General features: G+C 46.0%; 55 protein-coding genes (1 of these 55 running past the window's edge). 31 read left to right on the top strand and 24 right to left on the bottom strand.

All coding sequences use genetic code 11. The features are described 5' to 3' along the window. On the top strand, positions 1-358 hold a 358-nt coding region (locus tag Q0386_RS01400; protein WP_299026013.1), incomplete at its 5' end, for a hypothetical protein. A gap of 767 nt (positions 359-1,125) precedes the next feature. Here Q0386_RS01400 and Q0386_RS01405 read toward each other — a convergent pair. From Q0386_RS01405 to Q0386_RS01475, 15 genes are read right to left on the bottom strand one after another with little or no spacing between them, the layout of a single operon-like run. After that, positions 1,126-2,973: a penicillin-binding protein 2 gene (locus tag Q0386_RS01405; RefSeq protein ID WP_299026016.1), complete on the bottom strand. Its 1,848-nt coding sequence runs from the start codon at positions 2,971-2,973 to the stop codon at positions 1,126-1,128. 3 nt (positions 2,974-2,976) lie between these two features. Continuing rightward, positions 2,977-3,279: a flagellar hook-basal body complex protein FliE gene (gene fliE / locus Q0386_RS01410; RefSeq protein WP_299026019.1), complete on the bottom strand. Its 303-nt coding sequence runs from the start codon at positions 3,277-3,279 to the stop codon at positions 2,977-2,979. Between the two features lie 5 nt (positions 3,280-3,284). After that, positions 3,285-3,782 carry a flagellar basal body rod protein FlgC gene (gene flgC, locus Q0386_RS01415; RefSeq protein WP_002946576.1) on the bottom strand — a complete coding sequence of 166 codons (498 nt, stop codon included), beginning with the start codon at positions 3,780-3,782 and terminating at the stop codon, positions 3,285-3,287. A 9-nt stretch (positions 3,783-3,791) separates the two neighbouring features. Next, a complete protein-coding gene (gene flgB / locus Q0386_RS01420; RefSeq protein WP_299026022.1) occupies positions 3,792-4,229 on the bottom strand; it encodes a flagellar basal body rod protein FlgB in 438 nt (145 codons plus the stop codon). A 56-nt stretch (positions 4,230-4,285) separates the two neighbouring features. Continuing rightward, positions 4,286-4,945, bottom strand: a complete 660-nt coding sequence (aat, locus tag Q0386_RS01425; protein WP_299026025.1) for a leucyl/phenylalanyl-tRNA--protein transferase — start codon at positions 4,943-4,945, stop codon at positions 4,286-4,288. Positions 4,946-4,963: 18 nt separating this feature from the next. Next, positions 4,964-7,129: an AAA family ATPase gene (locus Q0386_RS01430; protein ID WP_299026155.1), complete on the bottom strand. Its 2,166-nt coding sequence runs from the start codon at positions 7,127-7,129 to the stop codon at positions 4,964-4,966. Positions 7,130-7,172: 43 nt separating this feature from the next. Beyond that, complete coding sequence (locus Q0386_RS01435; RefSeq protein ID WP_299026028.1) at positions 7,173-7,484, bottom strand: ATP-dependent Clp protease adaptor ClpS; 312 nt, start codon at positions 7,482-7,484, stop codon at positions 7,173-7,175. Continuing rightward, entirely contained in the window at positions 7,474-8,088 is a 615-nt protein-coding gene (locus Q0386_RS01440) for a TlpA family protein disulfide reductase (protein ID WP_298791695.1), read from the bottom strand. Before Q0386_RS01440 ends, Q0386_RS01435 begins: the two co-directional genes overlap by 11 nt. A gap of 1 nt (position 8,089) precedes the next feature. Next, a complete protein-coding gene (locus Q0386_RS01445) occupies positions 8,090-8,302 on the bottom strand; it encodes a 4-oxalocrotonate tautomerase family protein (RefSeq protein WP_298791693.1) in 213 nt (70 codons plus the stop codon). Positions 8,303-8,311: 9 nt separating this feature from the next. Then, positions 8,312-8,767: an SsrA-binding protein SmpB gene (gene smpB / locus Q0386_RS01450; RefSeq protein ID WP_009495234.1), complete on the bottom strand. Its 456-nt coding sequence runs from the start codon at positions 8,765-8,767 to the stop codon at positions 8,312-8,314. 11 nt (positions 8,768-8,778) lie between these two features. Beyond that, positions 8,779-9,522, bottom strand: a complete 744-nt coding sequence (locus Q0386_RS01455; RefSeq protein WP_299026033.1) for a 4-(cytidine 5'-diphospho)-2-C-methyl-D-erythritol kinase — start codon at positions 9,520-9,522, stop codon at positions 8,779-8,781. Then, complete coding sequence (gene csrA, locus Q0386_RS01460) at positions 9,522-9,752, bottom strand: carbon storage regulator CsrA (protein WP_002946591.1); 231 nt, start codon at positions 9,750-9,752, stop codon at positions 9,522-9,524. Before csrA ends, Q0386_RS01455 begins: the two co-directional genes overlap by 1 nt. Then, positions 9,746-10,567 (bottom strand): tRNA pseudouridine(55) synthase TruB, encoded by an 822-nt coding sequence (truB, locus tag Q0386_RS01465; RefSeq protein WP_299026036.1) that lies wholly within the window; start codon positions 10,565-10,567, stop codon positions 9,746-9,748. The genes csrA and truB overlap by 7 nt, the downstream gene beginning before the upstream one ends. Beyond that, positions 10,564-10,701: a hypothetical protein gene (locus Q0386_RS01470; RefSeq protein ID WP_299026039.1), complete on the bottom strand. Its 138-nt coding sequence runs from the start codon at positions 10,699-10,701 to the stop codon at positions 10,564-10,566. Before Q0386_RS01470 ends, truB begins: the two co-directional genes overlap by 4 nt. 2 nt (positions 10,702-10,703) lie before the next feature. After that, positions 10,704-12,788, bottom strand: coding sequence for an ATP-dependent helicase (locus Q0386_RS01475; RefSeq protein ID WP_299026042.1), 2,085 nt, complete (start codon positions 12,786-12,788; stop codon positions 10,704-10,706). A 164-nt stretch (positions 12,789-12,952) separates the two neighbouring features. Between Q0386_RS01475 and Q0386_RS01480 the strand changes: the two genes are divergently transcribed. Continuing rightward, entirely contained in the window at positions 12,953-13,825 is an 873-nt protein-coding gene (locus tag Q0386_RS01480) for a LysR family transcriptional regulator (protein WP_299026045.1), read from the top strand. Positions 13,826-14,068: 243 nt separating this feature from the next. Here Q0386_RS01480 and Q0386_RS01485 read toward each other — a convergent pair whose 3' ends face one another. The 4 genes from Q0386_RS01485 to sstT form a co-directional block, all read right to left on the bottom strand. Next, the gene (locus Q0386_RS01485) at positions 14,069-17,029 is read right to left on the bottom strand and encodes a TonB-dependent hemoglobin/transferrin/lactoferrin family receptor (RefSeq protein ID WP_299026048.1); all 2,961 of its coding nucleotides are present in this window, start codon (positions 17,027-17,029) and stop codon (positions 14,069-14,071) included. A gap of 366 nt (positions 17,030-17,395) precedes the next feature. Continuing rightward, on the bottom strand, positions 17,396-17,833 hold the full coding sequence (locus tag Q0386_RS01490; RefSeq protein ID WP_299026050.1) for a hypothetical protein: 438 nt from the start codon (positions 17,831-17,833) through the stop codon (positions 17,396-17,398). 170 nt (positions 17,834-18,003) lie between these two features. Further along, positions 18,004-19,725: a M3 family oligoendopeptidase gene (locus Q0386_RS01495; protein WP_299026053.1), complete on the bottom strand. Its 1,722-nt coding sequence runs from the start codon at positions 19,723-19,725 to the stop codon at positions 18,004-18,006. Between the two features lie 15 nt (positions 19,726-19,740). After that, positions 19,741-21,045, bottom strand: a complete 1,305-nt coding sequence (gene sstT, locus Q0386_RS01500; protein ID WP_299026056.1) for a serine/threonine transporter SstT — start codon at positions 21,043-21,045, stop codon at positions 19,741-19,743. A 144-nt stretch (positions 21,046-21,189) separates the two neighbouring features. On the opposite strand from sstT, the gene metK reads away from it, so the two are divergent. Both metK and Q0386_RS01510 read left to right on the top strand, forming a co-directional pair. After that, positions 21,190-22,392 carry a methionine adenosyltransferase gene (gene metK / locus Q0386_RS01505; RefSeq protein WP_299026059.1) on the top strand — a complete coding sequence of 401 codons (1,203 nt, stop codon included), beginning with the start codon at positions 21,190-21,192 and terminating at the stop codon, positions 22,390-22,392. A gap of 133 nt (positions 22,393-22,525) precedes the next feature. Continuing rightward, positions 22,526-23,125 (top strand): hypothetical protein, encoded by a 600-nt coding sequence (locus tag Q0386_RS01510; RefSeq protein ID WP_299026062.1) that lies wholly within the window; start codon positions 22,526-22,528, stop codon positions 23,123-23,125. A gap of 11 nt (positions 23,126-23,136) precedes the next feature. Here the strand turns inward: Q0386_RS01510 and Q0386_RS01515 are convergent, their stop codons facing one another. After that, complete coding sequence (locus Q0386_RS01515; RefSeq protein WP_299026065.1) at positions 23,137-24,435, bottom strand: apolipoprotein N-acyltransferase; 1,299 nt, start codon at positions 24,433-24,435, stop codon at positions 23,137-23,139. Here Q0386_RS01515 and yajC point away from each other — a divergent pair. The 16 genes from yajC to cysE all read left to right on the top strand — a co-directional run bounded on the left by yajC (position 24,411) and on the right by cysE (position 42,081). Next, on the top strand, positions 24,411-24,698 hold the full coding sequence (yajC, locus tag Q0386_RS01520) for a preprotein translocase subunit YajC (protein ID WP_299026068.1): 288 nt from the start codon (positions 24,411-24,413) through the stop codon (positions 24,696-24,698). The genes Q0386_RS01515 and yajC overlap by 25 nt on opposite strands. Continuing rightward, positions 24,691-26,271, top strand: coding sequence for a protein translocase subunit SecD (gene secD, locus Q0386_RS01525; RefSeq protein ID WP_299026071.1), 1,581 nt, complete (start codon positions 24,691-24,693; stop codon positions 26,269-26,271). Before yajC ends, secD begins: the two co-directional genes overlap by 8 nt. After that, on the top strand, positions 26,272-27,243 hold the full coding sequence (gene secF / locus Q0386_RS01530; RefSeq protein ID WP_122871122.1) for a protein translocase subunit SecF: 972 nt from the start codon (positions 26,272-26,274) through the stop codon (positions 27,241-27,243). A gap of 9 nt (positions 27,244-27,252) precedes the next feature. After that, entirely contained in the window at positions 27,253-27,591 is a 339-nt protein-coding gene (locus Q0386_RS01535; protein WP_002953043.1) for a DUF6394 family protein, read from the top strand. Between the two features lie 8 nt (positions 27,592-27,599). Further along, positions 27,600-30,071, top strand: a complete 2,472-nt coding sequence (gene leuS, locus Q0386_RS01540; RefSeq protein WP_299026083.1) for a leucine--tRNA ligase — start codon at positions 27,600-27,602, stop codon at positions 30,069-30,071. 3 nt (positions 30,072-30,074) lie between these two features. Then, the gene (locus Q0386_RS01545; protein WP_298946114.1) at positions 30,075-30,608 is read left to right on the top strand and encodes an LPS assembly lipoprotein LptE; all 534 of its coding nucleotides are present in this window, start codon (positions 30,075-30,077) and stop codon (positions 30,606-30,608) included. Then, positions 30,598-32,133: a GGDEF domain-containing protein gene (locus tag Q0386_RS01550; RefSeq protein ID WP_299026086.1), complete on the top strand. Its 1,536-nt coding sequence runs from the start codon at positions 30,598-30,600 to the stop codon at positions 32,131-32,133. Before Q0386_RS01545 ends, Q0386_RS01550 begins: the two co-directional genes overlap by 11 nt. Further along, complete coding sequence (locus Q0386_RS01555) at positions 32,133-33,287, top strand: bifunctional folylpolyglutamate synthase/dihydrofolate synthase (RefSeq protein ID WP_299026088.1); 1,155 nt, start codon at positions 32,133-32,135, stop codon at positions 33,285-33,287. The genes Q0386_RS01550 and Q0386_RS01555 overlap by 1 nt, the downstream gene beginning before the upstream one ends. Next, a complete protein-coding gene (gene mfd / locus Q0386_RS01560) occupies positions 33,277-36,234 on the top strand; it encodes a transcription-repair coupling factor (RefSeq protein ID WP_299026093.1) in 2,958 nt (985 codons plus the stop codon). The genes Q0386_RS01555 and mfd overlap by 11 nt, the downstream gene beginning before the upstream one ends. Next, positions 36,231-36,992, top strand: coding sequence for an ATP-binding protein (locus Q0386_RS01565; protein WP_299026098.1), 762 nt, complete (start codon positions 36,231-36,233; stop codon positions 36,990-36,992). Before mfd ends, Q0386_RS01565 begins: the two co-directional genes overlap by 4 nt. Then, the gene (locus Q0386_RS01570; RefSeq protein WP_299026101.1) at positions 36,992-37,807 is read left to right on the top strand and encodes a TIGR00282 family metallophosphoesterase; all 816 of its coding nucleotides are present in this window, start codon (positions 36,992-36,994) and stop codon (positions 37,805-37,807) included. Before Q0386_RS01565 ends, Q0386_RS01570 begins: the two co-directional genes overlap by 1 nt. A 65-nt stretch (positions 37,808-37,872) precedes the next feature. Continuing rightward, positions 37,873-38,541 (top strand): 3-methyladenine DNA glycosylase, encoded by a 669-nt coding sequence (locus Q0386_RS01575; protein WP_299026104.1) that lies wholly within the window; start codon positions 37,873-37,875, stop codon positions 38,539-38,541. 8 nt (positions 38,542-38,549) lie between these two features. Next, the gene (locus Q0386_RS01580) at positions 38,550-39,635 is read left to right on the top strand and encodes a DegT/DnrJ/EryC1/StrS aminotransferase family protein (protein WP_299026107.1); all 1,086 of its coding nucleotides are present in this window, start codon (positions 38,550-38,552) and stop codon (positions 39,633-39,635) included. After that, on the top strand, positions 39,628-40,521 hold the full coding sequence (locus tag Q0386_RS01585) for a Gfo/Idh/MocA family oxidoreductase (protein ID WP_299026110.1): 894 nt from the start codon (positions 39,628-39,630) through the stop codon (positions 40,519-40,521). Before Q0386_RS01580 ends, Q0386_RS01585 begins: the two co-directional genes overlap by 8 nt. A gap of 101 nt (positions 40,522-40,622) precedes the next feature. Beyond that, entirely contained in the window at positions 40,623-41,534 is a 912-nt protein-coding gene (cysK, locus tag Q0386_RS01590) for a cysteine synthase A (RefSeq protein WP_299026115.1), read from the top strand. Between the two features lies 1 nt (position 41,535). Then, a complete protein-coding gene (cysE, locus tag Q0386_RS01595; protein WP_299026118.1) occupies positions 41,536-42,081 on the top strand; it encodes a serine O-acetyltransferase in 546 nt (181 codons plus the stop codon). Between the two features lie 122 nt (positions 42,082-42,203). On the opposite strand, the gene Q0386_RS01600 is transcribed toward cysE, so the two are convergent. Genes Q0386_RS01600 through Q0386_RS01610 form a run of 3 tightly spaced genes read right to left on the bottom strand, consistent with a single transcriptional unit; the run spans position 42,204 to position 45,154 of the window. Then, positions 42,204-43,139, bottom strand: a complete 936-nt coding sequence (locus Q0386_RS01600; RefSeq protein WP_299026121.1) for a 3'-5' exonuclease — start codon at positions 43,137-43,139, stop codon at positions 42,204-42,206. Further along, a complete protein-coding gene (gene rpe / locus Q0386_RS01605) occupies positions 43,136-43,783 on the bottom strand; it encodes a ribulose-phosphate 3-epimerase (RefSeq protein ID WP_299026124.1) in 648 nt (215 codons plus the stop codon). The genes Q0386_RS01600 and rpe overlap by 4 nt, the downstream gene beginning before the upstream one ends. A gap of 12 nt (positions 43,784-43,795) precedes the next feature. Further along, complete coding sequence (locus tag Q0386_RS01610) at positions 43,796-45,154, bottom strand: STAS domain-containing protein (protein WP_299026127.1); 1,359 nt, start codon at positions 45,152-45,154, stop codon at positions 43,796-43,798. 212 nt (positions 45,155-45,366) lie between these two features. Here Q0386_RS01610 and rpmB point away from each other — a divergent pair, with 212 nt between their 5' ends. The 6 genes from rpmB to Q0386_RS01640 all read left to right on the top strand — a co-directional run bounded on the left by rpmB (position 45,367) and on the right by Q0386_RS01640 (position 51,361). Beyond that, entirely contained in the window at positions 45,367-45,558 is a 192-nt protein-coding gene (gene rpmB / locus Q0386_RS01615) for a 50S ribosomal protein L28 (protein ID WP_002945979.1), read from the top strand. Between the two features lie 21 nt (positions 45,559-45,579). Continuing rightward, positions 45,580-46,710: a TrkA family potassium uptake protein gene (locus tag Q0386_RS01620; RefSeq protein ID WP_299026130.1), complete on the top strand. Its 1,131-nt coding sequence runs from the start codon at positions 45,580-45,582 to the stop codon at positions 46,708-46,710. 223 nt (positions 46,711-46,933) lie between these two features. After that, complete coding sequence (locus tag Q0386_RS01625) at positions 46,934-47,158, top strand: YdcH family protein (protein WP_002946649.1); 225 nt, start codon at positions 46,934-46,936, stop codon at positions 47,156-47,158. A gap of 367 nt (positions 47,159-47,525) precedes the next feature. Further along, the gene (locus Q0386_RS01630; protein ID WP_299026133.1) at positions 47,526-49,619 is read left to right on the top strand and encodes an RNA degradosome polyphosphate kinase; all 2,094 of its coding nucleotides are present in this window, start codon (positions 47,526-47,528) and stop codon (positions 49,617-49,619) included. Positions 49,620-49,948: 329 nt separating this feature from the next. Continuing rightward, entirely contained in the window at positions 49,949-50,560 is a 612-nt protein-coding gene (locus Q0386_RS01635) for a LysE/ArgO family amino acid transporter (RefSeq protein ID WP_299026136.1), read from the top strand. Positions 50,561-50,668: 108 nt separating this feature from the next. Then, positions 50,669-51,361, top strand: a complete 693-nt coding sequence (locus tag Q0386_RS01640) for a metallophosphoesterase (protein WP_299026139.1) — start codon at positions 50,669-50,671, stop codon at positions 51,359-51,361. Between the two features lie 568 nt (positions 51,362-51,929). Here the strand turns inward: Q0386_RS01640 and uvrB are convergent. Beyond that, positions 51,930-53,906 carry an excinuclease ABC subunit UvrB gene (gene uvrB, locus Q0386_RS01645; protein WP_299026143.1) on the bottom strand — a complete coding sequence of 659 codons (1,977 nt, stop codon included), beginning with the start codon at positions 53,904-53,906 and terminating at the stop codon, positions 51,930-51,932. A 67-nt stretch (positions 53,907-53,973) separates the two neighbouring features. On the opposite strand from uvrB, the gene Q0386_RS01650 reads away from it, so the two are divergent. From Q0386_RS01650 to Q0386_RS01670, 5 genes are all read left to right on the top strand, one after another. Beyond that, entirely contained in the window at positions 53,974-54,207 is a 234-nt protein-coding gene (locus Q0386_RS01650; protein WP_298056924.1) for a hypothetical protein, read from the top strand. 7 nt (positions 54,208-54,214) lie between these two features. Next, positions 54,215-54,439 carry a hypothetical protein gene (locus tag Q0386_RS01655; protein WP_002946662.1) on the top strand — a complete coding sequence of 75 codons (225 nt, stop codon included), beginning with the start codon at positions 54,215-54,217 and terminating at the stop codon, positions 54,437-54,439. 131 nt (positions 54,440-54,570) lie between these two features. Further along, entirely contained in the window at positions 54,571-55,002 is a 432-nt protein-coding gene (locus Q0386_RS01660; protein ID WP_299026146.1) for a type II secretion system protein, read from the top strand. Between the two features lie 171 nt (positions 55,003-55,173). Next, positions 55,174-55,587, top strand: a complete 414-nt coding sequence (locus Q0386_RS01665; RefSeq protein ID WP_299026147.1) for a prepilin-type N-terminal cleavage/methylation domain-containing protein — start codon at positions 55,174-55,176, stop codon at positions 55,585-55,587. Next, positions 55,587-57,671, top strand: partial view of a primosomal protein N' gene (locus Q0386_RS01670; RefSeq protein ID WP_299026149.1) — the 5' portion only. It continues 3 nt past the right edge of the window; the window shows 2,085 of its 2,088 coding nt (coding positions 1-2,085); the start codon lies at positions 55,587-55,589; the stop codon falls past the right edge of the window. Before Q0386_RS01665 ends, Q0386_RS01670 begins: the two co-directional genes overlap by 1 nt.

A 57,671-nucleotide genomic window follows, 5' to 3' on the forward strand; every position in this document is an offset into this window, starting at 1 on the left:
AACGCCTTGCTCCATCTCGAACCAAGAAGCTAAGCTCGTCCTGGCTGATGATACTCTCCCTTACTGGGATGTCGGGAAAGTAGGTCGTTGCGGGCTTTGTTTTTATTCTTTTATTCCTTTATACTTTTTATCTCTTATTTTACATTCTTTATTCTTTGCTTTAGTTCTCTTGCGATATGTTATCTGTTTTTGTAAATTTGTTTTTGGTTTTATAAGTTGTTCTGGAATGTTGGTTTTTGGCTTTGCTTGTTTATATTTTATGTTTGTGCCTTTGGCTGTGTCTTATTGGATGTTTGGTTTTTTTGAATGTTTTATAGCACGTATCATATTAATCTATTTTTGTTTTTATGTCTTATGAAATATGTTTGGGTTTGGGTGGATTGCATTGTCTAGGATTTTATTAAGAAACTATAATTAATAGCTCAAACCGTTATCTTATTTTTGTTTAGCATTTTTGCCTTTATTCCATAGAGAGTTTTTAGTGTAGTTGGCTGAGTATCCAACTTGGGTGTGTTAAGCTAGGTTTTATGCTTTTTAGACTCAAGATAAGTTAAAAACTTTTAAAGGAATTTTTCTCAAAGAGTGTGCAAACACAAGAACTATGATTTTGTAGATGAAAACAAGTATATCTACCGTTCGCGATTTTCTGAGAAGAAATTTAGATAAATTCTCAAGTATTTTGCCGAAGATATATAGAAGTAAAAAATAAGTAAATCTTGCGGTGAGATTTCCAAGCCCGCCTAGAAGCTTTGCTTTGAGATTGGGAAAGCCGCTTTTCTACTTCGCTTCGCTCGTTACTCCAATCGGAACGGTATGTTTAAAATGGACGGCAAAGTTTATACCAAATAGTCATGAGCTGCTCTGTTGGTGAACTAATACCGATACTGTAGAAGTTTCTCAATTTGCTTATTTTATTGACTGTTTTTCTGATACTTTGGAAAATTATGCTATTTTAGAGCTTCTATATCAGATAAAAATGCTATAAGATTTCTATAAATTTATCTTAGAAATTCTTGAACGGATTATACACTTGGCTCTCATGTTTTTCATAGCAACTTAATACTTCTTATATTTAAATTAAGTTCCGTTAAGTCTAATTTAATATTGTATATGGGTGATTGAGAGTTAATTCTTTTTTTGCTTGCTTTTAGAATTTGAGTTTGTGGTTTTTTTCTCTGTATTTTCGGTTGGCGGCGCAGCTTGCTCCGATGCGGTCAAATTTTCATCGGGTTTTAAAAATCCCTCTTCGACCATCAGCTCTACGGCCGCTCTAAACGTCGGTAGCGCGCTCTGTGCGCCGAAATAATAATACGGTTTCTTTGGCTCTCTGGCTAAAACACCTATCGTATAGCTATTGCCCTGTGAGTCGTTGACGAATCCGAAAAACGAGCCGTTATAGGTATTTGCGTAGCCACCGGTCGTGGCGATGTGTGCGGTACCTGTTTTGCCGCCGATTTCTAGGCCTTCTACCTTCGCTCTTTTGCCGGTGCCGATCTCGACGGTTTTTATCAGGATGCGCTTCATCCTTTCGGCCGCTTCTTGACTTATGGCTTCGACCGGTTTTGGGTCGTTTACGACGAAAAATTTGCCGTCTTTATAGAGCGAGTCCACGACCTTTGGCGTCACCATTACGCCTTTGTTATTAAATACGTTATACGCCTTTAAAAGCTGGATAAAAGTCGCTTGCAAACCGTATCCGTAGCTGATCGTAGCTTTGTAAATTTGCGAATTTAGCTTGGCTACCGGCGGCATGTTTCCGACCTGCTCGTATGGCATATCGATGCCAGTTTTTTGCGTGAAGCCGAAATTTAAAAGCCCTGAGTAAATTTGAGAACCGTCTAGGCGCTGGGCGATTTGTATCATGCCGATATTTGAGCTGTATACGATGATATCCTCAGCCGTGAGAAATGGCTCTGGGTGCGTGTCTTTTATCGTGCGTTTGCCTAGCTGGTAGACGCCGTTGTAGGTGTTTATCCGCTCGAGCGGATTGATTTTGTCGTTTGCTAAAAGAAGGGCGAAAATAAACGGTTTAAATACCGAACCGACCTCGTATGCATACTCGGTTGCTGAGGAGTTTAGTGACTTGTAGTCTTGTTTTCTGATGTTTGAGGGGCTATATCTAGAGGTGCTGGCAAGCGCTAGTAGGCCGCCTGTTTTTGAGTCCATTATGCCTACGATTATCTCTTTTGCGTTTAGAAATTCTTTCTTTTCGTCGATGATCTGCTCTAGTCTGGTTTGCAGTTTAAGCGAGGCGTTTAAGATGATATCGTATCCGTCCACGCGGTTAGCCAAATTTGAATCGCTCGTAAGAATGATGTTGTTTCCGATATCTTTTGGGCCTAGCAGTTTTGCGTCTTGGATCGAGGAGATGTAGTATTCGTAGGCTTTTTCTACGCCTTTTACGCCCTCGGTTTTAGTGATACCGTCTTTTTCGACCTTTTTTACGTAGCCTATCATCGGAGTGAGCGCGTCGGCGGCGACGTATTGCCTGCTTTCGCCGCTTTCTACTATGCTCATATTACGCAGTATTGCAGCACCGGTATTTGGGTCTTCGTAGGGGATAAAAATTTTTTTTCTATACAGCTTTTTTGATAGCTCCTGTAGATACGCCGCGCCCTTGGCGTCGATCTTATAGGATAGCGTAACGGCGCCTTTTTGGCTGTTGATGATTTTAGTTACGCGCTTGATATCGTCGCCGCTATATATACAGTAAAGTTTGATAAATAGATCTTTTTTATCGGGGTCGATGTTTCTAGTATCTACCATCACTTTGTAGAGTTTTTGGCTACCGGTGATACTAAAGCCGTCTTTTGTTATTATGTTGCCACGCAGGGCCGTGTTTATGTCGCTAGTTTCTAGTTTTGGCAGTCGTCTTTCTATATTTGCTCGGTAAAAGATAACTGCCAAAAATATGCAGATAAAAAACAGAATAAACGCAAATAAAGCGATTGTTTTTGATTTTCGCTGATTCAAGGCTTAAATTTGCGTTCTTGAGATTTCTTTGTATGCGCTTAGGGCCTTATTGCGGATCTCCAGCATGAGTTTCATCGACGTGTCGGCCTTGCCGATAGCGATAGCGGCCTGATGCAGGTCTTTTACTTCGCCCGTTGCTAGATCGGCGATGGCTTTGTCTGCGTTGATTTGTATCTCGTTTAGCTCTTTTAGCGAGCTATCTAGCATGTCGCCGAAATTTAACTCGCCTTTTTGATTTTGCAGAGTCTTTGCTTCTTTTTTTTCAAACGGTGAAGCGACCGAGCCGATTTTATCTATATTCGTCATAAAATTTAACCTTGTAATAATTCTAACGCGCTTTGAGCGATCGTTTTAGCCGACTGAAATGCCGAAACGTTTGCCTGATAGGCGCGCGTGGCTTCGATCAGATCCGCCATTTCGATGACTGGATTGATATTTGGGTACGCTACGTAGCCCCTCGCGTCGGCGTCAGGGTGAGACGGATCGTATTTTAGCTTAAAATCCTTATCGTCGCGCACTATCTTGTCAACTACGACGCTCATTATAGCAGGTTTTGCGTCTTTTGTATAGAATTTATCGTCTAGCGGATTTTCGTATTCGAGCAAGTTATGTTTTTTTGCTACTTCGTCGTTTAGTACGCTATCAAAATCAACCGCCTTAAATATCACCTCGCGGCGTCTATACGGGCCGCCTTCCGCCGTTCGCACGGTGTTTGCGTTGGCGATATTGGAGCTAATGACGTTCATTCTAAAGCGCTGGGCGCTTAGTCCGTATCCGCTGATATCAAAGTCGCTTAAATAATTGCTCATAATCTATCCTTAAATTTTGCTGCTAGCGTCGATCACGTTTTTAAATATCTGGCCACTTTGTCTCATGGCTCTATCAAGCGCAGTTACCATTATCGCGTTTTTGCTAAGCTCGGTCGTTTCCACGTCTAGATCAACGGTGTTTGCGTCGTTTCGCGCCATGTGTCCGTCGCGTAAAAATATCGTCGCACCGTTTGACGCCGGAAAATCCACGCGAGGAAAGTGCGCACCGTCTGTTTGCGCGAGTTTTAAAATTTTATTTTCGTCTTTGCCGTAAATCTCTTGCGCTGTTTGCGACAAGGCCGCTTCAAACGCGATGTCGCGGGCTTTGTAAAAAGGCGTATCGATGTTTGCTATGTTGCTAGAAATCATCTGCTGGCGTAAATTTCTGCTTGCCAGCGCGCTTTCTACGAGCGGTTTTGATTTTGAGGTTTGGATACCTGCGAACATTTTCTTGCCTTTTTTATCTAAATTTTACGAGATAATAAGCAAAAGACGTTCCAAATTTAGAGTAAATTTTTAAATTCGCCAAAGCCGCTAGGCTGATTTTTTAGTTCGTTAAATTTGGCTAAAAACTCGCTTCGTCTCATCGCTTTTGCGCCCATAAATTTTAAATGTTCGTTCATAACCTGGCAGTCGATGAGAAAATCAAACGGCCCTAAAGCGCGGCAAAGCGCGATGAGAGCAACCTTTGACGCGCCTGTTTTTAGGCTGATCATACTTTCGCCGCAAAAGACTTTACCGAAAATTTGCCCGTAAAGTCCGCCTGCTAGTTCTCCGTCATCATACACCTCTACGCTATGCGAGATACCTAGACGGTGCAAATTTACGTATGCGCTCGCGATATCTTCGCTTAGCCACGTGGGGCCCTTTTTTTCGCGCTCGCTTTTGCAGACTTTTAGAAAATTTTCAAAGTCGTAGTCAAACCGTACTTCAAATTTTTTAAGCGCCGATTTTATGCTTTGTTGCACGCGCACCTCGCTTGGAACTAGCACCGCGCGGGGATCTGGCGACCACCAGTATATGGGCTCGCCGGGCAAAAACCACGGGAAAATGCCTTTGTCGTAAGCTTGCAAAAGAGCCTGCGCGCTTAGGTCGCCGCCGACGGCTAGAGGGGAGTTTGCGGGAGCGTTTGCAGGGTCGGGAAAGTTATAGATCTTTTCCAAATTTGACCCCGCAACCGCTTATTTTATGGCTTCAAATTTAAACGCCAGCTCGCCGTTTTTTAGCGCGATATTTGCGACGCCACCGTTTTTTAGCGCGCCGAAAAGTATCTCGTCGCTAAGCTTGGTCGAGATCTCGTCTTGGACTAGGCGTTTTAGATTTCTGGCGCCAAATTCCTTGCTATAGCCCTTTTGCCAGAGGTATTTTTTTGCTTCGGCGGAGGCTTTTATGACGACTTTTTTCTCGGCGAGGCTTGAGTTTATCTCGTTGATGATCTTTTGCGCAATGAGGCTCAGCGCGTCCTCGCCAAGATCGTTAAAATGCACGATTTTATCAATACGGTTGCGAAACTCGGGGCTGAAAAATCCCTTTACCGCGGAGTCCGCTTTACCGCTTTCGTCTTTGCTAAAGCCAAGCGTCGGAGCCTCTTTTGAGCCCAAATTTGAGCTCATTATGATGACGGCGTTGCGAAAATCGCTCTTTGCGCCCGTGTTATCCGTGAGGCTCGCGCCATCGAAAATTTGCAAAAAGACGTTTATCATCTCGTCGCTGGCTTTTTCGATCTCGTCAAACAAAATCACGCTATAAGGGTGCTTTTTAACGGCATTTGTGAGTATGCCGCCCTCTTCAAACCCGACATATCCAGGAGGCGCGCCGATTAGACGCGAGACGCTGTGTTTTTCCATGTATTCGCTCATATCAAATCGCTCGAAGTGCACGCCCAAATTTCGCGCTAGAGCCGCGCTTAGCTCGCTTTTACCCACACCGCTAGATCCCGTAAATAAAAATACGCCTACGGGCGCGTTTGGCTGTTTTAGCCCCGCATACGAGCGCTTGATCGCTGCTACTAGCGTATCTATGGCTTCGTCTTGACCGAAGATTTCAGACTTTAGCCTTTGTGCTAGATTTTTCAAATTTGCCGCGGCATCTGATTTTAGATTTGTATCGGGGATATTTGCCATCTTGCTTAAAACCGCGCTTAGATCGGACATTTTCACGGTTTTGTTTTTGCTTTGCAGGGCTAGAGCCGCGCCTGCCTCGTCGATTAGATCGATGGCGCTATCTGGCAAAAATCTATCGTTTAGGTATTTTTTGGCTAGCTCCACGCTTTTAGCTAAAATTTCGTCGCTAAATTTGACGCCGTGAAAGCTCTCGTATTTGGCGCGAAGTCCTTTTAGGATCTCGATGCTCTCGTCCGCGCTTGGTTCTACGACGTCGATTTTAGCAAATCGGCGCGAGAGGGCTTTTTCTTTTTCAAAAAAGCTGCGATACTCCGCGTACGTCGTCGCTCCGATGCAGCGAAGCGAGCCGTTTGCGAGAGCCGGTTTTAGTAAATTTGACATATCAAGCCCGCCGCCGTTTGTAGCTCCCGCGCCCACGATCGTGTGTATCTCATCGATAAAAACTATCGCGTCCTCCTGCTCGGACACCTCGTCCATTACGTCTTTTAGGCGCTTTTCAAAGTCGCCGCGGTATTTCGTGCCAGCTATCATCGCGCCTATATCTAGAGCGAAAATTTGCGCCTGTTTTAGTCGCTGCGGCACTTCGCCGCTTGCGATTTTTAGCGCGAGCCCTTCGACTACGGCTGTTTTGCCAACGCCCGCTTCGCCTACTAGGATTGGATTATTTTTCTTGCGGCGGCTTAGCGTTTGCATTAGCCTTGCTAGCTCGTTTTCTCGCCCGATGATCGGATCTATCTTGCCTTCGGCGGCTAGTTTGGTTAAATTTGACGAGTATTTGGCGAGGTTTTGGAAGTTTTTTGCGCGAGTCTGCTTGTCGTCTTTTGTTGCTTGCTTGATCTTTTGCGGATCGACGTCGTAAAATTCTAAAATTTTAGCCCCGTACGTGTCGCCTCTGGCAGCGATTTTAAATAGCAAGTCCCTGATGCCGACGTTTTTATCTTTTAGTTCAGCGTTTAGCTCTTTAAAAATTTGCTCCAAAAGCACCGTCATACGCGGCTGTTTGTGGTGCGGGACTTGCTCGTTGGTTTGCAGTAGATAGTTTTTTAGGTCGCTTTTTAGTCCCTCGACGTCGGTTAGACCCGCGTCAGCCAGGATATCTCTAGTCTCTTCGTTTAAATTTACTAGCACGAAAAGCACGTGCTCGCTGGTTAGATACTCGTGAAAATTCGAGTAGGCAAACTGCCCGGCCTTTTCCAAAAGATAGCTTAAATCCGAGTCAAACATCATTTCCTCCTCTTTGCGCCTTTTGCGCGCCCGTTTTTGCGGGCTATTCTTCCTCGACGACAGCCTTTAGCGGGTAGCCCGCCGCGGCTGCGGCTTTTAGCGTTTGGTTTTGTTTGGTTTGGGCAATCTCTTTGTTGTAGATGCCCGCCACTCCGCTGCCTTCGTTATGGATTTTTAGCATCACGGCTACCGCGCTTTGCATATCGCGATTAAAAATCTCTACTAGCACGCTCACGACAAAATCCATACTCGTAACGTCGTCGTTTAACAAAATAACCTTAAATTTGCGCGGAAATTCAGGTTTTTCCTTTACGTCTATGCCGTGCTCCCGCTCGGTGGCGGTTTTAGCGGGCATTTTTTATTCTTTCAAAATCCTTCGTCATCGCGTCTAGATGGATGCCGCCTAGATAGTATTTCACGCCGAATTTTCCGCTATCTACGTCGGTTAACTCCTGATATACGCCGCCTTTTAGCACCATTTTTATCGGTACGCTCTCAAGCCGCTCGTATTTTATATCCTCTAAAATTTGCGCCGAAAGCTTGTCGTTTGTCTTTATATCGTTTGAGATAAAGTAAAAGGCGTTGTATTTTTGCGCGAAGTTTTCCACTACGTACTCGTTCGTGACGTTTTCAAAGTGTGTGAGTCCCACGATCGTAAAGTCGTTTAGATTGTCGATTTGAAATTTGGTGAGATCGGGAGCTTCTTTTTGACACGGCGGACAAAACGTGCCGAATATATCAAACATCAAAATTTTATCCTCGTCGCCCTTGATAACAAAGCCGCCCTCGACGCGCTTTAGCGTGAGGTCTTTGCCAAACACGCTCTTTAGCGCGATCTCCTCGCCCGTTTTATAGCCCTCTATCTTTACGGGAGCCTTCGCCGTCTCGTCCTCGCCGCAGCCTGCTAGAAATATCGCGCAGGCCAAAGCCGCCAAAATCGCCTTGATGGTTTTTTTCATATTATTTTCCTTGTTTTGATCTTAGTTCAGTTATGCTTTCGCCGCCAAATCCGTAGTCGTCGGTGCTAACTTCCTCTATCACGATGACGGTTCTGCTCACGTCGCGCTTTAGCGTATCGCCTAGCAGCTTCGTCACGCCTGCTATGAGTGCGCGCTTTTGCTCGGCGCTTACGGCCTCTTTTTCTTTTGTGATTTTTATATTTACGTATGGCACGTTGTTTCCTTAGGCGTATTTTTTCATCGCCGCACGCGCTTCTTTGTCGGCTTCTTTGCGTTTTATCGTCTCGCGTTTATCGTGCAAATTTTTACCTTTTGCCAGCGCGACCCGCGCCTTTACGATGTTTTTGTCGTTTAGATAGAGCGCTAGAACGACTAGCGTGAGGCCATCTTGCGTGACTTGACCGAAAATTTTATCTATCTGCTTGCGGTGCATCAGTAGCTTTCTCGGAGCCCGCTCGTCCGGGCGAAACGCCGAGTGCGTCGTATTTAGATGGCTGATGTGCGCGTTTAGTAAAAACAGCTCGCCCTTTATCACGCGCGCGAAGCTGTCTTTTAGATTTGCTCGGCCTGCCCGTAGAGCCTTTACTTCGCTACCCTTTAGCACGATACCGGCCTCGAAGGTCTCGATGATACTAAAGTCAAACAGCGCCTTTTTATTTTTGGCTAAATCCTTACCCATTTTTTACCTTTTTATTTTAAGAAAAACACGCTCGCGCCGCTGCCGCTTAGGAAAAAATCTTTAAATTTATCCATCTGCGGATAGATTTTAAAACACGGCGCAAAAAGATCGTTTAGTTTGCGATTTTCGTATCGCTCCAGCAGCTGCGCCGTCGTCATCTTGCGCATTTTTGCCGCCAAATTTACGTCGATACTATCCATAAAATTTGCTCTAAATTCGCCGTAAACCGCAGGCGTCGAGCAAAAGACGCCGGGCGTTAAAATTTTTACCTCTGGCACTTCGTCGTTAAACTCGCTTATTATCTCGCCGATACCGCCGACGTTTGCCGCGTCAAATCCGCTAGCGAAAAACGCGACGTCCGCACCGATATTTGCGCCTATTTTCATCAAATTTTCGCGTGTTAGTTTTAAATTTAACTCCTCGTTCGCCATCTTTAAAAACGTAGCGGCGTTTGAGCTGCCTCCGCCAAGGCCCGCGCCTAGTGGGATTTGCTTTTTTATCACGATTTTATGCGATGCGAAAAACTCGTCCAGCTCGTTTTTAAAGCCTGCTTTTTCTAGCTCAAATTTGGCCTTTAAAACGATATTGTTTTTGATATCTTCATTATCGCACTCAAGCGCAAAGCCGTCCGCTTTTTCGAAGAAAATTTCGTCGTAAATCTCGCGCCGCAAAACAAAGCGAGAGACGATCTCGTGGTAGTTGCCGCGAGTACCGACGATCTTTAAAAAGGAGTTGATTTTCGCGTAGCTTTTCATTATTTTACGATTTTGTCGCTCAGTTCTTTTAGGCTCGCTTCGCCCGCGCCGTTTAGGGCTTGTTTATTTTCCGCCGCTACGTCTTCTACTAGCTCCGAGCGCAGGATCATCATATTTTTAGGCGCGTCGATGCCGATTTTTACTCCGCCTTTTGAGATGCCCACAACCGTGATTTTGATATCGTTTCCCAGCATTATGCTTTCGTCTTCTTTTCTTGCGAGTATTAGCATTTTCCGACCTTATTTAGTTTATATGTTACGGTTTCGTCTTTGATTTCAATGATACTAAAAAATTCATCAAAGTTTATTAAATATAGCCCCTCGGCGCCAAATTTTAGCTTCGCGGCGTCCAGTTTTTTGCCAAGCATTACGTCCGTGGGATCGCCTAGATATTCGTTTCGCGGTAGCGAGATATAATCAAGCGGATTTAAAAATCGCTCGTTTTCATAAACGAATTTACCTTCGCTAACGCGTTTTAGCGCGCTTAGGGTTGCTTTTACGCCAAGCTTTTTGGCTAAAATTTGAGCATACGAGCGCACGTACGAGCCCTCGCTAACGCTAATGCAAAAGCTCAAAAACGGATGCATATACGCAGCCAAATTTACGTCAAAAACGCTCATCGTTTGGCTTTTTAGTTCAAACTCCTCGCCCGCTCTTGCTAGCTCATACGCACGCTTGCCGTCCACGTGCTTGGCGCTAAATTTGGGCGGTACGTAGGCGATCTCGCCTTTTAGCTCGGCTAGCGCCGCCTTTATATCCGTTAAATTTAACGGCGGGCAAAGCCGGGTTTCCCCGATATTTTCGTTATCTAGGCTAGCACTCGTCGCACCCAGCCACATGGTCGCTTCATAGATTTTTGGCGTTTTATCTATGTAGTTAAAAAGCCGCGTGTGATTGCCTAGAGCCACGATTAGGCAGCCGCTGGCAAAGGGATCAAGCGTACCGGAAAAGCCCGCTTTTTTGACGCCGTATTTGCGCTTTAGCCTGCTTAAAAAATGATTTGAGCTGATGCCTGCTGGCTTATTTGCGACAAAAAGCGCGTTCATTTAAATTCGCCCTTTGGAGGCTGCACTAAATTTACGGCATTTTTCAAATTTGAGCTGCGAGCGTCAAATTTGAGCGCATAAATTTGATCAAATTTGACGTCGCATTTGCTCGGTAGAGTCTCAAATTTACTCATTTTCATACCGCTTTTTCGACGAAGCTAGACATTATCTCGCGGCTGATTCCGCCGAAATTTATCGTTAGTTTTAGCTCTTTTTTGATCTTCGTTACCGCCGTCACGCGTCCGATACCAAAAATTTTATGCTTGACGAGATCGCCTTTTTTGTATTCGCCGGCAGTTTGCGTTTGTGTCTGGATGATGAGGCTGCCGCTGCAAACGCCTGCCTCGCTTAAAAATCTACTCTTTTCCAGCCTCGTTCTCTGACCTTTGTAAAAGCGCGAATTTACAAAGCTTAGCGTTAGCGTTTTTTTGGCGCGGGTGATGGCGACGTAGGCTAGGCGTCGCTCCTCCTCGATGTCGCTGCCCTCTCCTAGCAGCGGGAAGAACCCCTCCTCAAGCCCGATCACGAAAAGATGCTCAAACTCAAGCCCTTTACTCGCGTGGATACTCATGATCGAGATCGCCTCGCCGCCGATGTTATCCTGCTCGCTTTGTAGCGCGATCTCGTTTAAAAACTCCTCGATAGAAAAGCTTGGATTTTGCTTGATTTGATCTTTGATCGTAGCGTAAAACTCGTCTATATTTGCCACGCGCTCGGCGCCGTCAGGCAAGCTCTCGTAGTATTTTTTGATGCCGAATTTCGCTTCTAGTTTATCCACTAGCTCATAGGGCGAGTCGCACTCTTTTAGCTCTCTTAAATTTGACGCAAATTCGCCCAGGCTCGAGACGATTTTTTTGCTTAGATCTTTGTCGTTTTCGTCCAGGCTAGATATCGCTTCAAATAGCGAAAGCTTATGCTCGAAGGCGATTTTTTCGATTTTTGCGAGACTTACTTTACCTAGGCCGCGTTTTGGGCGGTTGATGACGCGCTTTAGCGAGAAGTCGTCATTTTCGTTTGCGACTAGCCTTAGGTAGCTGATGACGTCTTTGACCTCGGCGCGCTCGTAGAATTTGACACCGCCGACCATTTTGTACGGGATTTTTTCCTTGGTTAGGCCCTCTTCTAGCGAGCGGGAGAGGGCGTTTATGCGGTACAAGATTGCGATATCGCTAGCCTGCGCGCCGCTATCAAGCAGCTTTTTGATACGTTTGGCTACCTTTAGGCTCTCCATCGTTTCGTCGTCTGATTCCATTAGCGCTACGTCCTCGCCGCCTTCTTTGGTGCTTTTTAGTTCTTTGCCCAGGCGGTTTCTATTGTGATCGATGAGTTCGTTTGCTGCGCGTAAAATTTGACTCGTTGAGCGGTAGTTTTGCTCTAGCCTTATGACTTTGGCGTCTTTAAACTGATCTTTGAAATTTAATATATTTTCGATTTTTGCGCCGCGCCAGCCGTAGATGCTCTGGTCGTCGTCGCCCACGACCGCGATATTTTCGTGCGTTAGGCAGAGTTTGTGTAGGAGCTTGTACTGAAGGTCGTTGGTGTCTTGATACTCGTCCACCATTATGTAGGAGTATCGCTGCGAGATCTCGCGCGCTAGAGCTTCGTCCTCGTCTAAAATTTTATAGCTAAGGCAGAGTAGGTCGTCAAAATCCACGAGATTATTGGCTGCCAGATACTCTTCGTATAGTTTGTAGATATTTGCCAGCTTTGCGTGGTAGCCGTCTTTGAAATTGTGCCCGTTTGCAAACATACCGCCGTGATTTAACACCTCTTCTACGCTTAAAAGCGAGTTTTTAAAATTTGAGATCTCGCTGGCTAGCACCGAGGTCGGGATATCGCCCTCAAAGCCTTTTAAAATACGCTTTTTATCGTCCGTGTCGATGATGACGAAGTTGTTTTTGCGCTTTAAGCGGTCGATGTAAAATTTCAAAAACAAAAGCCCGAATTTATGAAAAGTGCAAAGCAGCGGAGTGAAATTTTTACCTGCGTCGCCTAGCATTTTTAGCGCGCGGGTTCGCATTTCGCTTGCAGCTTTGTTGGTGAAGGTTAGCGTTAGGGTATTTGACGGCGGGATGCCTAGCTCGCTTATGAGATAGGCTAGGCGAGTGGTGATGGTTTTGGTTTTTCCGCTACCGGCTCCTGCCAAAATCAGCATCGCTCCGTCGGTATGCGAGGCCGCCTCGCGCTGGCTTTCGTTTAGTTCGTCTAGTAAATCGGGCATTAAATTTCCTGCTTTATTTATTAAAATGATTAAATTCTAACAAAATAAGCTTAAAAATCGCCGCTGATTTAAATTTGGGTCTGATTAAGAGCGTTTTCAGATATAAATCAATACAATATTAAAAAGATAATTTTATAAGCTGATATAATAATAAGGAGTCCGATATGATCAATGATTTTAGTAAATTTTATACCTTTATGGAGATAGTGAAAGAAAGAAGTTTCTCAAAAGCCTCAAGAGCACTGGGTATCTCGCAGCCCGCAGTTACTTTGCAGATGAAAAAGCTCGAGGAGATGCTGCAAACCACGCTAATAATGCGTAAGAAAAACGGCATCGTCCTAACTCACGAGGGCGAGAAATTTTACAAACTCTGTACTCAGTTTGAAAGCGCGATGTTGCGCTTTAAAGACGAGCTGTCGCGCATAAAAACCGATAAAGTGCCGCTAGTCATCGCAACCACCCAGCTCATCGCCGAGGCGGTCATCTCGATACTGCTGGATAAAATCTCGCAAAGCGTAGGCAGCGAGCTAGACATCAGGATAAAGGAGCAAAACGAGCTCATAAACTACCTAAAAGACCGCCGCAGCGACATCGCCATCATCCTTGAGCAGTCGCTTGACAGCAGCTTGCTCGTTAAAAAGCTATTTGACTACGAGCTGATTTTGGTTTCAAATAAAAAAATCGCCGAGAGCGTGAAACCCGAGGAGCTTATCAAGTTTAAATTTATCAAAGATAGAACGCGAACCTACCTTGACGATATTTTGCATAAGCACGGCGTGGATGCGCATGCGCTTGACGTGGCGTATTCGCTAGACGGTTCGATAATGGTCTGCCGCGCGTTGGCGTCAAACCATGCCGATACGTACGTGGCGTTTTTACCGAGATTTTTGATCGAAAACGAGCTAAAAAACGGTAGGCTATTTGAGATAAATATCTCTAAATTTAAGCTCACTCGCTCGGTCTATGCCGCCGCATTAAAAGAAAACGAGGAAGTGCTGCATAAATTTTTAAAGATCAAGACGAGTTTTAATTTTTAATCTGCTTTAGAGAAGGTGTCAAATTTGACTAAATTTAGCCTTTTCGGCGCGTAAATTTAAATACTCTTGCGAAAATTGGGCGCAAAATATCCTTGCCGAACCTGGAGATGATCTTGGTTTGGCAATTTTATAACTTCCAAATTTACGATCAAATTTGACGGTAAATTTAATATCTTTAAAAATGGAAAGTATATAAGAATAAAAGCAAGAGACGGGCAAGAGCCCGTCTGAATAAAATGCGGTTTAGAACGTAAATTCCCAGTTTAGTCTGAAATTTCTGCCCGCAGAGTAGAAGCGATTTATACCTAAACCAGTGGTTCTATCGATCATGTTCATGGTGCCAAACGGCCTGATGGAGCGTGCAGCGTCCCAAGTGATGTATTTTTCGTTGGTTAGGTTGTAAACGCCCAGTCTAAACGTCAAATTTTTAATCGGGCGCACGTAAGTTACGACATCTACTAGTGTGTAGGCGTTACTTCGCCATTTAGAGTGGCTGTTTGTATTGTACGGGTTGCCGTACGGGTCGGTGTCTAGGCGCCAGAACATATTATAGGTGTCTTTTGCTTTTTTAGATGCGACGTTAGTTACATAGATATCGGCACCGAATTTATCTGCCGGGCTCGCGTAGCCTAGACCATAGATCGAAGTAGTCGGCTGGATGGCGTTCATCGGTACTTTGCCGTCGTTATCGGTTTGTACTCTGCCTTTTTGCAGCGTTAGTTTGTAGCTAGCGTGAAAGCCCTTTAGCGAGTCTGAAATTTGACCAAAATGTAACATGGAGTTTATCTCAAAGCCGCGTACGGTTGCCTTGCTGCGGTTTACGTTGCCGTATAGCGCAAAAGGTATGGTGTTGCCGCCGCCGCCCGTGGCGTAGCTTTTGGTGCCTAGAGATATTAGGTCGATAAAGTTATCGTATTTGGTCTCAAAAAAGCTAGTTGTTATAAAGCTTTTGTCCTCGTGTAGCGTCAATGCAAGCTCTTTTGTCTTAGCTATTTCGGGTTTTAGATCCGGATTTGGCTGGATGGTAAAATCAGGATGCTTAAACGCCAAATATAGCTCGTCCGAAGTCGGCGCTCTAAAGCCTTTGGAGTATTTTAGCTGTATCCTAAAGTAATCCAGCGGATCGATATCAGCTCCGATGGCATAAGAGCTATTCGTAAATTTTTTATCCCTAGCGATGTATTTTATGTTTGCCAGCGCGTTATTAGGCGCTTCTTGCTTCCATGCGTCGTGGGCTATTTTCCACTCGTCTCTATCTGCATAGTCCCACCATTTTGGCTCTGGGCTAGGATTATACGGTACGAAAAGACCTAGCACCATATCGTCCGGGATTTTAGGCGTAGAGCCCGGGACGTAGTTTGGTTTATATTTTATCTTGTCGTAGCGATAGCCTAAATTTATCCCCAACCAGTCGTTTACTCGCATATCGTCGTTGAGGTATAGTGCGCCTTCTTTTGTTTTAACGGGGATTAAAAACGACGTGAGCGGTTCGGTTCTAGGGCAAAGCGCGTAAAGTAGCGTTAGCGGCGCGTTTTCGCACGTATACGGCGTACCGGTAAAATCCGTACCTAGAGTCTTAGGCGCCCACCACTGATTGTTTGTAGTGTCGTAGCCTTGCTTGTTTGTCATGGATTTTTCGGTTTTGGCAAAGCTTAGTCCGTATGCGATATCGTGCTCTACGTCACCCGTTTTGGCGTATTTATTAAAGTCTAGGTTAAACTGTTTGGTGTTTGTGTCTAGATCTCGCTCTTTCCAGTCACGGCTTATGTAGCCTTTGCCGTATGGAGTGATGAGATATCCGCTCTCGGAGCTTTGTTTAAACGTCTTACCTGTTCGCGCGTCGGTATAGCTTTTATCTAGCGGGACGGTTGATTTGACGTACTGGTCGGTGGCGTAGTCGTATTTTAGCACGTCGATATTTGGCTGAGAGCAGTCAAATACCGAGCAGTCAAGCCACGTGTTGCTTACGTTTTGATTGATGCTAAATTTATTCTGATCATGGACGGCTCCTTGGCTATCTACGAGTCTGTTTACCCACGTTAGTCCGCCGTACTGGGGGTCGATTTCCTGTGTTCGTTGCAAAGTTACTTCGCCGCCGTACTTATCGACAACCTTGTTGTTTTTAACCTGAAGTCCGATAGGATTTGAAATTTCAGCGCAGTTTTCTCCTGCTTGGCAATGTTCCTCGGTTCTGGCGCGGGATTTGATTTTTTGGTTGGAGTATATAAATTTCATCGTATCCCACAACGGAGTTTCGCTAAAATTTTCATAGGCAAAAGCGCGATTTTTCCTATCCATCATATCGTCGTTGTATCTTAGACCGGTATCTATGATCTCGTCCCTGTTGCTAGAAAGCGTAAGCGTGTATGATAGGTCTTTGCCTTGAGATCGGTTTTTGTAGGTATCTGACATAAAGGTAAATCTATGCTCCTCGTGAGGCTGAAAACCTAGCTTGATGAGGCTGCTCGTTTTTTTGATATAGTACGGGTCGGCCTTTTCTCTGGTTCTACCTAGCACGCTATCGTCATAACCCTTGTAACCGTAGTTTTCCGTCTCGTGGTGTCTGCGCTTAGTTTGTACGGCTAGGATATCAAACCACTTAAACCTACCGGCTAAGGTATGCGAGTGCATGGTTTGATTATCGGCGGTATTGTAGCCGCCTTTGTAGCCGTAGAAGTAGTCCTTATCTAGCAAAAGATCCCTTGCGTCTTTTGTTTCAAACATCACGGAGCCGCCTAGAGAGCCAGAGCCCGTACGAACGGAGTCTGCGCCTTTTGAAATAGTGGCTTGTTTTAGCGTTTCAAACTCTACGCCGTTGCGGGTGTTGTTAAAGTTTCCGTATCCTTCAAATAGCTCCTTAAAACCTTGCGAGCTTAGCGTTTGGGCTTGATGCAGGCCGTCTACCGTGATAGCCACGCGGTTTTCCTCCACGCCTCTTATCGCGTAGCCGCTTTGGCCAAAACGCCCGGCCTCTACGGTCGTTACGCCCGTTTCGTATCGCACGAGGTCTTTGTTATCAGAGACCTGCGTTTTGGTTAGTTCTTTGGAGCTTTTTACGTTTTGGCCGACTTTTTTTTGCATCGGATCGCTTTGCGCCTCCGCCTCGCCGCTAACCGTTACTTCCTTTAGCTCGACTTCGGCCTCTTTTGCATTTAAATTTGACAAAAGAAGCAAAGCGGCAAGAGAAAATTTAAGATGATTCATTCTTGTCCTTATTAACGATAGTTTTGATATTCATTTGCTCTTAAATGCGAAATGATAATAAATATTTGTTTATAGTTTGATTAAAAGATTGGAATTTAATTTAAAAATTATAAATCAATTTTTTATATTAAGAAATAAAAGGGTTGCTGTTGGTAAAACCGGCGTAAATAGGATAATATTTTGCTTAAGCAAATTTAGTAAATTTAAGATAAAGCCTGTATCTGATAAAAATCAAACGCAAAGCGCAGTAAGCGCTATAAAGCCGTCTGCTCCTGCAAAACTAATATCGCACGGCTCAAATCAAGGAAATGCGTATAAAATAAATCTATAAAAACAGCGTGAGCAAAACGGCGGGTAAAAGTTTGCTCACTTTTTAAATAGATCTTTATTGTTTGGGTTTGACATTAACGCCGACATCGACTTTTCAAGCTGATTTTTTTGAGATTTGTAAATAGAAAAATTTACCAAAATCGGGCTGTTTTCCACCAAAATTTGCACGATAGCTCCAAGCGGAAAGCTAACGATGCTGGCGAAATTTTCCTTACCAAAACCCGCCTCGAAGCTCAGCTCGTCCGGAGTTAGCTTGGCGCTGCTAAAAGTGTAGCCAGCAAGCGTAAAGACGATAACGGGCGCCGTAAAAGTGCTCTTAATGTACTCCGGCAACTCGGGGTTAAATTTAACCAGATCAAGGTTGGCCATCGCCGAAAACGCGCGGTCGTTTTTTAGCATATACTCCACGCACTCAAAAACGTGGCGTTTCATCATCGCCGAAAATTTTTCGTCGTCTAAAATCTCATCAAGCATTTTGCCTCCTTTTGTGCCTTTTTAAATTTTGCCGTCTATCGCGGCGCCGGATTTGACTTTAAATTAACGCAAAATTTAGCATCAAATTTGTCGCCTTATACTCGGTTCGGCTAGTCAAATTTGGCCGCGCTTTTAAATTTACTCCCCAAAGCGCGTCAAATTTATGCCCGTTACGCCTCCTGGCAAAACTCCTCAACTAGCTTTCTAACCTCGTTTATGCCGATCTGCCAAAACGTAGCGTCCTCGATATCAAAGCCAAACATCCCGACCAGCTCTTTTGGCGAGCGCGAGCCGCCTGCGCTTAAAAACTCGGTGTAAATTTGGACGAAATTTTCGCATTTGCCGCTTTTATAAAGCCCGAAAATCGCCAGTACCAAAAGCTGCGCGTAGGAGTAGGCGTAGCAGTAAAACGGCGTGTGGATAAAGTGCGGGATGTAGCTCCACCAAATTTTGTAGTAGTCGTTTAGCGCGACGCTTTTGCCGAACATTTTAGCGCTTTCTTCGAGCCAAATTTTATTTAGCTCCTCGGCGCTGATCTCGCCGTCATGCGCGTGAACTCGGCGCTCAAAGGTCGTGAAGTTTATCTGGCGATAAAGCGTGGCGAAGATATCCTCAATCTTGCCTGCGAGTAGGGCGGTTTTTTCTTTGCCTTTTAGCGTGCTTTTGACGTGATCAAAAACCAGCATCTCGCAAAAGACCGATGCCGTCTCCGCCGTAGTTAGCGGCGTGTCGGCGTTTAGAAATCCGACGCTTTCATAGGCCAGATTTTGATGCGCGGCATGACCTAGCTCGTGCGCTAGCGTGAAAAGATCCCGCCTCTCGTCGGTGTGGTTTAAAAGCACGTATGGGTGGGCTTTTGCGACGCCTGATTGTGAAAAGGCGCCGCCTCGTTTGTTTTCTGCAGGATAAACGTCGATCCAACCCTCTTTAAACGCGCGAGCGGCTATCTCGCCGAATTTCGGGCTAAATTTAGAAAAAGTCTCAAGCACGATTTTTTTACATTCGTCAAATTTATAAACGCTCTCGCTCTCGCCCAGCGGCGCGTATCTATCGTAGTCGTAGAGCTTTTTAAAGCCTAAAATTTTGCGCTTTTCTTCGTAAAATTTAATCGGCAGATCAAAGCTCGTCTCGGCGGCCTTTATGAGCGCATCCACGCTAGCTTTGGTTGTTTGGTTTGAAAAATGCCGAGGACTTTCTGGCAGATCAAATTTCCTCAGCTCGCAGCTAGTTTTTAGGCTGGTTTTTATCATATTATAGATGTAGCTAAGCAGATGCTGCTGCGGCGCGAGACCGTCTGATAGACTCTTTGCAGCCGCTTTTCGCTCGGCTCGGTCTGGGCTGTGAAGCTTGGATAAAATTTCCTCTTCGCCCAGCATTTTGCCTTTAAATTTAAACTTAAGCGCGCTTAGCGTCTCGTCAAAAAGCCGCGAGAAGCCCTCCGCGCCGGTGTTTGCCGTGCGCAGTAAAATTTGCTCCTCTTTTAGGCTTAGCTGGTGGGCTTTTTCTTTTGCGATACTATCTAGATAGTAGCCAAGTCTTTGGCTTTTTGCGATGATTTTGTTTTGTCTGGCTTCGTCAAATTCGTTAAATTTAAGCTCGAAAAAGAGCAGATGATTTTGCGCTTTTGAGCTTAGCTCGTCAAATTTGGCGTAAAACGCGCCCTTTGAGGTGTCTTTTGAAAAAACTAGGCTCACGTAAATTTGCACGCGAGCGATGTTTTCTAGCAAATTTTCATATTCGTTAAGCGCGGCAAAAAACTCCTCGTCGCTTAAATTTAAGAACTTATCCGAGTATTTTGCCTCAAATTTTTCGCACTCGCTTTGCAAAGAAAGAGCCGAAATCTCCAGCTCTTTTTCGTTTTTAAAAAGCGGGGTCAAGTCCCAAACGTTCATTTTTCAGCCTTAAATTTACTCTACGGTTTCTGAAGCTACGGCAGTGAAAAGCACGTCAGACGCGCTGTTTACGGCTGTTTCTACCGAGTCTTGGATCACGCCAATGATAAATCCTACGCCCACAACCTGCATCGCGATGTCGTTACCGATACCAAATAGCGCGCAAGCAAGCGGCACGAGTAGTAGCGAACCGCCCGCGACGCCAGAAGCCCCACACGCGCCAAGAGCTGAAATAAAGCAAAGCAGTAGCGCGTCGCCAAAATCAACCGTGATAGACGGGATCGAGTTTACCGCTGCAAGTGCCAAGATGCCGATAGTTACGGCCGCTCCGCCCATGTTTATAGTAGCTCCTAGCGGGATAGAGATCGAGTAGAGCTCCTCTTTTAGCCCTAGCTTTTTGCAAAGCGCCATATTTACCGGGATATTTGCCGCAGATGAGCGAGTGAAAAACGCCGTAACCGCGCTCTCTCTCACGCAAGTCATCACTAGCGGATAAGGATTTTTCTTGGTAACCGCAAACACCATCGCAGGGTAAACGACGAAGGAAACGAAAGCCATCGCGCCTACTAGAACGAGGATTAGTTTTAGGTAGCCCGCAAGCGCTTCAAAGCCCGTCTCGTGGATGCTGATAGTAACTAGGCCAAAGATACCAAACGGCGCAAGGCGGATGATAAATCTAACGATTTTAGTAACGCCGTCGCTAACGTCTTGGAACACTTTTTTGGTTTCTTGCGTGCAAAATCTCATCGCGATACCGCCGCCCACGGCCCAAGTGATGATGCCGATGTAGTTGCCGCTAGAAAGCGCGCTGATAGGGTTTTGAACCATTTTAAAGATGAGGTCTTTTAAGACGTCTACGATGCCTTGCGGAGCGCTCATATTTGCGCTTTCTACGCCTTTTAGCACGAGCTCCATCGGGAAAAGGAAGCTAGCTACAACCGCAACTACGGCAGCTAGAAAAGTGCCAACTAGGTAAAGCGTAACCACCTTTTGCATGCCTTTTGCGTGGCCGAATTCTTTTACGATGATAGATGTCGCAACTAGTACGAAAACTAGGATAGGCGCGATAGCTTTAAGCGCGCCGACGAAGAGGTTACCCAAAACGGCGATGGAGTTAGCGACGGAATTTGCCACGTCGGTTAGGTCTTTTTTTGCTGAGGCTAGCTGCGCTGCGTCGCTCACGCCTTTTGCGATTAGTTCGTTATAAGGAGCCGATTGATAGTGCGTCCAAAAGCCGATAACGGCGCCTAGAGCTATGCCGATTAAAATTTGAACGATCAAATTTCCGTCGGCGAACCTTTTTGCCAGTTTGCTAAACATTCTAGTGTCCTTGCCTTAAAATTTAATTTTAGTTTAGGATTATAGCCGAATTTACGCGGAATTTACAAGCTTTGAGCGAGATTAATTTCAATTTTATTATGAAATGTTACAATTGCGAGATTAAATTTCATAAAAGGGAACGCTATGTATCTATTTACTTCAGAGGTGGTAAGTCCGGGGCATCCGGATAAATGCGCCGACATCATTGCCGACAGTATCGTTGATACAATCTTGATGCAAGATCCAAACGGCCGCGTCGCCAGCGAAGTTTTCGTCGCGGGTAAAAACATTATAATAGGCGGAGAGATAAACTCTAAGGTCAAGTTAAGCTTCAAAGACTACGAGGGTATCGTTAAAAACGCACTAGCCAAAATCGGCTACGACGGTAAGTCTAAATTCACGAAAGAGCAGTGCCTGCACCCAGATGACATCGAGATAAAAGTCTGCGTAAATCAGCAAAGTGCGGATATAAATCAAGGCGTCGATCAAGAAGGCGGCGAGATAGGCGCTGGAGATCAAGGCATAATGTTTGGCTTTGCTAGCTGCGAAGCAAACGAATATATGCCAGCAGCCATAACCTACGCTAGAATGCTTTGCGACAAGGTTTATAAATTTGCCAAAGCCAACCCCGATAAACTGGGCGTCGATATCAAAACCCAGGTCACCGTAGACTACGGCACGAAGGATAACTTTGAAAGCTGCAAGCCGCAAAGCATCCACACTATCGTGGTTTCGGCCCCTTGCGTCGAGACGATGAAGATCGAGGAGCTACGCGCCCTAGTGCAAACTCTCATCGACGATGCAGGCTTGCCTAAAGACCTCTATGATAAAAGCAAAACTCTCATCTACATCAACCCTACAGGCCGCTACGTAAATCACAGCTCGCTTCACGATAGCGGACTAACGGGTCGCAAGCTCATCGTGGATAGCTTTGGCGGATATAGCCCGATAGGCGGCGGCGCGCAAAGCAGCAAAGACTACACCAAGGTGGATCGCAGCGGCCTTTATGCGGCGCGCTGGATAGCTAAAAACATCGTCGCGGCCGGCCTTGCTAAAAAGTGCATCGTCCAGCTAAGCTACGCTATCGGTGTAGCAAAACCGACCTCCGTTAGCGTCGATACGATGGGCACGCAGATCGCGGGCGTAAACGACGATATGCTGTCAAATTTCGTTAGCGAAAATTTTGCCCTCACTCCGCGCTGGATCACGAATAAATTCGGCCTAGATAAACCTGGCAAGGATACGTTTTTATACGCTAAAGTAGCAGCCAAAGGTCAAGTCGGAAACGCCAAATATCCGTGGGAAAAGCTTGACGCGGTTGATACTTTCAAGGCTTTGATTAAATAAATTCTCAAGCCCGCTAAATTTAACGCGGGCTTAAATTTACCCTTAAATTTAAGGCTTCGTATGAGATTTTACCCAGCTTTATATCTTAAATTTTACTTCAAAAACCGCTCGGCAAAATTTAAAGAGAATTAAAATGCAAACAGAAGCAAAACAAAACGGCAAAAACAAGACGCTCGGACTCGTTTTGCTCGGGCTTTGCACTTTTTATTTTCTCTGCGCGTTAGGCATTTTTGTATTGCCTTTTGACGTTCTGGCTCGCTCCTCTTTGGCGCGAGATTTCGTGGAAGCTATGCTTAAAATTTACCCCGCAGCAGAGCGAGCCTTTACTCACACCGATTTTACGCAAAAGGCAGCGTTTTATATCGCTTATATGGGGATTATAAAGGTCATCACGCTTGTCGGTTTCGTCGCGGCTTGCTTGCTGTGCGGCAGTAAAAAACATAGAGCTCGCGTGATGAAACAAGCAAGAAAAGAAAATCCGGTAATGGGATTTTTCGTTTCATTTTGCGGCATTTTGTGGGCTGGTTTTTTGATAAATAGGGATTTTACGGGTTATTATATCGGATATCGTAAACCAAGAAATTCGCCTGAATACGAATGGGTGTTGAGGTCTCCCAGCGAGCTGTTTTGGCAGATGTGTATTGATTTTATGTTTGTAGTTTTTGTTGTAGCTTGTATAGTTTACGCGGCGTTGCAAATTCGGCTACTTTTTCGCAAACGCAAAAACGCCTAAATTTAGCAAATCTATCTGAAAAATTTATCGAGCAAGCCTTGCTTTGGCGTTATTATCTCAGACGGCGAGCCGTTTGCGCTGTGATAGATTGCTTTGTTGTATTTCGTCGCGTAGTATCTGAGTAAAATGCGCTGTAAATTTGGCTCCGTGCTAGGCACGAACCAGCCGTTATTCGTCACCGCGATCATGACGTCAAATTCCCCCGTAAAAAGCTCGTCTCGCGTCGCTTCGTAGCAGATCGCGTTTCTGATTTTTAGGCCCTCTATCTCGTAGTCGCTAGGGGTGCTTGCCGTCTCAAAATCCTTCGCGCCGCCGAAAAATATTTTATTTATCAAATCACGCGCAAACTCCGGTAGCGGGATCTCCTCGCCAAAAGGCACGAGGATAAATTTATCCAGTCGCAGCATCTTGCCGCGGTCAAAGAAAAACGCCGAGTTGTAGTTGGTGCCGTTTTCGCGAGCCAGCGCGCCCGCGACGATAGCGATCTTTTGCGATTTTTCGAGTAGTTCAGAGGTCAAATTTCGCTCGTGCGTCATATAGACGGGAAAGGCGCTCTCGGGCAAAATAACCGCTCTAAAACCGGCGCCTATCGCCTCATCAATGATAGCTAAATTTTGATTTATAAACTCGTTTTTTAGCTGCTTGGCCCACTTTAGCTCTTGCGCGACTTCGGTGTTTGCGAGCTTTACTTCAAAAGGCAGAGTTTTAAAATTTGGCGTACCATACTGCACCGCACAGGCTAAAAGCGCGGCAAAAGCGATAAATTTGAGGCGGTTTTTGACGTAAAACAGGCACAAAATCGCAGCAAAAATAAACGCAAGAGAAAGCAGGCTCGGCGCAAAAATTCCCGGCACGAAAACGGCCTCTAAATTTAGCCAGTTAAAGCCGAAAGGATGAATGTTTGAAACCAAGATAAGCAGCAAAGCCTTTAGCCAAATTTGAGCAGGGATGCCCGCTATCAAAAAAAGCGCGCCGTAGATGATCCCGATAGCTAAAATTTCAAGCGGGATGAGGTAGCTAAGCTCGTAATAAACGAGGCTAAAGCTGATCCAGTAGAACCACGAAATCCCGATAAAAAATCCCGTCCAAAAAAAGCCGCGTCGGTCAAATTCGAGTAGTAAATAAAAGCCCGCGATCGCAAAAAACGGCGAGATAAAATTTAAAATTTCGCCGCCTAAAACATCGGCCAGTATAAAATTTGAGATTAAAATCGCGCCGACAAAGGCTTTTATTATAATTTTAGTGCTAAAATAAGGGCTTAAAATTTTTTTTATCAAGGAACCCCATGCAAGAAGGAAATTTCGTTTCATTACTGCCTCTAGTCGTGCTTTTCGCGATATTTTATTTTTTGGTTATCAGACCGCAGCAAAAACAGCAAAAAGCTCATGCCGCGATGCTAGCCGCACTCGAAAAAGGCGACAAGATCATAACTAGCGGCGGACTAATCTGCGAGGTGATAAAACCGGAAGAGGATTTTATCAGAGTTAAGCTTAACGACGACGTAATCGTGCGCGTTTCACGCGAATTCGTCGCGAGAAAAATAGAAAAAACAGAGACGAAAGCAAATGCGTAACGGCAAAATAACGTATAGGCTGATCATCTTTGCTTTGGCTTTGATTTTCGGCATTATCTTTTCCGCGCCGTCTTTTACTGACAAGCTAGGCGGATCTAAAATCAGTCTAGGTCTTGATTTGCAGGGCGGACTTCATATGCTCCTTGGCGTCGAGACCGAGGAGGCCGTACACTCAAAGATTAAGTCGATAGCCGCCAGCGTGAACTATTTTGCGAAAAAAGAGGACGTTTTGATCGATAGCTTTAAGATCCGTGAGGATAAGGTGGACTTTGAGCTGCTTGATGCGGACGAAGCTGCTAAAATCGACGGCATGCTAAAAGATATTAAGGGTCTTAACGTGCAAAAAGAGGGTCTAAAATACTCAGTCGGTCTAACCGACGCCGAGAAGGCCGAGACGATAGAATACGCGATAAACCAAGCGGTCGAAACGATCAGAAACCGCCTCGATCAGTTCGGTCTAGCAGAGCCTACCGTTGCAAGGCAGGGCAAGGATAATATCCTAGTTGAGCTTCCTGGCATTAAAACGGCAGCCGATGAGCAGCGCGCACGCGATCTCATCGCAAAAGCCGCGCACCTCCAGCTGATGGCCGTCGATGAAAAGCGCCAGTCGCAGGCAAACTCGATGAGCGAGGCCGAGGCTGAGAGCTACGGCGACATCGTCTATCCGGACGTCAAAAACGAGCAGATAAAATACGTCGTAAAAAACATCCCCGTACTTGACGGCGCGATGCTAACGGACGCTAGAGTCGCCTTTGATCAGCGCACGAACTCGCCTATCATCAGCTTTACTCTAAACGCCGAGGGTGCTAGAATTTTTGGCGATTTTACCGGTGCAAACGTAGGCAAGCGCCTAGCTATCGTGCTTGACGGCAAGGTTTATTCGGCTCCGTCGATAAACGAGAGAATCGGCGGCGGAAGCGGCCAGATAAGCGGCGGGTTTAGCGTAGAGGAGGCTCACGACGTAGCTATCGCTCTTAGAAGCGGCGCTCTTTTGGCTCCCGTAAAAATGCTAGAAAAACGAAGCGTAGGACCAAGTCTTGGCGCGGATAGTATAAAACAATCTATGATCGCGCTTGCGTCGGCTTCGGTTTTGGTCGTGCTATTTATGATAGCTTATTACGGATTTAGCGGCATTTTGGCAAATATCGCGCTTGTCGCAAATATCTTGATACTAGTCGCCGTGATGGCGATGTTCGGCGCTGCTCTAACGCTACCGGGTATGGCCGGTATAGTGCTAACTATCGGTATGGCAGTCGATGCCAACGTCATCATAAACGAGCGCATCAGAGAGCTACTGCGCGACGGGGCTAGTATCGCAACGAGCGTGAAAAAGGGCTATGAAAACGCGATGAGTGCGATCATTGACGCAAATTTGACCACGCTTATTACCTCGGTAGTGCTTTACGCCTACGGTACGGGACCTGTTAAGGGCTTTGCCGTTACTATGGGCATAGGTATCATCGCCTCGATGATAACGGCGATCTTGGGTACTCACGGTATGTTTGATACGATTATAAATAAAATAGAAAAAAGCGGTAACACGCGGTTTTGGTTCGGTTATAAAAGGGTATAAATGCAATTTTTCTCAAAGGCACATGTTTATGATTTTATGAGCAAGCGCTATATCGCGCTCGCCGTCTCTGCCGTGCTATTTTTCGGTTCGCTTTTTTTGATGGCGACGAAGGGCTTTAACTACGGCATCGACTTTTCGGGCGGTACGCTCATCCAGGTGAAATACGATAGCGCGGTCTCGCTGGATAAAATTCGCGCGGCTTTGGCAAAGGACGAAGCCTATAAAAACGCGAGCGTTACGGAATTTGGCTCAGCGGAAGAAGTTACGATTAGATTTTCAGGGGCAAGCTCAAATTTAGGTAGCGACGTCGGAGCTAGCGTTGCCGAGCTTTTAAAAGATACGGGCAAATTTGAGATCCGCCGTACGGACGTGGTCGGGCCTAAAGTCGGCGATGAGCTACGCGAAAAAGGCGTGATGGCGCTTGCGATCTCGCTTGTTGGTATTTTGATCTACATCGCGTTTAGATTCGAGTGGAGATTTGCGATGGCGGCGGTTGCTTCGGAGATTCACGACGTCGTGATCACGATGGGCGCGATCAGCTTTTTTGCTATCGACGTAAATTTGGACACTCTTGCGGCGATCCTTACGGTCGTGGGGTACTCGCTAAACGATACGATCATCGTCTTTGACCGTATCCGAGAAAATATCAAAACCAGCAAGAGCACGCATCTTGATACGATAATAAACGAATCAGTCTCTGCGACGCTAACTAGAACGATACTCACCTCGGGCACCACGCTCATCACGGTCGTCGTGCTATTTTTGTTCGGCGGAGATATGATACACGGATTTTCTTTGGCGCTGATAGTGGGCATCGTCATCGGTACGCTTAGCTCGATATTCGTCGCTGCGCCTATGCTTTTGTGGTTTAAATTTAGCGTGGAGAAATACCGCGCTATGGAAGCGGAAAAGGCGCGCGTACAAAGAGAGAAAGACAAGCAACGCGCGATGTTTGAAAAAGGCACTATATAAGGAGAAGCGATGAACTGGGGCAAGGTTGTTTATATATTTTTCGCGCTTATGAGCCTGACGACGACGGCGGGGTTTTTATACGATAAAAACGAGATTGCGCTATTTGTAGCGGCGAGCGTAAACGTGATCTCGACGCTGCTAAAAATCGGCGTCAAAAACGTCTTTGCCGCAGAGCTTTTTGCTAGCTCGCTGGTGGCTGATTTGCATCTTATTCCGGCTTTTGTGCTACTTCAGGTGAACGGCAACGCGCATATGGCGTATTCGCTAGCGATCGGCGCCGCGATAGCAAACGTCTTTTCTTTGGCGCTTGTTTTGGTCGAGTCCGGCAAGACGCAAGAAGAATTTTAGGAGTAAAAATGAGTGAAATTTTAAAATACGAGCCGGCGAAAATAGAAAAAAAATGGCAAGAAATTTGGAGTAAAAACGGCGAATTTGAGCCTAAAGACGACTATAGTCTGCCTAAAAAATATATCTTAAGCATGTTTCCGTATCCTAGCGGACGCATCCATATGGGACACGTGAGAAACTACACCATCGGCGACGCCTTGGCTCGCTACTACCGCAAGCGCGGCTACAACGTCCTTCATCCGATCGGCTTTGATAGCTTCGGCATGCCTGCGGAAAATGCGGCGATAAAGCACAAAATCCATCCTAAAATTTGGACTTACGAAAATATAGACTACATGCGCGGCGAGCTTGAAACGCTAGGACTTAGCTTTTCTAAAAAGCGTGAGTTTGCGACGTCTGACCCACTTTATACTAAATTTGAGCAAGAATTTTTCATCAAAATGTACGAAAAAGGGCTGGTTTACCGCAAAAGCGCAGTCGTAAACTGGTGCGAATACGACCAAACCGTACTTGCTAACGAGCAAGTCGAGGACGGATGCTGCTGGAGATGCGGAAATGCCGTCATCCAGCGCGAGTTGCCGGGCTACTATCTAAAGATCACCGATTACGCGCAGGAGCTGCTAGACGATCTAAAGCGCCTTGAGGGCAAATGGCCGTCTCAAGTACTCACGATGCAGGAAAACTGGATCGGCAAGAGCTTTGGCTTGGAGTTTAAATTTGAGCTTGACGAGGAGTCGAAGCGGATTTTAGAAGGCGGCGACCAGATAGATGGCTTTGAGGTATTTACTACGCGCCCGGATACGATTTACGGCGTTAGCTATGCAGCTTTGGCGCCTGAGCATAAGATAGTAAAAAGACTACTTGACAGCGGTAAACTAGAGGCGAATAAAGCTGAGAGAATTAGAAAAATTTTAAATCAAAGTCCGAGAGAACGCCAAGCTAGCGAAAAAGACGGTCTATTTTTAGGCATCAACGTCCTGCATCCGCTAACTGGAGAAAAAGTGCCGGTTTGGGTGGCAAATTTCGTTTTAGCGGACTACGGTAGCGGCGCGGTTATGGCGGTGCCGGCTCACGATGAGCGCGACTATGAGTTTGCGAGTAAATTTGACCTGCCTATAAAATGGGTAGTTAAACCTGCGCAGGGTGAATTTGAGGGCGGCAAGGCGCTAACGGAATACGGAATATCTATAAATTCGCCACTCATAAACGGTCTTGGCAGCGAAGAGGCCAAACTAAAAATCATAGAAAAATTTGAAGCGGACAAGATCGGCAAACGCGTCGTAAATTTTAAGATCCGCGACTGGGGTATCTCTAGGCAGCGCTACTGGGGCGCTCCGATACCGATGGTGCACTGCAAGTGCTGTGGCGTCGTGCCTGAAAAGATCGAAAATCTGCCGGTGACGCTACCTGACGACGTGCAGATAACAGGCGAAGGAAATCCGCTCGATAAACACGAGAGCTGGAAACACGTCAAATGCCCAAAATGCGGCGGTGAGGCTGTGCGCGAAACCGATACGATGGATACGTTTTTCGAGAGTAGCTGGTATTTTGCTAGATATGCGAGCGATGAAAAAACGTGGCAAGAACGCGCATTTGATGCTAAAAGCGTGAATTATTGGATGAATGTGGATCAGTACATCGGCGGTATCGAGCATGCGATCTTACACCTGCTTTACGCGAGATTTTTCCAAAAGGCTTTGCGAGATCTAGGCTACCTCAGAGACGACGAGCCGTTTGAGCGCCTGCTTACTCAGGGCATGGTACTAAAAGACGGCAAAAAAATGAGTAAAAGTAAAGGCAACGTGGTCGATCCAGATGACATCATACATAAATACGGCGCCGATACGGCTAGGCTTTTTATCCTATTTGCCGCGCCTCCGCAAAAAGAGCTTGAGTGGAACGACAGTGCGGTCGAGGGCGCGTTTAGATTTATAAACCGCCTATACGAACGAAGCTCGGGCGTAAAAAGATGCATGCAAATCCCGCAGATAACGCACGCAAATTTGAGCAAAGAAGAAAAATACGCGCGTATGAAGGTTTATGAAGCGCTTAAAAAATCAAACGACGTTTACGAGGAAAATTTTACGTTTAACACCCTAATCGCCGCCTGCATGGAGGCTCTAAATGCCGTAAACGCACAGGACAATCAGGACGTAACGACGGAAGCGTTTTTTATCATCTTAAATTTGCTAGAACCTATCGTGCCGCACGTCGCAAACGAGCTTAGTGAGAAGTTATTTAGCAGGGCAAATTTTGCTCCGATAACTATTTTGGACGAGGTTTTTGAAAAAGATAGCTTAAATTTGGCTATCACAGTTAACGGCAAGAGACGCGGCGAATTTGAAGCGCCGAGTAGCGCAGGCGATGACGAGGTTTTAGCTCTAGCTAGACAAAGTGCGGCTAAATGGCTAGAAGGAAAAGAAATAATCAAACAAATTTACGTGAACGGCAAACTCGTAAATTTCGTAATAAAAGGCTAAATCGTGAAGATAAAAATTTTACTACTTTTGGCGACTTTCATCTTGGTTGGATGCGGCTATAGGCCCGTCTCAAAGATCACGAACGACATAATGGGCGACCGTGTATACGTAAATGTGCTAATAAGCAAAGAAGAGCCTAAAAACAGCGTTTGGATCAAAGATAGCGTATTAGAGGGTATCGTAACAAGGCTGGGCAAACGCATAAGCTACGATAAAAACGAGCCAACCACCATAACCGTCTCGATCAAATCGCTTAACTATCAAGCGCTATTATATGATGAAAACGGCTATGTGACGTCGTATAAAGCGATACTAACGCTAAATTTCGACACTAAGTTAAAAGGTGGCAAAACGCTATCGGTGACGACTTCGGGCGAGCACGACTTTACCGTTTCGCAAAAGGTAAGGGATACTAGATTTGCAGACGGCGTTATCAGCGAGAGCGAAAAGTATAACGCTATAAAAGAGGCTTCGCAGGAGGCTTTTGACGAATATATCGCCGTGCTTGCGGTAAAAGGGCTAAAAAATGGCGACTAGCGTCAGCCAAGTCATAAAAGAATCAATCCAGACCATGAAAGAGCGCGGGCTCATGCTAACTCCGGATAACTACGCCGAGGTTTTTTGCGAGATAGCGAAAAAAAACGGCGTAATAGTGCCTGATTGCCAGAAGCTTGAAAAATACTCGGCTCGCCTAAACGACGAGCTTAAGGCGCAGCTAAAACAAAAAAACGTAAGAAACTTGGACGAGCTTTTTGCTTTTATGGCGGCTAGGCTAAATTCGCCCGGCCTAGCCGAGTATCCAAAACTAATAAATGCACTCGTAGCTATGAATAAAAAGGTTTTTCAAGCCGTAGCTTCGCTACATAATAAAAATGCTAAAAATTTAGCCGAAGCAAGCTCGGAAGCCCTAAATAGAAGACTAGATGCGCAAGCCATAGATAGAATAAAAGACAAATGGTTCGATTTTTTAACCGATTACGACGATAGTTTTTTGAAAAGATTGGGCGTTTACGGCGTTAAAAATTTTAGCGACTTAAAAGATATCGTTGCTGAGCTTGAGGATGTTTTGACGAAAGAGCAGGCTTGCGAAAAACTAGTTCCGCTCGTATCGGATATGCTAAGGCCTTCTATTACCGATAAAATCGACGGCGAGATAGAAAAAGTAAATAAAATTTTAAAAAGCGATCCAAAGCTTTTAGAAGAGTTCTCGGTTAGAAAAAATATAGAAAATTTGACCAAAAAGCGTATCGAGCTTGATAGGGCCGAGGTTTCGACGAAAGTTGGAGCGCTAGATAAGGTTTTGGACGGTATAAACGATCAAATATCAAGCCTGATCAGCAGTTCTTCTAAAAGTTCAAGCCAGATGCAGTTTATCAAAAACGATCTAAATTCGATAAATTTAAACGAAGATAGCTTTGAGGGGATCAGGGATAAGTTAAAAAATATCGCCGATACCTTGGACGTCGAGGTTAAACAATTGGGCGAGCAGATGCTAAGCGATCAGCAAACTATACAAGAACTACAAGCTAAAGTTAGCAGGCTAGAAGTAGAGTTAGAAAGCGCGAAAGCCGAGAGTAAAGAGGATTTTTTAACTAAAACAGCGACTAAAAAAGCGTTAATGGAAGAGCTTGGGCGTTTAGAGATTGATTTTTTACAACAAAATGCCGACTATGCCGTGTGTTTTTTTGACATAGATCATTTTAAAAATATAAACGATATATACGGGCACGACGCCGGCGACGTAATAATAGCAAGCGTAGGAAAAACTCTTAGGGGTAACTCTAGGGAAGTCGATTTCGTAGCTAGATACGGCGGCGAGGAGTTTGTGGTTTTGTTGCCGGGGTTTGATATAGCACAGAGTATAGAGTTTGCGGACAAGGTGCGCGGTGTGCTAAAAAACTCCAAATTTTTATACAAAGACGAGCGCATTAGCGTTACGGTGAGTTGCGGCGTTGCGATACGCAGCCAAAATCAAAGCCAAGCAGCCGTACTAGAAGCTTCGGATAAAATGCTATACCAGGCTAAGCAAAACGGCAGAGATCAGGTGATGCCTAAAATTTAATGAAACTAGAATATTTTTTAGAAAACAAACCCCTTTTTTATAAGGAAATCAACCGCGCGCGTATGCCAAATGCCTTTAAATTCGTGCAGGGCGCGTTTAAAATACCAAAAATCATCCATCTAATCGGCACGAACGGCAAGGGCAGCACCGGGCGATTTTTAGCGCAGATGCTCGCTCGCGGCCATAGCGTCGGACACTATACGAGCCCCCATATTTTCGAGTTTCGCGAGAGATTTTGGATGAACGGCGCCGTAGCTAGCGCAGACGCGCTCGAGACGGCTCACGAGAGGCTGATTAAAATTTTACCTCCCGAGGTCGCGCGCTCGCTTTCGTATTTTGAGTACGCGACGTTGCTTTGCGCTCCGCTTTTTGAGGGGTGCGACTTTTTCGTCTGCGAGGCTGGCGTAGGTGGCGAATTTGACGCTACGAACGTATTTGACAAGCGTCTTAGCCTCTTTACTCCGATCGGTTTTGACCACACGGCGCTACTTGGCGACACGTTAGAGCAGATCGCGACGACTAAATTTAACGCAATGGCGGACGCTGCTTTAATGAACGACGAGATGAGCGAGCTTTGCGTCGGTATCGCGCGAAAAATCGCTGCCAAAAAAGGAGCGACGCTCAAATTCGCTTCCCAAAATTTGACCAACGAGGATAAAAACGAGATCAAAATTTATGCGCAAGAATTCGGCTTGCCCGAGTTTTTGCGCTCAAATTTGACTCTCAGCTCTTCGGCGTTTAAGGAGCTTAGATTTAGCTTAAATTTATCAAATTTGGGTGCGCTAGATCTTGGCGGACGCTGCGAAAAGATCGCGCCAAACGTAACGATCGACGTCGGGCACAACGAGATGGCGGCGCAAGCTCTAGCTAAAAAATTTGCGGGCAAAAAGCTAAATTTGATCTTTAACGCCTTTGCCGACAAGGACATAAAAGCCGTCCTAAAGGCCATCAAACCGATCGTCAAAAAAACCTACATCATCGAGTACGAGACGCCAGGCCGCGAGCTAGCGACAGCGCAGGTAAAAGAGGCTTTGCAGGAGCTTGATATGGAGTTTGCTGACTTTACGGACGTGCGCGCGGACGAGGAGTATCTGGCGTTCGGGTCGTTTTACCTCGTGGAAGCCTTCCTGAAAAGGTACCGCGGTGCAAAGTGAGGTTTTTGAGTATTTTTTAAACGGAGGCGATGCGCAGCTGCTCGTCTGCGAGGATGACAAGGAGGCCATCGCGGCTCTTAGCGCGTCGGAATTTGCCGGGTTTAAGGCCTTTAGATTGCCTGATTTTAGGGCGCGCGAGGGCGATGATCTGCGTAGCTTTAGCGCAGAGCTTTTCGAGCTATCCTCCGAGCTAGCTAAATTTTACGAATTTAAGGGCAAAAAGGTCCTCATTAGCCCTGTTTGCACAGTGCTAAACAAACTTCCAGGCAAAAAGCATCTACAAAAGCTCACTCTAAATTTCGGCGACAAAATCGACCCTAGAGAGCTAGCCGAAAAGCTGCTACGCTTTGGCTACGAGGCGGTGGGTATCGTGGAGAGTGAGGGAGAGTTTTGCGTTCGCGGCGAGATCATCGATATTTTTTGCGTCGGCGCGCAGGAGCCAAACCGCATTTTGCTATTTGACGACGAGATAGAGAGCATCAGGCACTACAGCACGCAAACGCAAATTTCAAACAAAACTGAGCTAAAAAGCGTTGAAATTTCGCCTTTTATCGCGGCTCTGGGCGAGGCTGAGTTTGAAAAAACGTCCGAAAAAATAAAAGATATGCAAACGGACGCACTAATCAGCGATCTAAAGACGCTCGGATTTTGGGCGATAGATGGATTTATCGACTATACGCGCGAATTTAAAACGGTTTTAACGAAAAAATTTGACGGCTTTGAGCGCGATCTGGGCGAGGTGGCAAATTTGCCCGTATTGCCTGCGGCTAAAGTTTATAAAGACTTAAGCGTAACACCAAACGCCGATTTTTTTGAGCTAAATAAAAATAAAAAAATCAAAGTCTTAGCGCGTAACGAGGGGCTTTTTAACGCATTAAATTTGAGCGAATACAAAAACGTAGAGTTTGTGCAAACCGAAGCAGCGTTAAATTTGGTTTCACCAAGCGAGATCATCGTCTCACTAAATAAATTTGAAAAGAAAAAGCGCGCCAAAAAACCGAGTCTAGTCATCGACGAGCTAAAGGCGGGCGACTACGTCGTGCATGAGGAGTACGGCATCGGCAAATTTACGGGGCTTGAAAAGCTAACCGTGCTCGGCAGGACACGCGAGTTTGTCGTGATCGTTTATCAAAACGAGGACAAGTTGCTTTTGCCAGTCGAGCACTTAAATTTGATCGACAGATACGTCGCGGGTAGCGGCAGTATCGCGGTTTTAGACCGTCTAGGCAAGGCAAATTTCGCCAAGATAAAAGAAAAAGTTAGAGCCAAGCTTTTTGTAATCGCGTCAAAGATTATTTCACTAGCCGCCCAGCGCGAACTAATCCGCGGCGAAATCATCGAAAAGGACGATGCGGAGTATCTAAATTTCTTGCAAAACGCGGGCTTTGCCTACACGAGAGATCAGGAGCGCGCCTCAAGCGACATCTCAAACGACCTAAAAAGCGGCAAGGTGATGGATAGGTTGCTTAGCGGCGACGTGGGATTTGGTAAAACGGAAGTTGCTATGAACGCGATATTTAAATGCGTGAAGTCGGGCTTTCAGGCGCTATTTTTTGTACCGACGACGCTTCTTAGCTCGCAACATTTTAAAAGCCTAAAAGAGCGGCTGGGTAAATTCGACGTTAGCGTCTTTAAACTCGATCGCTTCACAAGCACAAAGGAAAAATCGGCCGCGGTTAAGGCGCTGGAGGCAGGACAGCCTTGCGTTTGCGTGGGTACGCACTCGCTTTTGTCGGTTAAGCCCTCAAATTTAGGCCTCATCATCATCGACGAGGAGCATAAATTCGGCGTCAAGCAAAAGGAAAAACTAAAAGAGATTTCAAGTGCCTCGCACGTGCTATCTATGAGTGCGACCCCGATACCACGCAGCCTAAATATGGCGCTTTCAAGCGTCAAGGGCTACTCAGTGCTACAAACTCCGCCAAGCTCGCGCCTAGACGTGCGAACCAGCGTGCGCGAGTGGGACGAAAAGGCGGTAAAAGAAGCCATCATGCGCGAACTGCGCCGCGGCGGGCAAATTTTTTATATCCACAACCACATCGCCACGATGCCTCAGGCAAAAAAGCAAATTTTAGACATCATGCCAAATTTACGCATCCTCACGCTGCACTCCAAGATCGACGCCAAAACGACCGAAGAGGAGATGATGAAGTTTGAAAACGGCGAATACGACGTGCTGCTAAGCACCAGCATCGTAGAAAGCGGTATACATCTGCCAAACGTAAACACCATCATCATCGAAAGCGCGAATAAATTCGGTATCGCAGACCTGCATCAGCTACGCGGACGCGTCGGCAGGAGCGACAAGCAGGCGTATTGTTACTTCCTCGTCGAAGACAAAAACGCCCTAAGCACAGACGCCCTAAAGCGCCTGGTCGCGCTTGAGAGCAACTCGTTTTTAGGCTCTGGCAGCGTGCTAGCCTACCACGATCTAGAAATCAGAGGCGGCGGCAACCTCGTCGGCGAAGCCCAAAGCGGCCATATCGAGGCGATCGGCTACTCGCTCTACATCAAAATGCTCGAAGAAGAGATAAATAAACTGCTAAACAAAGAGAGCTTTGAGAGTGCGAAAATCGATCTGAAGCTTAGCATAAACGCGTTTTTAAACTCGGAGTTTATCGGCGAGGATAGATTGCGCCTGGAGCTTTATAGACGGCTTAGCAAGTGCAAAGAGGTTGCCGAGGTTTACGAAATAGAGGGCGAGATCGAGGATAGATTCGGCAAGCCAGACATCTACACCAAGCAGTTTTTAAGCCTCATTATAATTAAAATTCTAGCGATAAAAGCTGGCTTTAAAGCCATCTCAAACGCCGAGCAAAATATAATGCTAACCGCGCAAAACGGCGAACAAACGAGACTAAGATCAAAGAGCAAAGACGATGATGACGTGATAGAGGAGATATTGATCTATCTTAGAAAACTAAACAAAGGACGGGCGGAAAAATGATAGACTGGAATACGACTGCCGCAGCGATTTATAGGCGTAAATTTGGAGCATTAAAAGGCGTGATAGACGTTGATTTTACGCAGCTTGAGGGGCTTATCGGGATCGAAAAGCAAAAAGAAGAGCTCGTAGAAAATACGCGAAATTTTTTAGAAGGCAAGGGCGCAAATCACGCGATACTGTGGGGCGCGCGAGGATGTGGTAAAAGTAGCCTGGTTAAGGCTGTTTTTACTAAATTTTACCCAGATGGCTTGCGGCTTATAGAGCTAAAAAACGACGAGCTAGAGATGATACCAGAGATCATTTACGAGATCAGGGATAGTAGCTTTAAATTTATCATTTTTTGCGATGATCTTAGCTTTGAGGCGGGGGACAGGAGCTATAAATTTTTAAAACCAGTGCTTGAAGGTTCGATCGAAAACGCGCCTAAAAACGTGTTAGTCTACGCCACATCAAACCGCCGCCACCTGATCAGCGAGCTAAAAAGCGACAACGATGGCGCGAAGGTCGGCGAGACGGAGCTGCACTATAGCGATGCGGTCGAGGAAAAGATCGCGCTTAGCGATAGATTCGGGCTTTGGCTTAGCTTTTATCAGGGCAGCTTTACGGACTATCTAAAGATCGTGGATTTTTATTTTAAAGATTTCGTGGGCGATAGAGCCATGCTGCACGAGCTAGCTAAGCAATACGCACAGCTTCGCGCTAGCCGCTCGGGACGCACCGCGAGGCAGTTTTATCTAAGCTATAAAGATAAAATTTGATGGCAAATTTAACTAGAGTGGGATTTGTCGGCGACATCGTCGGACGCGCGGGACGAAGCGCGGTGATGCAAAATTTGCCCAAATTTAAGCGCGAGTTTGAGCTTGACTTTATCGTTGCAAACGCCGAAAACGCAAGCGGAGGCTTTGGCCTAACCGCAACCAACGCGCACGAGCTGCTAGACTGCGGTATCGACGCGATCACGGGCGGCAACCATAGCTTTGATAAAAAAGACGTAGTCGCGCTTATGGACGCCCTGCCTATCATCCGTCCGTATAACCACTTCGCGGGTACGGCCGGGCGCGGCGCGATAAATTTGAGTAAAGAGAGCAAGAGTCTGAGCGTGGTAAATTTGATGGGGCACTACGGCTTGCCGCATACGAATAACGCCTTTTTGGAGGCTGAGCGCGCGCTAGGGGAGTGCGAGAGCGAAAATATCCTCATAGACTTTCACGCCGAGGCCACGAGCGAGAAAAATGCGTTTTTTAGGCTATTTTGCGGGCGAGTGGGAGCCATAGCCGGCACTCACACGCACGTGGGCACCGATGATCTTCAAATTTTAAACGGTACCGCATACGTGAGTGACGTCGGGCTTAGCGGGGCGTTTGACGGCGTCATCGGCATGGACGCGGAAGCACCCGTAAAGAGCTTTTTAACGGGGCTCAAGCACTCGTTTAAGGTAAATGAAAAATGCAGGCGGATTTTTCAAATGGTCGTGTTTGAATTTGACGGCGGACACTGCACGGATGCCTTTAAGGTCCGCGTGATAGACGGAGTTAGCGAGCCCTTGGTACAGCGAGCGGTTAAATTTATATAAACGAGTTCAAATTTGAGCAAGAGTCGCACGCTAAATTTGCTAATAAACAAAGAAAAAGGAAAACTATGGATAGCACGCAGCTTTTTTTGGCGCTAAAAAACGCGGGCGTAAAGGCTGACGCGAACGGCCCTCTGTGGTGGCCAAATGCGGGCACTTTCGAGGTCGTGGTCGGCGCCGTCTTGATACAAAATACCAACTGGAAAAACGCCGATAAAGCACTAAATAATCTAAAAAACGCAAATTTGATGAGCGTGGAAAGTATCGTAAAAACGCCAGTGGCCGAGCTGGCCCTGCTAATAAAACCTAGCGGCTTTTATAACACCAAGGCAAAACGCCTAAAAACGCTTTGCGATGCGATTTTTAAAAAATTCGGCGATTTTGAAAATTTCAAAGAAAACGTAAGCCGCGAGTGGCTACTTGGCGTCAAAGGCATCGGCGCGGAGACCTGCGACGCGGTGCTTTGCTATGCGTGCGGACGCGACGTGATGGTCGTAGATAGCTACGCTTTACGGATTTTGAGCTTTTTGGGGTACGAGTTTGAAAGCTACGACGAGGCGCAGGAGTGGCTGGGGGGCGTAGATAGCGAGAAAATTTGCAAAGCCTACGGACGCGAGCTAGAGATGAATGAAATTTACGCCAAATTTCACGGCAAGATAGTGGAGTTTTGCAAGGCGCACTTTAACGGAAAGAGGCTTGACGAAGCAGGTGAAGAGATACTAAAATCCATAAAATAGGAGCAAAGATGAAGATAAATTTTATAAATTTACAAGCTCAGTATCAAAAATACAAAAACGAAATCGACGAGCAGATCAAAGAGGTGCTAGATAGCTCGGTCTATATCGGCGGCAAGGTCGGCGAGCTGGAGGAAAATCTGGCTAAATTTAGCGGCGCAAAGCACGCGGTAGCTTGCAGTAGCGGCACGGACGCGTTACTACTTGCCTTTATGGCGCTTGATATAAAGCCCGGCGACGAGGTCATCACGACGCCTTTTACCTTTATTGCGACGGCCGAGATGATAGCTTTTTTGGGCGCAAAGCCCGTGTTCGTCGATATTGACGAAAAGACGTATAATATCGATCCAAATTTGATCGAGGCAAAGATCACGCCAAAGACCAAGGCTATCGTGCCGGTGTCGCTTTTTGGGCAGGCGGCCGATATGGCGGCGATAAACGCCATCGCGCAAAAGCACAGCCTAACGGTCATCGAGGATGCTGCGCAAAGTTTTGGTGCGAGCCAAAACGGCGTAAAATCCTGCAATCTCTCGCGCATCGCTACGACCTCGTTTTTCCCGGCTAAGCCGCTTGGTTGCTACGGCGACGGAGGCGCGATATTTACGAACGACGACGCCCTGAACGAAAAAATGCGCATCCTGCTAAATCACGGCCAGTCCGAGCGCTACATCCACAAATACGTCGGCATAAACGGCAGACTCGACGCCATCCAGGCGGGCATTTTAAACGTCAAGCTAAAATACCTTGACGCCGAAATCGCAAAACGACAAGAGGTCGCGGCGAGATATACTAGCGAGCTAAAGGGCGTCGTAGCGCCTTTCGTTGCGGAGGGTAACGTCTCGGCGTGGGCGCAGTACTGCATCCGCGTAAAAGATAGGGCAAAGATGCTAGAAATCTGCGCGCAAAAAGGCGTGCCGACGGGAGTTTATTACCCCGTGCCGCTGCATTTGCAAGAGGTGTTTGGCTATCTTGGCTACAAGCGGGGAGATTTTGTCGTGAGCGAGGCTGTAGCGCAGGATATAATGGCGCTGCCGATGTCTGCGTTTGTGACCAAAGAGGAGCAAGACTACGTCATCGAGGTTATAAATAATGCTTAAATTTGCGCTCATAGGTCTTGGCGTCATGGGCAAAAATCATTACCGCACGCTGCAAAACGTCGCTGGCGTGCAGATAGTCGCTCTTTGCGATCCGTTTTGCAAGGAAAATTTTGCGCATAAAGTTTATGCTGATCTTGACGAGATGCTAGAGAGCGAAAATCTAGACGCCGCCATCATCGCTACGCCAACCTCGCTACATAAAGAAGCGGCGCTAAAATGCATGCAAAAGGGGCTAAATTTGCTCATCGAAAAGCCCGTTTGCGCAAATGTCGCGGACGCTCAAATTTTACTAGAGGAAGCTAAGCGGCGAGATATAAAAGTAGCAGTCGGGCACGTTGAGCGCTTTAATCCCGCGATCACGGCGCTAAAAAAAGAGCTTGAAAACGAGGAAATTTACAGCGCACAAATAACTAGAAACGCGCCATTTCCGCAGCGAATCACGGACGTGGGGATACTGGCTGACTTAGCGGTGCACGACATAGATCTTATTAGATTTTTAAGCGGCAAAGAGATAAAAATCGCGGATATAAAAAGCTCGCGCAAAATCCACGCCAAATTTGAAGATAATGCGGTTTTGTCGTTTGAGCTTGAGGGCGAGATAACGGCTCTCATCGCCACTAGCTGGCTTGCGCATAGACGCAAAAGAAAGGTCGAGGTCGCTTGCAAAGGGGCGGTTTACGAGGCTGATTTGCTAAATCAGAGCCTTGTTAAATTTAGCGAATTTGACGCAAGCGCGTGCAAAATGCAAAATATATTCGTCAAAAGAACCGATCCGCTAACAAGCGAGCTAGAGGACTTCGTGCGTCTTTTAGGCGACAAGAAAAGCGTGGGCGCTAGCATAGAAGACAGCTTAAAAACGCTAAAAATCATAGAGAGTGCGAGCTAAATTTTAGGCTGAAATATAAAAGAAAATTTATTTTTTTATATTTTATTTATATTTATGGAAAAAGAAGTTATTATTACACGATTTTTTCAAAAGGAGTCTAAATGATATACGAAAACATTGTCCAAACCATCGGCAAAACGCCGATCGTAAAGATAAATAGCGTGCACGAAGAGGGCATGGCTGAAATTTACGCTAAGCTTGAGTTTTTTAACCCGGGCGGATCGGTAAAAGATAGAATCGCCGCAAATATGATCCTAGGTATGCAAAAAGAGGGCGCGCTAAAAAAAGGCGACGTCATCGTGGAGCCAACTAGCGGCAATACCGGCATAGGCGCGGCTATGGTCGGCGCGGCGCTAGGATATAAGGTCGTGCTAGTGATGCCTGAGACTATGAGTATAGAAAGGCGCAAACTACAAAAGGCTTACGGAGCGGAGCTCGTGCTAACCGAGGGTGCAAAGGGCATGAAAGGCGCGATCGAAAAAGCAAACGAGCTCGTGCGCGAAAAGGGCTACGTGATGTTAAGCCAGTTTGAAAATAAATTTAACCCACAGGCTCACGAGCTAACTACGGCGAACGAGATCATGGATGATTTTAAAGAGCTTGACGCGTTTGTGGCGGGTGTAGGCACTGGCGGCACGCTAAGCGGCGCAGCAAGAGCGCTAAAAGCAAACGGCTATAAAACTAAAATCGTCGCCGTCGAGCCAAACGACTCCGCCGTGATCTCCGGCGAAAAGCCCGGACCTCACAAGATCCAAGGCATCGGCGCGGGCTTTATCCCAGCTACGCTTGATACCGCCTATATCGACGAGATAGAGCGCGTGGATAACGATGAGGCCTTTGAGGCGGCTAGAAAGCTGGCTAAAGAGGAAGGTATCTTGCTAGGTATCTCTGGCGGCGCGGCTCTGGCGGCTGCAGTAAAAGTCGCAAAGAGACTAGGCAAGGGTAAAAAGGTGCTTTTCGTAGCTCCCGATAACGGCGAGAGATATCTCAGCACTCCGCTTTACGAGGCGTGAGTTGGGCTTTATCGCTGAGATAAACGAGCTAGTCGCAACCGTACGCGAGAAAGACCCCTCGGTGGTCTCGTGCTGCTACGGGGCTATCCTTGTAAACACTCCAGGCATCCACGCCGTCGTTTTTCATAGGGTAGCGCACTTTTTACACGTTAAAAACTGGCGATTTACGGCGCGCTTTGTCTCGCAGATGTCGCGTTTTTTAACTGGCATCGAGATACATCCGGGCGCCAAGATCGGTAGGCGGCTTTTTATCGATCACGGCATGGGCGTAGTTATCGGCGAGACGGCTGAGGTGGGCGACGATGTACTGATCTATCATCAAGTAACTCTGGGCGGTACGGGCAAAGAGTGCTGTAAGCGCCATCCTACCGTAAAAAACGGCGTCACGATAGCAACCGGTGCAAAGGTGCTAGGGAACATCCTAATCGGCGAAAACGCAAAAATCGGCGCAAACTCCGTCGTACTAAAAAACGTGCCGGATAACGCTACTGTTGTAGGCATCCCCGCTAGGATCGTGCGGATAAACGGCGAGCGAGTCGGCGAGTAGGTCAAATTTGCGCCGACTCAAACTTTTTTATTTCATCAAATTTTAAAATTTAATAAACGGTGAGAGTTAAATTCGGCAAATTTAATTTGGGCAGTAAAATTTGCAGCAAATTTGAGCTAAATTTACTCCTCAAATATCGGAAGTTTAGGTTCTTTTGCTTTTTGTGTTTTACTGCCGATATTTAAATTTTGCGCATCATTCGCGGCGCTCAAATTTTTATTATCATCAAATTTATCAGCCTGCACAGCGTCGTCAAATTTGACCGGCTCGCCGGCTTCATTCGTCGTGATTTTTAGTCGTTTCATTGTCTTGGCTGATTTACTAAATTCTATTAGATCCTCGGTTGTCTTCACTTCGCTTGGGAGCTTTTGTAGGGAGTGTTTAAAAATTTCAGCAGCCGCGATAGCGTCGCTTAGGGCTCTGTGGTGGGTATTGTCGATACCTAAAAGTTCTTTTAGCGTGCCTAGACCGTATTTTGGCGAGGCTATGGTGCGGCGGGCTAGATCGATCGTGCAGAGCTTGCGGTTTAGTAGCTCGCCGTATCCTAGCGCCTCCAGCGTCGCGCTGATAAAGCCGTAGTCGAAACGAACATTGTGTGCCACAAAAACGCTCTGACCTAGAAAAACCTTAAACTGCTCCATGACGAAGGCAAGGCTTGGCGCGTTTTTTAGGTGTTCTGCGGTGATGCCGGTTAGTTCGCTGATATTTTCCGGGACGTAGGGTGCGTGCACGAATGTTTCAAATTTGCCGATTATTTCGCCATTTTGTAGCTTTAGCGCGCCGATTTCTATGATCTGGCCGCTATTTATGCCGCCGCTAGTTTCTATATCTACGACGCAAAAAATTTGATCTTTTATCTCTTTGCGACGTGTTTTTAGCTCGATTTGGTTTTTTTCGGTGCGGGCTATGTCAAGCCCCAGCGCGCGCCACATCTGCACGTCGCGAACATCAAAAAGCTCGGCATATTCGTCCATTTGCTTAGTTGCGGCGACGAAGTCCGCGTAGGCTACGTTTCGCTTGGCGATGACGGCTAGTAAATTTTCAAAATCCTGGTTCAAAACTCGAGCTTTAGCGAGCGGATAGAGTGCTCGTATGAATTTGACGAAAATATATAACTGCCCGCCACGACGATATCCACGCCCGCTTCATCTAGCTGTGCGACGTTTAGCCCTGTCACGCCGCCGTCGACTTCGATCATGCATTTAGCGTTTTTACGCTCGATCATTTCGCGTAGGCTGCGGGCTTTTTCGAGTACGGAAGGTATAAATTTTTGCCCGCCAAAGCCGGGATTTACGCTCATTAGCAGCACCATGTCGACTTCGTTTACGATGTGCTCGATCGCCCAGACTGGAGTATGCGGGTTTAGTACGATCGCAGGCCCCGTGCCGTGGCTACGGATGTGATCGATTAGACGCAAAGGATGCTTTTCCTCCTCGATATGAAAGCTTAAAAATTTAGGCTTCAGAGGCAAAAAAAGATCGGCGAAAAATGTGTTGTTTTGAACCATCAGGTGTATATCTAGCGGCTTTGTGGCGGCCTTTGCTACGGCGTTTACTACCACCGGGCCGATGGTTAAATTTGGCACAAAATGCCCGTCCATCACGTCAACATGCACAAGATCGGCGCCAGCCCCGCAGATTGCCTCGATCTCGGCTCTTAAATTTCCAAAATCAGCCGATAAAATACTCGGTGCTACGTACATTTTATTGTCCTTTTATTTACTTAGAAAAAATATCGCGTCCATGCCGTCTATATCGAGTCGCACGAGGGCGCCTTTGTTTTTTTTGTCTTCGTCTTTAATCTCTTCAAAAACATGCGGCAAGGTGAAATTTGATTCTATCTTTCGGCTCTTTAGCCATGCCTCGATGCGGTCTGAGATGACGCTAAGCAGGTCTGCATAGGCCTCGATCATGCTTGCTTCACCGCCTTCTTGGAGTAAAATTTTGCAGATACCACTAACGGCGTTTTTTTCGACGCAGAGGATAAATTTGGCGTTTATCTCGCCGTAAAACGCTACCGAGCCCATGCAAAATTTCTCCTCGTCGCAACTAAAATTTATTATCTCGGTACTCTTGCGAGAAATAGGCAAATTTGACAAAGACGCTAGTGTATCCATCACTACTTTTAAGATATCCGGTAAAAGATCTATTAACTCTTTGGTTATGTTTTTGGGTTTTTCGTCTTCTATACTGCCGCCGCCTTCTATCGTCGCGTCGTCATTGAAAAAATCCTGTATCGTATCATAAAGTAGTATCCCGCAGTCCTCTAAATCATGAAGCAAGGCTTTTGAGACGTTAGATTTTTTTAGTCCGCACATAGCTATAGTTGCGCCGCTATCGGCACACTCCATCGCAAGTTTAGCCAAAAAGGATACGCCGTGAATATTTATAAAACTTGATTTTTTCATATCAAAAACAAAAAATTTAAAGCCGATTTTTAGCGATTGCAGGAAACTTTTATAAGCGAATTTGTCTGCAAATTCCGAGTCGATAAAGCCGTTTATCTCGTAAACGACGACGTTTTCTTTAAGGGTAGTGGATAATTCTTTTTTGTTTGATTTTATGTCGGTCAGGCGGATGGCGCACTCAAAATCTTTATGTAAACGGTTAAATTCTTCCTCGTCTTTTGCGATAACCGGTTTGTATCCGCGCCCTGATAATGTTAGCGCAATCTGGCGTTTTTGCTCGGTATCGGCGTTAAAAACGATGATTTGTTTGTTTTCCGATTCAAACTTCCCCCAAAATAAAAGCGCAACGCTGAGCGTCTCAAAAAAAGATAAATTTAAAACGTCTTTAGACATTCTTTTTAGGGCTTTAAATTTTATCTCATTGTAGTCGCAAAAGCCTATATCGGCGTCATTTTCCTTTGTTATTCTTGAGACGGATTCAAGGATTAGATTAAAGCCTACCTTGTTAAAATAAACGGTATTTTTAAGCGATATTAGGATATGGCGCGGAGCTTTTTGGCGTAGATATTTTATATTTGCGTCGCTGATTTCGTATTTATCGATATCGCCGTCTAAAAAGCCGGAAGGATAAAATATAGCTACGTCGTCTTTAAAATCTAATCTCATAAGATAAAAGAATTTCCTAAAAAAATGATATTTTTTACGTAAATCGAGCCGGTAATTTTTTAAAATTTAACCGTGTTTAAATTTTGTTATTTTAGCTTTTTTATCCATAAATTCAGTTTAAAAACTAACGCGTTTGTAAAAGCGGCTTTAAGCTTTTATTTTGTTTATTTTGGATAAAATCAGCAGAAATTTTTATTTTTAAGGAAACAAATATGTCAAGAGTATGTGCAATAACAGGTAAAGGTCCGATGGTAGGCAACAACGTCAGCCACGCGAAAAATAGAACAAAAAGAAGGTTTTTACCAAACCTAAGAACCATCCGCGTTACGCTAGAGGACGGCACTACGAGAAAGATCAAAGTAGCTGCTTCTACGCTAAGAACGATGAGAAAACAGTCACGCTAAATTTACCGCAAATTTGAGGAGTTGTCTTTGTTTAGAAAGATTTTAAAATTCCTCAACTGGTCAAGTTCCGCCAAACCTCAAATTAGTCTTAATACCGAACTTTACGAACAACTTCGCCCGTTTCGCTTACCGCTCATCTTAGTCGTTTTGATGATGATGGTCGGAGCTATGGGCTATGTCACGATCGATAATTTTAGCCTGATAGACGCGATTTATCAGGCTGGTATGACTTTTACGACCGTCGGTTTTACCGAGGTCGCACCTATTTCTCCGGCCGGCCGGATTTTTACTATCACTTTTATTTTGCTAGGCTTTGCTGTTTTTACGTTTTCTACGGGTTTGATGCTCGAAGTTTTCAAAAAAGGCGCGCTCGTAGCGATCATAAAGGAAAGACGAATGTTATATAAAATCGCAAGGTTGAAAAACCACTTTGTCATCTGCTATCACAACCAATACACAATGGAATTAAGCCGCGAATTTAGGGAAAATCATATTCCTTTCATCGTCATTGATCCGCGCGAGGATCTGCCAGAAATCGCGGAAAAATACAAGTATCCATACTATATCGTCTCTCAGCCCCACACGCAAACTGCGATTTTAAAGACGCATTTTTCAAGCGCAAAAGGCATGATCACGCTAAGTCCAAACATCGCCGATAACATCGCCCTTATCGCCACCGCGAGGCTATATGAAAAAGAGATCGGGCGCAAAAATCCTTATTTTATAATGACAAACTCTGATAATCAAGACGATACCGAGCGCCTAAAAAAGCTCGGAGCAAACAGCGTCGTGAGCCCGTCAAAGCTCGTAGCTCAGCGCCTTAGCGCGATGAGCGTACGTCCGGATATGGAAAATTTGCTCGAACAGTTTTTGTATAAGCAAGACTCGCCGATCGACATAGAGGAGATATTGGTGCCTGATTATTCGTGGGTGCGCTTTAAACGCCTAAAAGAAACTAACCTGCGAAACATAACAAACGCCGACGTCGTTGGCATCAAAGACGTAAATAACAAATTTATTCCGATGCCAAAGGGCGATACGCTAATCGGCACTGGCACGAAGCTACTAGTCATCGGCACTGGCGAGTCGATACGCCTAACCAAACGCGTCATAAAAAGCAAGCATAAGCCAGAAGAGCTAAAGTACGTTTAAATTTGAGCTTTTTGTGTGACTTGTTCTGCTTAAATTTGTATCAAGCAATCACTTCAAATTTGACGCAAAATAATTCGTCGGCGCAATAAAATTTGATAAATTTAAGCTTGACGTAGGCTAGGTAAATTTTGCCAAATCACCCAGATACGGCGCCTTTTTAACCCGCTCTTAAAATAATATTCGCTAAAATTAAATTAAAATTTAATCTATCAAAGGAGCAAATATGTTTCATGAAGACAGAGAGCTTATAACTAAGCTAAAAGGCACGAATGCGAGATTTACGTCGCTTTTCGACAAACACAACGACTTAGACGAAAAGATCGCCGAGATGCAAAAAGGCAATGTCTATAACGATGCCGAAGTGGATGCTCTAAAACGCGAAAAACTCAGATTAAAAGACGAAATTTACGCCTTTTTAGCCGAATATAAAAAGGAAAATAATCTTTGACTTATCCGCGGCGGACGATTTGTTCCGCCATTTTCTGCCTCAAATTCTTGTCTTTGATTAGCTGTAAATCGCGCCGAATTTAACTCAAAACCAAGCCGTAAAATCACCGTAAAACATTAAATTTTACGTAAAACTGTAAAAATTTACAACACAACTACGTCGAAATCTTTTTTAGTACCCAAAAGACCGCCGTTCCAATGCATAAAATAATAATCGCCCAAATATAATCCATCTTATTTTCTTACCTATTTTTGCCGAAGCTTAATTTATTTTTTGTTTATTATAATGCAAATTTGCGACTTTTTGTAAAGGCCGTGATTTAAGAGAAAATTTGTTAAAATTTATAAAAGTTTAAAAAGGATGGAAAATGGATGAAACAAAGAGCATTTTTATCAACCGCGAGCTTAGCTGGTTGCGCTTTAACTCGCGCGTTTTAGCCCAATGCGAAAAGGCTTTACCGCCGCTTGAAAAGCTAAAATTTATCGCGATTTATATGACGAATTTGGATGAATTTTATATGATCCGCATTGCAGGGCTTAAGCAGCTTTTTGCCGCAGGGGTCGCAGCTAGCGGTAGCGACGGCATGAGTCCGCTCGAGCAGTTAAGAGAGATCAGAAAATACATCAAAGACGAACTCGTGCTCGTGGAAAAACATTATAAAGACGCGCTAAAAGAACTCGCGCAAAACGGGCTTTTTATGAAAAATTACGACGAAATTTCGCCCGAACTTCGCGCCAAATGCGACGAGTATTTTTTCTCAAACATCTTGCCTGTCATCGTGCCTATAGCGGTTGATGCCACGCATCCGTACCCGCATCTAAATAACCTCAGCTTTAGCCTAGCCGTCAAGCTTGCCGACGCGGATAGTCCTGAGATCATAAAATTTGGCATGATACGCATCTCGCGCGTTTTGCCGAGATTTTTTCAGGCTAGCGACAACGTCTACGTGCCGATAGAAACGATCGTGCACCGCCACGCGGAGGAGATTTTCCCGGGTTACAAGCTGCTTAGCTCGGCTGCTTTTAGGGTTACCAGGAACGCCGACATCGTCATCGAGGAAGAAGAGGCGGATGATTTCATGATGATCCTCGAGCAGGGACTTAAGCTGCGCCGAAAAGGCGCCTTTGTGCGCATGCAGATACAAAAGGACGCCGATGCCGAGATAGTCGAGTTTCTAAACTCACACATGAAGATTTTTTACAAGGACATTTACGAGTACACCGTCCCGCTCACGCTAAATTCGCTCTGGCAAATCGTGGGAAATAAAGAATTCTCGCACCTTTGCCTGCCGCCGTACGCGCCAAAGACTCTGCCGCCTTTTAGTAGCCATCTCTCGATGTTTGACGTCATCGACAAAGAAGACGTGCTAGTCGTGCATCCATATGAGAGCTTTGATCCCGTCGTGCAGTTTATCAGGGAGGCGAGCAAAGATCCGCGCGTTATCTCGATCCGCATGACGCTCTACCGCGTCGATAAAAACTCGCCTATCATCCAAGCTCTCATCGACGCCGCGAACGACGGCAAGCAGGTAACCGTTATGGTCGAGCTAAAGGCGAGGTTTGATGAGGAAAATAACCTGCACTGGGCGAAGGCTCTAGAGGACGCCGGCGCACACGTGATATACGGCATCACGGGCTTTAAGGTGCACGCAAAAGTGAGCCAAGTCATACGCCAAGAGGGCGGCAAACTCAAATTTTACATGCATCTCTCCACGGGCAACTACAACGGCGGCTCGGCTAAAATTTACACCGATGTGAGCTATTTTACGAGCAGGGCGGAGTTTGCGAGCGATACGACGACGTTTTTTCACATACTTTCGGGCTTTTCTAAAAACCGCCGCTTGCAGACGCTTTCTATGTCGCCGATGCAGATAAAAGAGCGCGTGCTAGATATGATAAAGGCCGAGACCGCACACGGCGAGCAGGGTAGGATCGTAGCGAAGATGAACGCGCTAGTAGATAGCGACATCGTGGACGCGCTGGTAAGAGCTAGTAGCGTGGGCGTAAAGATCGATCTCATCGTGCGCGGCATCTGCTGCGTGCGTCCGGGCGTGAAAGGCCTAAGCGAAAATATCCGCGTGAGATCGCTCATCGGCAAATACCTTGAGCACGCGAGGATATTTTATTTTAGGCACGCCGAGCCTCAAATTTACATCGCCTCCGCCGACTGGATGCCGCGAAATCTCGAGCGCCGCCTAGAGCTCATGACGCCGATAATCGATAAAAATTTACAAGAGCGCTTGCTCGAGTTTTTGCGATTGCAGCTTAGCGATAACGAGCTGGCGTTTGAGCTACAAAATAGCGGCGAATATGCCAAAGTAAGGCCAAAAGAGGGCGACGCGCGCATAAACTCGCAAGAGGTGCTCGAGGAGTACGTGAGCGGGATATATAAGGCGACGAAAAAGGATACCGATAAGGGCAAGAGCGAGCAGATGGTGGCGAAACTGCTAAAAGAAAGTTGAGCGGCTCGTCTTTTTGCTCTATACTTCGTTGCTTGTAAATTCGGCTCGGTCATTACCTATATGGTAACTCCCGTCGCCAAATTTAAAAGCGCCTCGTCTAGAACAAAAATACTTCGCCTTATCGTTTTACATTCAAATTTGAAGTCAAATTCGCAAATTTCGACTTCAAATTTTACTCGCCGAGGCCCGCACCTTGATGCTGCTAAAATTTGACTCACAAATTTACAGAAATCTCCGCATGCCGCAAATTTTACTTCGCTAAACTTTTGTTGTACGCATTTTGGCTAAAATTTAGAAAATACAAAAGCACGCCAAATTTAAGGGATAAAATGAACTCTTTCAATGCCTTTTTCTCTGGTTTTCCTCTTGGGCTCTCGCTGATTTTACCCATCGGAGCTCAAAATGCCTTCGTGCTAAAACAAGGCATCAAAAAACAGCATGTTTTTCTAGTTTGCGCTATCTGCGCGCTTAGCGACGCCGCGCTGATCTTTGCGGGCGTATCGGGGTTTGGCTACGTGGTTGAGCGCTACCATATCATCAAAACCGCCGCACTTTGGGGTGGATTTGTATTTTTGAGCATTTACGGGCTGCGTAGCCTTTATAGCGCGTTTAGCGCATCGCATGCTCTAGCAGCCGGCGGTGAGGAGACGCACGGAGCGGTAAAAACGGCACTTCTAACGCTAGCTTTTACGTGGTTAAATCCGCACGTATATCTTGACACGGTCGTGCTTCTTGGCTCGGTTTCTACGAAATTTGGCGAGAGTGCGGGACTCTTTGGTGTGGGCGCGATGTGCGCGTCGTTTGCGTTTTTCTTTTTGCTCGGATACGGAGCTAGATTTTTGGCGCCGCTGTTTCAAAAGCCCGCTGCATGGAAAATTTTGGAGTTTTTCGTCGGCATCACCATGATAGCGCTTGGCGTGATGTTAGTAATCGGCGAGTGAGGGCGTTTAAATTTAATGATCAAATTTATGTAGTTTTGGTACGCTGTTTTTATGCCCCGTTGGCTAAACTTTGCTAAAATTTAAGTAAATTTACAAGAAAAGGAAAAGATGAACGACCAAATTTACCTCATCGGCGACATTCACGGCTGCTATAAAACCCTTTGCGCCCTGATAGATCGCTTGCCGCGCGGCGCCGATTCTAAAATTTGCTTCGTCGGCGATCTGATAGACCGTGGCGAGGGGAGTTTTGAGGTCGTGCAGCTAGCGATGCGGCGCGATTACGCGGCCGTGATGGGCAATCACGAGTACCGTCTTTTGCAACACAAAGACGCATTTTTACGCGGCGAAACGCCTAGCGATCCGCGCTGGTTTTACCTAAACGGCGGCGCGCAGACTTTCGCCTCCTACGCCAAAGCTAGCCGCGCGGAAAAGCTCGCGCATATAGAGTTTTTATCAAATTTACCGCTTTACTTGGAGTTTGCCGAGTTTAAAAACGCACAAGGCAGGCGGCTCGTCGCGTCGCATTCGGCGATTGGGCGGATGTGGCCGCTGCGTAACTCGGACGGCGATAGTGCGGCGGAGTTTAGGCGGCATGTGCTTTGCGGCAGAGGCGATTTTAGCCAAAACGAAGGCGTCTTTAACGTCTACGGCCATACGCCGATCGCTGGGCCCGATATCACGGAATTTAGCGCAAATATCGACACGGGCTGCGTTTATAAGCATGATTTCGGCCGTCTTTGCGCACTCGAGTTTCCGAGCATGCGAGTCTTTTTGCAGGAAAATATCGAGGACGGCGGGTGATTCTAGTAAAATTTGAGGCTAAATTTGACTAGAATTTGAAATTTACACGCCGAGACCCGCACTTTGAAAATGCTAAATTTGGTTTGGTTTTGTAGGCTGGATCTCTTTGAGTAAAAAACAACCGTTTGAGGTTGTTTTTTACTTTGTTGTAAAGGGGGTGGGGGCTTGAATTACGCTCTGCTTTGCAGTTGCGAGGCAAAGCCGAAGCAAAAGAGCTCCCCACCCCCTTTAATCCCCCACCCCCTACGACGCTTTTCTTCGTAGGGGCAACTTGTTGCCATCTTGTAACGAGCGAAGCGAAGTTAAGAGTGGCGACACAGCTTTGCTTGCGCAAAGCGTCGCGAGTACTATAAATTTGATGTTTTCAGGGTGCGGGTCTCGGTGGGTAAAATTTAAAACCAGATTTTTACAAAATTTGACTTCAAATTTAAATACAAAACGATAAAGCGAAGCATTTTTTCGTCAGACGAGGCAGCGGCGAGCGAGGCGAGGGAGCGGACTAGTCGTCCGTGACCGAAGCCGACTGAGCCGGTAACGAAGTATGGCGGAAAAAGACAAGCCGTCAAATTTAAAGTTTGCGGATTTTGGCGATCTCGTCGCGCAATGCTGCCGCCTTTTCAAACTCTAACTGCTCTGCGGCTTCTAGCATCTGCTTTCTCAGCTCTTTTATTATACTCGCTCGCTCGGCAGCAGGCATTTTTTCCAGATTTGCGCCTTTTCTTAAGATCTCCGTGCCGTCCTCGACGTGCAGGCTCTCCTCGATATTTCGGCTGGCCGAGCGCGGCGTGATGCCGTGAGCGCGGTTGTACTCCTCTTGCATCTTACGTCGCGCCAGCGTCGTATCCATCGCTTCTTGCATTGATTTGGTGATCTTTTTGGCAAACATCAGCACTCGGCCGTTTACGTTTCTAGCCGCGCGCCCCATCGTTTGGATTAGGCTCGTCGTCGAGCGCAAAAAGCCCTCCTTATCGGCGTCCATGATGGCTATGAGGCTAACCTCGGGCAGATCAAGCCCTTCTCGGAGCAAATTTATGCCGATGAGCATATCAAACTCGCCTCCGCGTAGCCCGCGGATGATCTCGTTTCGCTCGACGGCATCGATATCGGAGTGCATGTACTTGACCTTGATGCCAAGCTCGGTGTAGTAGCGGCTGAGCTCCTCGGCCATCTTTTTGGTGAGTACGGTGACTAGCACGCGTTCGTTTCTCTCGATCGTTTTTTTAGCCTCGTCAAATAAAATCTCCACCTGATTTTCGCTATCTTTTATCTCGATTAATGGATCGAGCAGTCCCGTCGGGCGTAAAATTTGCTCATAGACGTGGCCGCAGCTTAAATTTATCTCGTATTCGTTTGGGGTTGCCGAGACAAAAAGGAATTTAGCGCGTTTGTTTATAAACTCGTCAAATTTGAGCGGACGGTTATCTAGCGCGGACGGCAAACGAAAGCCGTACTCCACCAGCACTTCTTTGCGGCTGCGGTCGCCTGCGTACATCCCGCGAAACTGCGGTAGGCTAACGTGGCTTTCGTCTACGATGACTAGGTAGTCCTTGCCGCCCAGCTCGAAATAATCAAACATCGAGTATGGCGTCTCTCCGGGCTTTTGCCCCGTTAGGTGTCGCGCGTAGTTTTCGATGCCCTTGCACATGCCCGTGCTGCTCATCATCTCTAGGTCAAATTCAACTCGCTGTTTTAGGCGCTGGGCTTCGACGAGTTTGCCTTGCTCGTTAAATTCTTTTAGCCGCTCGGCTAGCTCCTCTTCGATCTGTTTGATGGCGATTTTTAGGCGGTTTTCGCCCACGATAAACTGGCTGGTCGGGTAGAGGATAAATTTTTTCAGGTCGTGTCTTTTTTTGTTTTCCAGCACGTCCAGGCTATACATCGTCTCGATCTCGTCGCCGAAAAACTCGATCCTAAATGCTTCGTCGTTAAAATACGCGGGATATACGTCCACCACGTCGCCGTTTACGCGAAAGTCGCCGCGGTCGAAATAAACGTCGTTTCGCTTGTATCCCATATCCACTAGCTTTTGCAGTAGCGCGCGCTGGTTGATTTTATCGCCGACGTTTAGGTATGCGACCATGCCTTGGTATTCGCTAGGATTACCTAAGCCGTAGTTGGCCGATACCGACGCCACGCACACGACGTCGTCAAAGCTAAGCAAGCTCGCCGTCGCAGAGAGGCGCAGGCGCTCGAGCTCCTCGTTTACGGAGCTGTCTTTTTCTATGAAAAGATCCTGGCGCGGGATATAGGCTTCGGGCTGATAGTAGTCGTAGTAGCTGATAAAATACTCCACGTGATTTTTAGGGAAAAAGCCCTTAAATTCGCTATAAAGCTGCGCGGCAAGGGACTTGTTGTGCGTCATGATTAGCGTTGGCATATTTAGCTCGCGTATAACGTTTGCCATCGTAAAGGTCTTGCCTGAGCCCGTGACGCCTAAAAGCGTTTGGTATTTGTTGCCAGATCTTACGGAGGCTACGATATTTTGGGCTGCGCGGGCCTGATCCTCGCTCGGGCTAAATTTGGACGAAATTTCAAAATTTTTCATTTTTTACCTTAAAAATCAGCTTTTTTTGTTACAATTACGTAAAATTATACCAAAACTAAGGAAAAAGATGTTTGATAACGATAAAGTACTAAACACCCTAACCGACAAGGTAAACGACCTGCTGGCTAGATATAACGAAATTTGCGAAGAAAACGAGTCTCTACGCAACGAACTAATCAGCGTCAAAGCCCAAAACGAAGCAAAAACAAACCAAATCACCCGCCTAGAAGAAGACCTAAGAACCAAAAATACCGAGAGTGACGACGTTATCCGTAAGATCGAAGCGGTACTGGGAAAATAAATAAACGATGAAAAAAATAACGGTAAAAATAGCTTCCACATTCTACAACATCAGCCTCGAGGACGACTTTGCCCAAAATTTTGAAAAAGAATGGGAGACCTTTACCGGAGGCAAAAAGTATCTCGACGTCAAAGAGCTACTAAGCGCCTTTGTACAAAAATGCTATGAAAACTATCAGCAGGAGCGCGATCTGCGCTCTTTAGCCCAAAAAGTAAGTAAAGAAATAAGTTAAATTTTATCCTAGATTACTTTTCTACACGCACCCATATAAAAAGATTTCATTTTAATCTATTTTTAAGCTAATTATCTATATAATCCCGCCAACTGCATAAGTGTATGCAGAATAAACACAAGGAGTCTCATATGAGAAAAGGTTTTACAATGATTGAGTTGATCTTCGTGATCGTTATTTTAGGTATTCTAGCTGCTGTAGCTATCCCAAGACTAACTGCAACTCGTGATGATGCTGAGGTTTCTGCTGCTGCGACAAACATCGCTACATTGATGTCTGATATAAACGCATATTTTACTTCACAAGGTCGCGTTAGCCGTACTATAGCCGATATGACTTCCGTTCCAAATCCTATCGCTATCAGAGGAAATAACTGCCTAACCTTAGTGCCTCCTGCAAATGTTAATGAGAGAGAGATCGCAGTTAATATAGGAGACGCTGGTCTTTGTGCTGACGTATGGGGACTACCTAGCGTGTCTGCTATCAGAACATATCTAGAGGGAGTTGATGGTGGCAAAGCGGCAAACACTATCCGCGTAGGCGGTCTAGCCGTAGTTCGCTAATCTTAATTCATTTAGATAAATGCGATAAAAGCCCGAGCCTAGAGATAGGTCTCGGGCTTTTTAAATTTTATTCTTGATGAAAAATTCAGCTTGTTTGATTCTAGTATATTTTTATGATTTTAAAAACTTGTTTTAGATAAAATTACGAAAATCAAGAACGAAGGATGCTCCATGAGGCGCGGTTTTACGATGATTGAGTTGGTGTTTGTTATAGTTGTGATAGGTATATTAGCCGGTATCGCTATGCCTAGGCTATTTGTTACCAGAGACGATGCTATAATAGCAAGAGCCAGAACCGATTTAGCTTCTATAAGAAGCGCTATCGTTAATGCTTATAACGCAAATATGCTAAGAGGCGCTTTTCAGTATCCTGCTCTTGAGGGAGCCGATAATAACGTACTATTTGAAAACATTTTGCAAACCGGAATCAGACCCAATCCTCAAAATGGATGGACTAGCAACGCAGCCAACGTTTATACGTTTACATTGGGTCGTAGAGTGGCTACTTTTACATACACTCAAAATACTGGAACTTTTGTGTGTGCCGATAACGATACCGGTCGATTTTGTCAAGAATTGGAGTAATGCTCTACTACCAAATAATTCCAAGCGGCTTAAATCTTAAACCGCTTACATATTGTTCAGATTTTAAAATACCCAATTTTACCCAAGTCTTAATCAATATAAAAAATAAAAAAACTATCGGCTACGTCCTCCAAAGCGTAGCCGAGCCAAATTTTAAAACGCTTGAAATTCTAGAAATTTTACCCGCCACGCTTACACCCATACAAATTTCGCTTTTGAAATTTATCTCGCATTACTATGTCGTAAATTTATCTATCGCGGCCGGACTTTTTACTCCGCTTGAGATTGAAGCGCCTTGCTTGCAGAATTTGACGCAAGCGCAAATTCTGAGCGATAAAAACGAGACAAATGCAAAATTTGACGATAGCAAAGAGTTAAATTTGACTACGGAATTAAACGAAACATCGGAGTCAAATTTGCCTGAAAATTTAAATAATAATAGCTTGCAAGAAAATTTGAAATTAAATGAGAGTGTTGCTACTAAATTAAATTTTAATAATCCCGCACGGTCGCCAAAAACAGTTTTCGACCACCCAGATATATCCGAATTTTTCCCAAAAATCCCAAACCTAAACCAAGATCAACAAGAAGCGCTAAATTTTGCCAAAATTCACAAAACGAGTTTGATTTTCGGCGATACGGGAAGCGGTAAAAGCGAGATTTATTTTTCGCTTATCCGCGAATATCTACTTGCGGGCAAACAGGTTTTGCTTTTGATGCCGGAAATCTCGCTAACGCCGCAGATGACGAAACGACTAAAAAGCTATTTCGGCGAAAAATTCGGCGTGTGGCACTCTAAAATAACTCCAAAAAAGCGCGGCGAGATCCTACAAAAATTTCAGAGTCGCGAGATAAATTTGATCGCAGGCGCGCGCTCGGCGCTATTTTTGCCGTTTACCAAGCTTGGGCTTATTATCGTCGACGAGGAGCACGACGATAGCTATAAATCCGCGCAAAATCCGCACTATAACGCCCGCGACCTTGCGCTATTTTTGGCGAGCAAATTTGACATCAAAGTCGTACTTGGCTCGGCGACCCCGAGCGTCGTGAGCTTTAAAAAGCAGCCGCATTTTAGACTAAGAGGAACGTTTTTTAAAAGCGAAAAAAAATTTATCTACGACGAGAGCGAGACGGGGCTTAGTGACGTGATACTGGGCGAGCTTGCGGCGAGTTTTACGAGCGGTAAGCAGGCGGTGGTCTTCCTGCCGACGCGTGCAAATTTCCGCTATCTTTCATGCCGCGAGTGCGGTAGCGCGATAAAGTGCCCGTTTTGTAGTGTCGGAATGAGCTTTTATAAGAAGCGAAACGTGCTAAAATGCCAGTACTGCGGCTTTATGACAGCTGCGACGTGCTCGTGCGAAAAGTGCGGTAGCGAGATGATCGAGGCGAAAAAAATAGGCACCGACGAGCTGACGGACGCCCTGCGCTCGTCGTTTCCAGCGGCTAGGATCGAGAAATTCGACCGCGACGAGATCACGACGCAAAACAAGCTCGAAAAGACGCTAAAAGCCTTTAACGCGGGCGAGATAGACGCGCTCGTCGGTACGCAGATGTTGAGCAAAGGACATGACTATCACAATGTGGATCTTGCCGTCATTATGGGCGTCGACGAGCTGCTAAATTTCCCGGATTTTCGCGCTCGCGAGCGGACATTGGCGCTGGCGATGCAAGTGGCAGGCAGGGCTGGACGCTCGGGCGAGGGGCGCGTGGTCGTGCAGAGTAGGCAGCGGGAGTTTTTTGAAAATTTTATCACGGATTACGACGCGTTTTTGGCTGAGGAGATCGCAGCGCGTGAGCCGATATATCCGCCGTTTGCTAGACTTTTGCGGGTTATCGTTTCTGAAAAAAGCGAGCAGGCGGCAAAGCAAAGGCTTGAGCTTTGCGTAGCCGAGCTTGAAAAATTGCGCATGGCCGAGTCTTCGCTAGAGATCGTCGGACACGGCAAGTGCGCGATCGAAATCCTGGGCGGAAAATACCGTTTTGAGATTTTGCTGCGCTCCGCCTCGCACGCTCCGCTTATAAAAGCCGCTCGCATCTGCGCCGCGCACGGCTTTGACGTCGATATGGATCCGATAAATTTCTCG

The organism is uncultured Campylobacter sp., assembly GCF_938045625.1.
Lineage (GTDB): Bacteria > Campylobacterota > Campylobacteria > Campylobacterales > Campylobacteraceae > Campylobacter_A.

Coding starts and splice junctions, on each gene's coding strand:
- fliE (WP_299026019.1), bottom strand. CDS start 3,279: ATGACGAATATAGATAAAATCGGCTCGGTCGCTTCACCGTTTGAAAAA.
- flgC (WP_002946576.1), bottom strand. CDS start 3,782: ATGAGCAATTATTTAAGCGACTTTGATATCAGCGGATACGGACTAAGC.
- flgB (WP_299026022.1), bottom strand. CDS start 4,229: ATGTTCGCAGGTATCCAAACCTCAAAATCAAAACCGCTCGTAGAAAGC.
- Q0386_RS01430 (WP_299026155.1), bottom strand. CDS start 7,129: ATGTTTGACTCGGATTTAAGCTATCTTTTGGAAAAGGCCGGGCAGTTT.
- Q0386_RS01435 (WP_299026028.1), bottom strand. CDS start 7,484: ATGCCCGCTAAAACCGCCACCGAGCGGGAGCACGGCATAGACGTAAAG.
- Q0386_RS01440 (WP_298791695.1), bottom strand. CDS start 8,088: ATGAAAAAAACCATCAAGGCGATTTTGGCGGCTTTGGCCTGCGCGATA.
- smpB (WP_009495234.1), bottom strand. CDS start 8,767: ATGGGTAAGGATTTAGCCAAAAATAAAAAGGCGCTGTTTGACTTTAGT.
- Q0386_RS01455 (WP_299026033.1), bottom strand. CDS start 9,522: ATGAAAAGCTACGCGAAAATCAACTCCTTTTTAAAGATCGTCGGTACT.
- csrA (WP_002946591.1), bottom strand. CDS start 9,752: ATGCTAATACTCGCAAGAAAAGAAGACGAAAGCATAATGCTGGGAAAC.
- truB (WP_299026036.1), bottom strand. CDS start 10,567: ATGAACGCGCTTTTTGTCGCAAATAAGCCAGCAGGCATCAGCTCAAAT.
- Q0386_RS01470 (WP_299026039.1), bottom strand. CDS start 10,701: ATGAGTAAATTTGAGACTCTACCGAGCAAATGCGACGTCAAATTTGAT.
- Q0386_RS01475 (WP_299026042.1), bottom strand. CDS start 12,788: ATGCCCGATTTACTAGACGAACTAAACGAAAGCCAGCGCGAGGCGGCC.
- Q0386_RS01480 (WP_299026045.1), top strand. CDS start 12,953: ATGATCAATGATTTTAGTAAATTTTATACCTTTATGGAGATAGTGAAA.
- Q0386_RS01485 (WP_299026048.1), bottom strand. CDS start 17,029: ATGAATCATCTTAAATTTTCTCTTGCCGCTTTGCTTCTTTTGTCAAAT.
- Q0386_RS01490 (WP_299026050.1), bottom strand. CDS start 17,833: ATGCTTGATGAGATTTTAGACGACGAAAAATTTTCGGCGATGATGAAA.
- Q0386_RS01495 (WP_299026053.1), bottom strand. CDS start 19,725: ATGAACGTTTGGGACTTGACCCCGCTTTTTAAAAACGAAAAAGAGCTG.
- sstT (WP_299026056.1), bottom strand. CDS start 21,045: ATGTTTAGCAAACTGGCAAAAAGGTTCGCCGACGGAAATTTGATCGTT.
- metK (WP_299026059.1), top strand. CDS start 21,190: ATGTATCTATTTACTTCAGAGGTGGTAAGTCCGGGGCATCCGGATAAA.
- Q0386_RS01510 (WP_299026062.1), top strand. CDS start 22,526: ATGCAAACAGAAGCAAAACAAAACGGCAAAAACAAGACGCTCGGACTC.
- yajC (WP_299026068.1), top strand. CDS start 24,411: ATGCAAGAAGGAAATTTCGTTTCATTACTGCCTCTAGTCGTGCTTTTC.
- Q0386_RS01515 (WP_299026065.1), bottom strand. CDS start 24,435: ATGAAACGAAATTTCCTTCTTGCATGGGGTTCCTTGATAAAAAAAATT.
- secD (WP_299026071.1), top strand. CDS start 24,691: ATGCGTAACGGCAAAATAACGTATAGGCTGATCATCTTTGCTTTGGCT.
- secF (WP_122871122.1), top strand. CDS start 26,272: ATGCAATTTTTCTCAAAGGCACATGTTTATGATTTTATGAGCAAGCGC.
- Q0386_RS01535 (WP_002953043.1), top strand. CDS start 27,253: ATGAACTGGGGCAAGGTTGTTTATATATTTTTCGCGCTTATGAGCCTG.
- leuS (WP_299026083.1), top strand. CDS start 27,600: ATGAGTGAAATTTTAAAATACGAGCCGGCGAAAATAGAAAAAAAATGG.
- Q0386_RS01550 (WP_299026086.1), top strand. CDS start 30,598: ATGGCGACTAGCGTCAGCCAAGTCATAAAAGAATCAATCCAGACCATG.
- Q0386_RS01555 (WP_299026088.1), top strand. CDS start 32,133: ATGAAACTAGAATATTTTTTAGAAAACAAACCCCTTTTTTATAAGGAA.
- Q0386_RS01565 (WP_299026098.1), top strand. CDS start 36,231: ATGATAGACTGGAATACGACTGCCGCAGCGATTTATAGGCGTAAATTT.
- Q0386_RS01570 (WP_299026101.1), top strand. CDS start 36,992: ATGGCAAATTTAACTAGAGTGGGATTTGTCGGCGACATCGTCGGACGC.
- Q0386_RS01575 (WP_299026104.1), top strand. CDS start 37,873: ATGGATAGCACGCAGCTTTTTTTGGCGCTAAAAAACGCGGGCGTAAAG.
- Q0386_RS01580 (WP_299026107.1), top strand. CDS start 38,550: ATGAAGATAAATTTTATAAATTTACAAGCTCAGTATCAAAAATACAAA.
- Q0386_RS01585 (WP_299026110.1), top strand. CDS start 39,628: ATGCTTAAATTTGCGCTCATAGGTCTTGGCGTCATGGGCAAAAATCAT.
- cysK (WP_299026115.1), top strand. CDS start 40,623: ATGATATACGAAAACATTGTCCAAACCATCGGCAAAACGCCGATCGTA.
- rpe (WP_299026124.1), bottom strand. CDS start 43,783: ATGTACGTAGCACCGAGTATTTTATCGGCTGATTTTGGAAATTTAAGA.
- Q0386_RS01610 (WP_299026127.1), bottom strand. CDS start 45,154: ATGAGATTAGATTTTAAAGACGACGTAGCTATATTTTATCCTTCCGGC.
- rpmB (WP_002945979.1), top strand. CDS start 45,367: ATGTCAAGAGTATGTGCAATAACAGGTAAAGGTCCGATGGTAGGCAAC.
- Q0386_RS01625 (WP_002946649.1), top strand. CDS start 46,934: ATGTTTCATGAAGACAGAGAGCTTATAACTAAGCTAAAAGGCACGAAT.
- Q0386_RS01630 (WP_299026133.1), top strand. CDS start 47,526: ATGGATGAAACAAAGAGCATTTTTATCAACCGCGAGCTTAGCTGGTTG.
- Q0386_RS01635 (WP_299026136.1), top strand. CDS start 49,949: ATGAACTCTTTCAATGCCTTTTTCTCTGGTTTTCCTCTTGGGCTCTCG.
- Q0386_RS01640 (WP_299026139.1), top strand. CDS start 50,669: ATGAACGACCAAATTTACCTCATCGGCGACATTCACGGCTGCTATAAA.
- uvrB (WP_299026143.1), bottom strand. CDS start 53,906: ATGAAAAATTTTGAAATTTCGTCCAAATTTAGCCCGAGCGAGGATCAG.
- Q0386_RS01650 (WP_298056924.1), top strand. CDS start 53,974: ATGTTTGATAACGATAAAGTACTAAACACCCTAACCGACAAGGTAAAC.
- Q0386_RS01655 (WP_002946662.1), top strand. CDS start 54,215: ATGAAAAAAATAACGGTAAAAATAGCTTCCACATTCTACAACATCAGC.
- Q0386_RS01660 (WP_299026146.1), top strand. CDS start 54,571: ATGAGAAAAGGTTTTACAATGATTGAGTTGATCTTCGTGATCGTTATT.
- Q0386_RS01665 (WP_299026147.1), top strand. CDS start 55,174: ATGAGGCGCGGTTTTACGATGATTGAGTTGGTGTTTGTTATAGTTGTG.